The 57,067-nt window shown below is 66.3% G+C and carries 54 protein-coding genes and 1 pseudogene (2 of these 55 only partly in view); 23 read left to right on the plus strand and 32 right to left on the minus strand.

From position 1 onward, the window contains the following. A protein-coding gene (locus tag CJ177_RS28950) for an AMP-binding protein (protein WP_005243608.1) crosses the window boundary here: on the plus strand, positions 1-1,038 show its 3' portion. The gene continues 357 nt to the left of window position 1, outside the view; 1,038 of the gene's 1,395 nt are visible here — the last part of the coding sequence; its start codon lies beyond the left edge, outside the window; its stop codon occupies positions 1,036-1,038. Positions 1,039-1,042: 4 nt separating this feature from the next. Here the strand turns inward: CJ177_RS28950 and CJ177_RS28955 are convergent, their stop codons facing one another. From CJ177_RS28955 to CJ177_RS28965, 3 genes are all read right to left on the minus strand, one after another. Beyond that, positions 1,043-1,363: a hypothetical protein gene (locus CJ177_RS28955; RefSeq protein ID WP_005243606.1), complete on the minus strand. Its 321-nt coding sequence runs from the start codon at positions 1,361-1,363 to the stop codon at positions 1,043-1,045. Then, complete coding sequence (locus CJ177_RS28960) at positions 1,360-2,733, minus strand: acyclic terpene utilization AtuA family protein (protein ID WP_005243605.1); 1,374 nt, start codon at positions 2,731-2,733, stop codon at positions 1,360-1,362. Before CJ177_RS28960 ends, CJ177_RS28955 begins: the two co-directional genes overlap by 4 nt. 67 nt (positions 2,734-2,800) lie before the next feature. After that, positions 2,801-4,111, minus strand: a complete 1,311-nt coding sequence (locus CJ177_RS28965) for a CitMHS family transporter (RefSeq protein WP_095869183.1) — start codon at positions 4,109-4,111, stop codon at positions 2,801-2,803. A 123-nt stretch (positions 4,112-4,234) separates the two neighbouring features. Here CJ177_RS28965 and CJ177_RS28970 point away from each other — a divergent pair, with 123 nt between their 5' ends. The 3 genes from CJ177_RS28970 (at position 4,235) to CJ177_RS28980 (ending at position 5,995) form a co-directional block, all read left to right on the plus strand. Next, positions 4,235-5,155 (plus strand): LysR family transcriptional regulator, encoded by a 921-nt coding sequence (locus CJ177_RS28970; protein ID WP_005258441.1) that lies wholly within the window; start codon positions 4,235-4,237, stop codon positions 5,153-5,155. Between the two features lie 9 nt (positions 5,156-5,164). Continuing rightward, positions 5,165-5,530: a VOC family protein gene (locus CJ177_RS28975; RefSeq protein ID WP_005243602.1), complete on the plus strand. Its 366-nt coding sequence runs from the start codon at positions 5,165-5,167 to the stop codon at positions 5,528-5,530. 84 nt (positions 5,531-5,614) lie between these two features. Beyond that, positions 5,615-5,995 carry a VOC family protein gene (locus CJ177_RS28980; RefSeq protein ID WP_005258437.1) on the plus strand — a complete coding sequence of 127 codons (381 nt, stop codon included), beginning with the start codon at positions 5,615-5,617 and terminating at the stop codon, positions 5,993-5,995. A 23-nt stretch (positions 5,996-6,018) separates the two neighbouring features. Here CJ177_RS28980 and CJ177_RS28985 read toward each other — a convergent pair whose 3' ends face one another. Further along, the gene (locus CJ177_RS28985; RefSeq protein ID WP_025431987.1) at positions 6,019-7,056 is read right to left on the minus strand and encodes a LacI family DNA-binding transcriptional regulator; all 1,038 of its coding nucleotides are present in this window, start codon (positions 7,054-7,056) and stop codon (positions 6,019-6,021) included. Between the two features lie 141 nt (positions 7,057-7,197). On the opposite strand from CJ177_RS28985, the gene CJ177_RS28990 reads away from it, so the two are divergent. Beyond that, positions 7,198-8,253, plus strand: a complete 1,056-nt coding sequence (locus tag CJ177_RS28990; protein WP_095869184.1) for a Gfo/Idh/MocA family oxidoreductase — start codon at positions 7,198-7,200, stop codon at positions 8,251-8,253. Positions 8,254-8,258: 5 nt separating this feature from the next. After that, positions 8,259-9,041 carry a TIM barrel protein gene (locus tag CJ177_RS28995; RefSeq protein WP_095869248.1) on the plus strand — a complete coding sequence of 261 codons (783 nt, stop codon included), beginning with the start codon at positions 8,259-8,261 and terminating at the stop codon, positions 9,039-9,041. A 27-nt stretch (positions 9,042-9,068) separates the two neighbouring features. Here CJ177_RS28995 and CJ177_RS29000 read toward each other — a convergent pair whose 3' ends face one another. Then, positions 9,069-9,497, minus strand: a complete 429-nt coding sequence (locus CJ177_RS29000; RefSeq protein WP_005243597.1) for a hypothetical protein — start codon at positions 9,495-9,497, stop codon at positions 9,069-9,071. 16 nt (positions 9,498-9,513) lie between these two features. Here CJ177_RS29000 and CJ177_RS29005 point away from each other — a divergent pair, with 16 nt between their 5' ends. The 6 genes from CJ177_RS29005 (at position 9,514) to katG (ending at position 15,853) form a co-directional block, all read left to right on the plus strand. Continuing rightward, positions 9,514-10,854, plus strand: coding sequence for a sensor histidine kinase (locus CJ177_RS29005; RefSeq protein ID WP_095869185.1), 1,341 nt, complete (start codon positions 9,514-9,516; stop codon positions 10,852-10,854). 17 nt (positions 10,855-10,871) lie between these two features. Continuing rightward, the gene (locus CJ177_RS29010; protein ID WP_005243595.1) at positions 10,872-11,540 is read left to right on the plus strand and encodes a response regulator transcription factor; all 669 of its coding nucleotides are present in this window, start codon (positions 10,872-10,874) and stop codon (positions 11,538-11,540) included. A gap of 54 nt (positions 11,541-11,594) precedes the next feature. Then, complete coding sequence (locus CJ177_RS47475) at positions 11,595-11,750, plus strand: hypothetical protein (RefSeq protein WP_005243594.1); 156 nt, start codon at positions 11,595-11,597, stop codon at positions 11,748-11,750. Between the two features lie 262 nt (positions 11,751-12,012). Next, complete coding sequence (locus tag CJ177_RS29015) at positions 12,013-13,029, plus strand: hypothetical protein (RefSeq protein WP_143548711.1); 1,017 nt, start codon at positions 12,013-12,015, stop codon at positions 13,027-13,029. 115 nt (positions 13,030-13,144) lie between these two features. Beyond that, positions 13,145-13,588 (plus strand): Fur family transcriptional regulator, encoded by a 444-nt coding sequence (locus CJ177_RS29020; protein WP_005243590.1) that lies wholly within the window; start codon positions 13,145-13,147, stop codon positions 13,586-13,588. A 36-nt stretch (positions 13,589-13,624) separates the two neighbouring features. Continuing rightward, on the plus strand, positions 13,625-15,853 hold the full coding sequence (gene katG, locus CJ177_RS29025) for a catalase/peroxidase HPI (protein WP_095869187.1): 2,229 nt from the start codon (positions 13,625-13,627) through the stop codon (positions 15,851-15,853). 93 nt (positions 15,854-15,946) lie between these two features. On the opposite strand, the gene CJ177_RS29030 is transcribed toward katG, so the two are convergent. From CJ177_RS29030 to CJ177_RS29045, 3 genes are all read right to left on the minus strand, one after another. After that, the gene (locus CJ177_RS29030) at positions 15,947-16,291 is read right to left on the minus strand and encodes a hypothetical protein (protein WP_043943877.1); all 345 of its coding nucleotides are present in this window, start codon (positions 16,289-16,291) and stop codon (positions 15,947-15,949) included. Between the two features lie 470 nt (positions 16,292-16,761). Further along, complete coding sequence (locus tag CJ177_RS29040) at positions 16,762-16,995, minus strand: hypothetical protein (RefSeq protein WP_095869188.1); 234 nt, start codon at positions 16,993-16,995, stop codon at positions 16,762-16,764. A 93-nt stretch (positions 16,996-17,088) separates the two neighbouring features. After that, positions 17,089-17,868 (minus strand): acetoin reductase, encoded by a 780-nt coding sequence (locus CJ177_RS29045; protein WP_005243585.1) that lies wholly within the window; start codon positions 17,866-17,868, stop codon positions 17,089-17,091. A 268-nt stretch (positions 17,869-18,136) separates the two neighbouring features. On the opposite strand from CJ177_RS29045, the gene CJ177_RS29050 reads away from it, so the two are divergent. Then, positions 18,137-19,252 carry a GAF domain-containing protein gene (locus CJ177_RS29050; protein WP_095869189.1) on the plus strand — a complete coding sequence of 372 codons (1,116 nt, stop codon included), beginning with the start codon at positions 18,137-18,139 and terminating at the stop codon, positions 19,250-19,252. A gap of 54 nt (positions 19,253-19,306) precedes the next feature. Here the strand turns inward: CJ177_RS29050 and lipA are convergent, their stop codons facing one another. The 5 genes from lipA to CJ177_RS29075 all read right to left on the minus strand — a co-directional run bounded on the left by lipA (position 19,307) and on the right by CJ177_RS29075 (position 25,360). After that, complete coding sequence (gene lipA / locus CJ177_RS29055; protein WP_179443293.1) at positions 19,307-20,323, minus strand: lipoyl synthase; 1,017 nt, start codon at positions 20,321-20,323, stop codon at positions 19,307-19,309. Between the two features lie 68 nt (positions 20,324-20,391). Then, positions 20,392-21,801, minus strand: a complete 1,410-nt coding sequence (gene lpdA, locus CJ177_RS29060) for a dihydrolipoyl dehydrogenase (protein ID WP_095869190.1) — start codon at positions 21,799-21,801, stop codon at positions 20,392-20,394. A 9-nt stretch (positions 21,802-21,810) separates the two neighbouring features. Continuing rightward, positions 21,811-23,346, minus strand: a complete 1,536-nt coding sequence (locus tag CJ177_RS29065; RefSeq protein WP_095869191.1) for a 2-oxo acid dehydrogenase subunit E2 — start codon at positions 23,344-23,346, stop codon at positions 21,811-21,813. 2 nt (positions 23,347-23,348) lie between these two features. Continuing rightward, the gene (locus tag CJ177_RS29070) at positions 23,349-24,380 is read right to left on the minus strand and encodes an alpha-ketoacid dehydrogenase subunit beta (protein WP_005243580.1); all 1,032 of its coding nucleotides are present in this window, start codon (positions 24,378-24,380) and stop codon (positions 23,349-23,351) included. Positions 24,381-24,394: 14 nt separating this feature from the next. Then, positions 24,395-25,360 carry a thiamine pyrophosphate-dependent dehydrogenase E1 component subunit alpha gene (locus CJ177_RS29075; protein WP_025431990.1) on the minus strand — a complete coding sequence of 322 codons (966 nt, stop codon included), beginning with the start codon at positions 25,358-25,360 and terminating at the stop codon, positions 24,395-24,397. Between the two features lie 377 nt (positions 25,361-25,737). Between CJ177_RS29075 and CJ177_RS29080 the strand changes: the two genes are divergently transcribed. Next, positions 25,738-26,646, plus strand: coding sequence for a hypothetical protein (locus tag CJ177_RS29080; protein ID WP_061040937.1), 909 nt, complete (start codon positions 25,738-25,740; stop codon positions 26,644-26,646). On the opposite strand, the gene CJ177_RS48430 is transcribed toward CJ177_RS29080, so the two are convergent. Continuing rightward, a complete protein-coding gene (locus CJ177_RS48430; protein ID WP_257014718.1) occupies positions 26,634-26,855 on the minus strand; it encodes a hypothetical protein in 222 nt (73 codons plus the stop codon). The genes CJ177_RS29080 and CJ177_RS48430 overlap by 13 nt on opposite strands. Positions 26,856-27,411: 556 nt before the next feature. Here CJ177_RS48430 and CJ177_RS48435 point away from each other — a divergent pair. Continuing rightward, a complete protein-coding gene (locus CJ177_RS48435) occupies positions 27,412-27,834 on the plus strand; it encodes an MmcQ/YjbR family DNA-binding protein (protein WP_082764377.1) in 423 nt (140 codons plus the stop codon). On the opposite strand, the pseudogene CJ177_RS29095 reads toward CJ177_RS48435, so the two are convergent. Both CJ177_RS29095 and CJ177_RS29100 read right to left on the minus strand, forming a co-directional pair. Next, positions 27,834-27,992, minus strand: a pseudogene (locus tag CJ177_RS29095) (acetyl-CoA C-acyltransferase); the annotation flags it as partial. The gene CJ177_RS48435 and the pseudogene CJ177_RS29095 overlap by 1 nt on opposite strands. Positions 27,993-28,138: 146 nt before the next feature. Then, positions 28,139-28,834 (minus strand): response regulator transcription factor, encoded by a 696-nt coding sequence (locus CJ177_RS29100; RefSeq protein WP_143548712.1) that lies wholly within the window; start codon positions 28,832-28,834, stop codon positions 28,139-28,141. 298 nt (positions 28,835-29,132) lie between these two features. Here CJ177_RS29100 and CJ177_RS29105 point away from each other — a divergent pair, with 298 nt between their 5' ends. Next, the gene (locus CJ177_RS29105; protein WP_061040938.1) at positions 29,133-30,011 is read left to right on the plus strand and encodes a dihydrodipicolinate synthase family protein; all 879 of its coding nucleotides are present in this window, start codon (positions 29,133-29,135) and stop codon (positions 30,009-30,011) included. Positions 30,012-30,371: 360 nt separating this feature from the next. Here the strand turns inward: CJ177_RS29105 and CJ177_RS29110 are convergent, their stop codons facing one another. The 8 genes from CJ177_RS29110 to CJ177_RS29145 all read right to left on the minus strand — a co-directional run bounded on the left by CJ177_RS29110 (position 30,372) and on the right by CJ177_RS29145 (position 40,463). Then, positions 30,372-31,907 (minus strand): APC family permease, encoded by a 1,536-nt coding sequence (locus CJ177_RS29110; protein WP_095869193.1) that lies wholly within the window; start codon positions 31,905-31,907, stop codon positions 30,372-30,374. A 242-nt stretch (positions 31,908-32,149) separates the two neighbouring features. Further along, positions 32,150-33,196, minus strand: coding sequence for a proline racemase family protein (locus CJ177_RS29115; protein ID WP_095869194.1), 1,047 nt, complete (start codon positions 33,194-33,196; stop codon positions 32,150-32,152). A gap of 83 nt (positions 33,197-33,279) precedes the next feature. After that, positions 33,280-34,776 (minus strand): gamma-aminobutyraldehyde dehydrogenase, encoded by a 1,497-nt coding sequence (locus CJ177_RS29120; RefSeq protein WP_095869195.1) that lies wholly within the window; start codon positions 34,774-34,776, stop codon positions 33,280-33,282. 91 nt (positions 34,777-34,867) lie between these two features. Then, positions 34,868-36,349, minus strand: coding sequence for an aldehyde dehydrogenase family protein (locus CJ177_RS29125; protein ID WP_095869196.1), 1,482 nt, complete (start codon positions 36,347-36,349; stop codon positions 34,868-34,870). Positions 36,350-36,394: 45 nt separating this feature from the next. Then, entirely contained in the window at positions 36,395-36,820 is a 426-nt protein-coding gene (locus CJ177_RS29130; RefSeq protein WP_095869197.1) for a hypothetical protein, read from the minus strand. Continuing rightward, on the minus strand, positions 36,817-38,457 hold the full coding sequence (locus tag CJ177_RS29135) for a GMC family oxidoreductase (RefSeq protein WP_095869198.1): 1,641 nt from the start codon (positions 38,455-38,457) through the stop codon (positions 36,817-36,819). Before CJ177_RS29135 ends, CJ177_RS29130 begins: the two co-directional genes overlap by 4 nt. A gap of 213 nt (positions 38,458-38,670) precedes the next feature. Next, complete coding sequence (locus CJ177_RS29140; RefSeq protein WP_005243551.1) at positions 38,671-39,423, minus strand: FadR/GntR family transcriptional regulator; 753 nt, start codon at positions 39,421-39,423, stop codon at positions 38,671-38,673. Positions 39,424-39,677: 254 nt separating this feature from the next. Further along, a complete protein-coding gene (locus CJ177_RS29145; RefSeq protein WP_095869199.1) occupies positions 39,678-40,463 on the minus strand; it encodes an SDR family NAD(P)-dependent oxidoreductase in 786 nt (261 codons plus the stop codon). Positions 40,464-41,253: 790 nt separating this feature from the next. Between CJ177_RS29145 and CJ177_RS29155 the strand changes: the two genes are divergently transcribed. The 6 genes from CJ177_RS29155 (at position 41,254) to CJ177_RS29180 (ending at position 47,486) form a co-directional block, all read left to right on the plus strand. Continuing rightward, positions 41,254-42,363, plus strand: a complete 1,110-nt coding sequence (locus CJ177_RS29155) for a ring-opening amidohydrolase (RefSeq protein ID WP_095869200.1) — start codon at positions 41,254-41,256, stop codon at positions 42,361-42,363. 161 nt (positions 42,364-42,524) lie between these two features. Then, positions 42,525-44,027: an amidase gene (locus tag CJ177_RS29160; protein WP_095869201.1), complete on the plus strand. Its 1,503-nt coding sequence runs from the start codon at positions 42,525-42,527 to the stop codon at positions 44,025-44,027. A gap of 91 nt (positions 44,028-44,118) precedes the next feature. Next, a complete protein-coding gene (locus tag CJ177_RS29165) occupies positions 44,119-45,798 on the plus strand; it encodes a PucR family transcriptional regulator (RefSeq protein ID WP_257014719.1) in 1,680 nt (559 codons plus the stop codon). Positions 45,799-45,938: 140 nt separating this feature from the next. Beyond that, positions 45,939-46,286 (plus strand): hypothetical protein, encoded by a 348-nt coding sequence (locus CJ177_RS47485; RefSeq protein WP_179443296.1) that lies wholly within the window; start codon positions 45,939-45,941, stop codon positions 46,284-46,286. A 299-nt stretch (positions 46,287-46,585) separates the two neighbouring features. Continuing rightward, on the plus strand, positions 46,586-46,867 hold the full coding sequence (locus tag CJ177_RS29175; protein ID WP_005243533.1) for a hypothetical protein: 282 nt from the start codon (positions 46,586-46,588) through the stop codon (positions 46,865-46,867). Between the two features lie 421 nt (positions 46,868-47,288). Then, complete coding sequence (locus tag CJ177_RS29180) at positions 47,289-47,486, plus strand: alpha/beta fold hydrolase (RefSeq protein ID WP_095869203.1); 198 nt, start codon at positions 47,289-47,291, stop codon at positions 47,484-47,486. Between the two features lie 329 nt (positions 47,487-47,815). Here CJ177_RS29180 and CJ177_RS29185 read toward each other — a convergent pair whose 3' ends face one another. The 5 genes from CJ177_RS29185 to CJ177_RS29205 all read right to left on the minus strand — a co-directional run bounded on the left by CJ177_RS29185 (position 47,816) and on the right by CJ177_RS29205 (position 53,154). After that, positions 47,816-48,172, minus strand: a complete 357-nt coding sequence (locus CJ177_RS29185; RefSeq protein WP_095869204.1) for a universal stress protein — start codon at positions 48,170-48,172, stop codon at positions 47,816-47,818. Positions 48,173-48,200: 28 nt separating this feature from the next. Next, positions 48,201-49,616: a sugar porter family MFS transporter gene (locus CJ177_RS29190; protein WP_005243527.1), complete on the minus strand. Its 1,416-nt coding sequence runs from the start codon at positions 49,614-49,616 to the stop codon at positions 48,201-48,203. Between the two features lie 260 nt (positions 49,617-49,876). Beyond that, complete coding sequence (locus tag CJ177_RS29195; protein ID WP_095869205.1) at positions 49,877-51,370, minus strand: CoA-acylating methylmalonate-semialdehyde dehydrogenase; 1,494 nt, start codon at positions 51,368-51,370, stop codon at positions 49,877-49,879. A 30-nt stretch (positions 51,371-51,400) separates the two neighbouring features. Then, positions 51,401-51,676: a hypothetical protein gene (locus tag CJ177_RS29200; protein WP_095869206.1), complete on the minus strand. Its 276-nt coding sequence runs from the start codon at positions 51,674-51,676 to the stop codon at positions 51,401-51,403. A gap of 44 nt (positions 51,677-51,720) precedes the next feature. Further along, a complete protein-coding gene (locus CJ177_RS29205) occupies positions 51,721-53,154 on the minus strand; it encodes an NAD(P)/FAD-dependent oxidoreductase (protein WP_218835134.1) in 1,434 nt (477 codons plus the stop codon). Between the two features lie 397 nt (positions 53,155-53,551). Between CJ177_RS29205 and CJ177_RS29210 the strand changes: the two genes are divergently transcribed. Then, on the plus strand, positions 53,552-54,586 hold the full coding sequence (locus CJ177_RS29210; RefSeq protein WP_005243516.1) for a LacI family DNA-binding transcriptional regulator: 1,035 nt from the start codon (positions 53,552-53,554) through the stop codon (positions 54,584-54,586). 85 nt (positions 54,587-54,671) lie between these two features. On the opposite strand, the gene CJ177_RS29215 is transcribed toward CJ177_RS29210, so the two are convergent. From CJ177_RS29215 to CJ177_RS29225, 3 genes are all read right to left on the minus strand, one after another. Then, a complete protein-coding gene (locus CJ177_RS29215; RefSeq protein WP_095869207.1) occupies positions 54,672-55,487 on the minus strand; it encodes an ATP-binding cassette domain-containing protein in 816 nt (271 codons plus the stop codon). Positions 55,488-55,492: 5 nt separating this feature from the next. Beyond that, positions 55,493-56,551, minus strand: a complete 1,059-nt coding sequence (locus CJ177_RS29220; protein ID WP_025432954.1) for an ABC transporter permease — start codon at positions 56,549-56,551, stop codon at positions 55,493-55,495. 61 nt (positions 56,552-56,612) lie between these two features. Next, positions 56,613-57,067: the 3' portion of a substrate-binding domain-containing protein gene (locus CJ177_RS29225; protein ID WP_179443298.1), read on the minus strand. Its footprint extends 574 nt past the window's final position; 455 of the gene's 1,029 nt are visible here — the last part of the coding sequence; its start codon lies beyond the right edge, outside the window — the gene reads right to left on this strand; its stop codon occupies positions 56,613-56,615.

Raw genomic sequence — 57,067 nt, forward strand, 5'->3', positions numbered from 1 at the left:
ACGGCGGAGAGCCTCGAATCCGACGGCGCTGCGGACCGGGCGCGTCCCGAGACCGAACTGCTGGTCGGCATCACGTCCGGCACCACGGGTGAGCCGAAGCTGTTCGTGCGCAATCAGCGTTCGTGGGCCACGACCCTCGACCGCTCGGACGCGACGTTCGACATCGGCAGCGGGGATCGCGTGGCGGTGCCCGGAGTTCTCGACCACACGCACTTCCTGTACGGCGCGCTGCACGGCCTCACTCGCGGGGCGACGGTGGATCTGCGCCCGGTCACGCACTCGCTGCGCGACGCGGCCACACATCTGTACTCGGTACCCACCATCGCCTGGGATGTGGTGCGATCGGGGATCGGTCCGGTCGGAAGTGTCCGCGAGGTGCTGTCGTCGGCGGCCCGGTGGCCGCGGACGGGACGTCAGGCGTTGCAGGAGGTGTTGCCGAATGCGTCGCTCGTGCACTTCTACGGCGCATCCGAACTGAGCTTCGTGTCGTTCGACCGGGGTCTCGGCGCCGCCGACGAGCATGCGGCAGGCGAACTGTTCGACGGTGTCGACGCAGAGATTCGCGAGGGCCTGGTTCACGTGCGCAGCAACATGCTGTTCGACGGCTACCTCACCGAGGACGGCGTGGTGAACGGCCCCGCCGACGGGTGGATGACGGTGGGGGACCGTGGCCGGGTGGCGGGCAACAGCCTGCAGTTGTTCGGCCGGGACAGCGACACGGTGATCCGGGCGGGACTCAATGTGGAACCTGCCGCCATCGAGGCGGCGTTGACCGCGATTCCCGGGATCTCGGAGGCTGCGTGCATCGGAGTACCGGACAGCCGGATGGGCGAGGCACCGGCCGCCGCGATCGTGGTGGACGGCGACGGGCCGAGTTCCACCGAGATCTGGCGGCATCTGCGCGCCACGTTACCCAGCCCCAGCATGCCGGTTCAGGTTCTCGCCGTCGACAGCTTGCCTCGCACACCGCGCGGCAAGCTCGATCGTCAGGCGCTCGCCGCCACCCTGGCAGCCTCTCGAGACCGGAATCCCGCGTAGCCCGTCAGATTTCGAGGCTCAGCAGGTGGTAGCCCAGCGTCTTGCCGTGTCCGTCGAGTGCGGGTGAACCCGTGACGCCGCCGCCGAGGACGCCGGGCAACTCGAACACCATCGCCGTCAGGTTCGGCTGGCAGGTGCGCCGGGCCGGTCCGGTGATCAGTTCACCGTAGTGCGCGGCGACGACGTCCTCGGTCAGTCTCTCCGTGAGATGCCGGTAGGCGGCCCGGCTCCTGGCCAGCACGGCGACGATGAGGGTGTCCCCCTTGTCGCCGGCACGGACGTCTGCGAGTGTGTCGATCTTCTGAACAGTTGCGGGCGTGGTCATTTCGACACCTCCGTGAGATGCACCCGGGTGGGCACGAGATCGCGGGGGAGGGTGCACGAGCGGATCGCGAGTACCTCGGTCGACGACCGCCGGGCGCCGCCGCCGCCGGCCGGTCCGTTGGTGTACAGGCTTTCCACCTCCCAGCCGACGAGGTCGGCTTCCTCGCGGGTCCGTGCGCGGGCGGTGACCCGCACGCGCACCTCGTGGGCATCGGTGTCGGTGTCGAGTCCGCGGAAAGCGGCACCGGCGCCGATGTATTCGACGGAGACGGCGCCCTCGGCGAAGCCGTGCACGTCGACGAGACGTTCGGTGACGATGTCCGCGGCGAGCTGGGCACGGGGGTAGGCCCGCGGTCCCGCGTAACTGATCTGCCCCTCACCGAGCCAGCCGCCGCGGAACCCGAGGGTGACCTTCAGCTGCTGTGGGCGGGGGCGCCCCGTTGCACCGGTGACGGCGACCCGATCGGGTCCGACGCTGGTGAACGACACGTTGCCGAAGTCCGCGGTGACGTCCGGGGTCAGATACGACGTGGGATCTCCCACCTCGTACAGGAGTTGCTCGGCGCAGGTTCGTTCGGTGAGTATCCCGCCGGATCCGTCGAGTTTGCCGAAAGTCGCCGATCCGTCGGCGAGGACGTCGGCGAACGGGAAGCCGAGATCGGCCATACCCTTCACCGGTTTGGTGACGGGATCCGCGTAGTACCCGCCCGTGAGTTGTCCGGCGCATTCGAGCAGGTGCCCGATCGCGGTTGCAGCGCCGATGGTTTCGTGGTCGGCCAGGTCCCATCCGAAGTGGTGGGCGAGTGGGGCGACGTAGAGGGAAGGGTCGGCCAGACGCCCGGTGACCACGACGTCGGCGTCCAGTTCGAGCGCGGGGATCACGGCCTCCGCGCCGATGTACGCGTTCGCGGAGACGAGTTCCTCGTCGTGCTCCGACAGACGTTTCCCGGTCTCCCACACGACCGGGTCGTGGCGCAGCACCTGCTCGAGTACCGCGTCGCCCGTGATGGCAGCGATGCGCACCCGCCGGTCGGCGGACCGGGAGGCGATGCCGGAGACCAATTCGGCAGCGGCGAGAGGGTTCGCGGCACCGGCATTGGTGATCACCGTGGTCCCGGACGCGAGCGTGTGCGGGAGAACCGCGCGCATGCGTGCGGCGAGGAGCGGATCGTATCCTTCGTCCGGGTTCTCGAGTCGGCGAGAGTTTCCGGCGGCAACGGTGCGTTCGCCGAGGCATTCGAAGATCAGGTAGTCGAGGTCGGCGTGCCGGGCGAGTTTCTCGGCGGGGTCGATGCGATCCCCGGAGAACCCGGATCCGGCGCCGAGTCGCACGCTCCGCGAAGCGCTGCCGCGGGTGCTCGATGGTGTCACGGGCTCGAAGTCCTTTGCTTGTTCGACGGGCGGTGGGTGGGCCGGCCTGAGGTGGTGTCGCGGACGATTACAGCGAGATGGCACCGGTGAGCAGCGCCATGACGGTCATCACGATCGTGGTTCCGAAGGCCCAGCCGAAGATGAACCGCTGGTGCTTGCCGAGGTCCACCTTGCTCAGTCCGATCAGGATGAACGTCGCGGCGGTCAGCGGGCTGAGCGGGAACCCGGTGGTCATCTGGCCGAGGATGGCGGCGCGGCCGATCTCCGCGGGGTCGCCACCGAACGATGCGGTGGTTTCCGCCAGCACCGGTACGACGCCGAAGTAGTAGGCGTCCGGGGTGAAGACCAGGCTGAGCGGCATCGACGTGACGGCGGTGATGACGGGGATCAGGGACCCGGCGGACTGCGGAATCCAGGAGACGAAGGTCTGCGCCATCGCGGTGATCATCCCGGTGCCGTTGAGGATTCCGGTGAGCACGCCTGCCGCGAGGATCATCGCCACCACCATGGTGACGTTGCCGCCGTGCTTGGCGAACAGGGCCTGCTGGTCGTCCCACTTCGGGCGGTTGACGGCGAGCGCGAGTGCGAATGCGATGGCGAATGCCACCTCCAGCGGCACGAGCTGGAACAGCAGGATCACGATCAGAACGAGGGTGAGCACGGTATTGAACGCCATCACCGCCCGTTGGCGACCGGTGCGCACCGGCGCGTCGGAGACGTGCGGCGTGCCGGGACCACCGCCGGCGGGAGATGCCAGTTCGGTGACGCCGAGCCGTTTACGTTCCGTGCGACCGATCATGTAGGCGGCGAACAGGACCCACAGGACCCCGGCCCCCATCGCGGGCAGGACCGGCGTGAAGATGTCGGCGCTGGTCAGGTCGAGCGCGGCCATGGCGCGGACGGTCGGGCCGCCCCACGGAATCATGTTCATCAGTCCCGCAGCCAGGCAGACGATGCCGGTCAGGACGACCGGGCGCATCCCGAGTTTCTGGTAGATGGGCAGCAACGCCGAGATGGTGATCAGGAAGGTCGAGGTTCCGTCGCCGTCGAGCGCGACGAGCAGGGTCAGCACCGCGGTTCCGACGGCGATCTTGGTGGGATTTCCCCCTGCCCACCGGACGATCCGGCGGATCGCCGGGTCGAACAGTCCCACGTCGACCATCAGACTGAAATACAGGACCGCGAAGGCGATCATGATGGCGACGGGCGCGACCTTCAGCAGACCGTCGCCCACCATCTCCCCGAGGTCGGGTGCCCATCCGCCCACGATCGCGAACGCGACGGGAACGAGGATCAGTGCGACCAGCACCGAGACCCGACGGCTGAACGCCAGCGCCAGGAAACAAGCGATCGTGGCGAACCCGAGCGCGGCAACCATGTGACCTCCTTCGAAATGGAGTCTCAGTGTCGCGCGCCTCACAATTGTGCGTCAAATATCAATGGACGATCGATTCATGAGTTGAACTCATGAATACCCGGCGCATGAATACCGGCCATACTGATGCGCATGAGCATCAATCTCGGGATCTCTCACCTGAGGAGCATCGTCGCCATCGCCGACTACGCGAGCTTCACCTCGGCGGCCCACGCGCTCGACGTGTCTCAGTCCTCGCTGAGCCGCTCGGTCGCCGAGGCCGAGCGCCGACTCGACGTCACGCTGTTCGAACGCACCACTCGCCGTGTCGAGCTGACCACGCACGGGCACGAGATCATCGAGCACGCCCGGCGGATGCTCCACGACTTCGACGACGGACTCACGCAGATCGAACGATTCGTCACCGGTGACCGCGGAATCGTGACGGTGGCATGCCTGCCCTCGCTCGCGGCCACGTTCCTTCCCCCGTACGTGGTGAGCTTCCGCGAGCAGCACCCCGACGTACGCCTCCAGATACGGGACGGACTGCGGCAGGAGGTTCTCGACGCCGTGTACTCGGGCACGGTCGACCTCGCCCTGGTCACCACCTCGGGGATTCTGCCCGGCCTGCAGCAGGACGTTCTGACGAGCGACTCCTTCTATTGCGCCGTCGCGCCGACACATCCGTTCGCCGATCGGCCGGTGCTCCGGTGGTCGGATCTCGCCGGACAGCCGTTCATCGCGTTCGGACCCGAGAGCAGCATCGCGGCACCCGTCCGCCGGGCCGTCGAGGATGCGCGCATCGAACTCGGACCCGTCATGCAGGCGCAGAACATCGGCGCGGTAGCGGGATTGGCGGCGGCCGGGCTCGGTGTCACCGCGGTGCCCGAACTCGTGCTTCCCATGATCTCGTTCGCCGGTCTCGTCCACATACCGCTGCAGCCGACGGTCGAACGCACCATTTCACTCGTCCAGGTCGCCGGCCGACCCCAGACGGCGAGCACCCGCGGTTTCGTGAACATGCTTCTCGCCGACCGAACTCCTGATCGAGGAGCCGATTCCGGCTAGAGTTCCGGCATGTCACCTTCTGCCGCAGATCATCATCGACTGAACTACGTGGAGTTGTCGGTCACGGACCTCGCGGACGCGGAAGCGTTCTACCGCTCGGCATTCGACTGGGAGTTCAACTCCTACGGCCCGCAGTACGCGGGCATCGTCGGTGCGGACGGTGAGGAGGTCGGCGGCCTGCTGCAGGTGCCGGAACGGAAGCCGGCAGGCGGACCGCTGGTGCTGCTGTACTCGGTGGATCTCGACGCGTCGGTGGATGCGGTGCGGGCGGCGGGCGGCACCGTCGTCAACGGCCCGTACGACTTTCCCGGCGGGCGCCGCTTCCACTTCACCGATCCGAGTGGCAACGAACTCGGTGTCTGGTCGTCGGCCTAGTATCGGGCAGGGGATCCACGTCGTGTCTCGAAGTCAGCTTCCCTACCGCATGGCCAACGGCCTTGCCGAGAGCAGGTGTCGTTAATGGCATGTCGTATCAGTGAACTCGTGCTCGGTTGCCGCGACCCTGAGGTGCTGGCGCGGTTCTGGTGCGAGGTCCTCGACTTCGTCGTGCTCGATCGCGAGGACGACGGCTCGGTGGAGATCGGACCGCGCGAAGGGTTCGGCGGTCCGCAGCCGACGATCATCCTCAGTCGCAGGGACGAGCCGGAGAAGGGCAAATCCCGGCTGCACATCGACGTCAACGCCACCGACCGCGATCAGGACGCCGAGCTCGACCGCCTTCTGAAGCTCGGTGCGCGCCCGGCCGACATCGGCCAGACAGGGCAGGAGCAGTGGCATGTCCTGGCCGACCCCGAAGGCAATGAGTTCTGCCTGCTCAGGGCCCGCTTGGGCCCACTCTGATGCTCATCGGTCGCATCTCGACATCAGTTACGTAGGCTCCTGACCTGTGCGACAGGGCCGGTGGTCGCGCGGCGGACGAGGTGCGGCGCGAGCACGAGGTCGATCGCCTTGTCGCCGGCGATCTGAGCCAGCGCTCCGTCGACGGCGGCTTCGGCCATGTGCGTGGCGTCCTGCGAGATCGTCGTCATCTGCACGTGCGGAATCCTCGCCAGGCGGGAGTCGTCATAGCCCACGACGGAGATGTCCGCGGGCACGTCCCGGCCACGGCGGACCAGTAGGTCGAGCACGCCGGTCGCACATCGGTCGTTGAAGGCGACGACGGCGGTCGGGGGAGTGGGCAGTTCCAGAAGTTTGTGCATGCCTTCTGCGCCTTCGGTTTCCGTCGTGCCGCCCGCCACGACCGTTGCCGAAGCCGACAGTCCGTGCCGGTCCATCGCGGCCAGGAAACCGGCCCGCCGGTCGGCACCGCCGGGCGCGTCGGCGCCGTCGATGTGGGCGATGTTCCGGTGCCCGAGTTCGGTGAGATGGTCGACGGCCAGGGTGATGCCGGCGACGTCGTCGCCCCGCACGGCACCGACGCCGGGCAGGCCGCTTGCGCGCGCCACGACGAGGGTGGGCACGCGATCGGCCAGGGCGCCGAGCGCATCGGTGTCGAACCGGGTGCCGAGGAGGATCGCGGCCTCGCAGCGCTCCCGCATGAGCGCCTGGACGGCGACCTTCTCGGCACGGCTCGGGGCGACCGCGCTGAGCATCACGTCGTAACCCCGGCGGGTGGCCGCGGCGTAGATCTGTTCGACGAGGTCGCCGTGGAACGGCTGCTGCAGTTCGAAGACGACGCCGAGCAACCGGGAACTGGCCTGGCGCAGTTTCTGTGCGCGCCGATCCGGCACGTAGCCCATCTCGTCGGCGATGTCGAGCACGCGCCTGCGAGTGGCCTCGCTGGCGCCGGGAACGCCGCGCATCACGATCGAGACGAGCGCTGTGGAGACTCCTGCTGCGCGCGCTACGTCGCCCATCGTCGGACGAGCGCCACCGGTCGATCCCGCCACCGGTTCGACCACGTGCACGGCTCCTGTCTTCCGGGCCCCGGGCTGTTCCGCTCGAAGCTGCTCTTGACCAATGATCGCACGAGTTCTACGGTCTAGAACTAGAACGTACTAGTTCGCTTCGACCTCCCCCTTCCACTGCACTGGAGCGCACCCATGTCACTCACCGAAGCCGCAGCCGTCCACTCGACGGCGCCCGCTTCCCACTCGGTACGCATCGCGTTGATCGGTGCCGGACGCATCGGCTCGAATCACGCGGAGATCGTGGCCCGCCTGGTCCCGGGGGCGTCGCTCGTCGCGGTCAGCGACCCGGTCGGCGAGGCCGCGCAGCGTCTCGCCACCACGTTGGGGGCGCCGCTCGCCACCACGACCGTCGACGACGTCCTCACCAGCGACGAGGTCGATGCGGTGCTGATCACCGCCCCCGCGCGGAGTCACACGGACCTGGTCGTCGCGGCCGCGGCCGGCGGCAAGCACGTGTTCGTCGAGAAGCCGATGGCAGTGACCCTCGCCGACGCCGACCGCGCCATCGCGGCGGCCGCCGACGCCGGCATCGTCCTGCAGGTCGGGTTCAATCGCCGATTCGCTCCCGGATTCGCCGCCGCCCGCGCCGCGATCGACGCGCAGAAGGTCGGAACCCCGCAGTTGCTGCGTTCGCTGACCCGCGATCCCGGGCCGTACACCGCCGATCCGGCACGTGTTCCGCAGTGGACGATCTTCCTCGAAACGCTCATTCACGACTTCGACACGCTCTGCTTCCTCAACCCCGGCGCACGCCCGGTGCGGGTGCACGCGGTCGCCGACGCCCTGGTGCGACCGGACGCCAAGAGCGCGGGCCACCTCGACACCGCAGTGGTGACCGTTCAATTCGACAACGGTGCCATCGCCACGGCCGAGGCGAGCTTCAGCGCGCTGTACGGATACGACGTGCGCGCCGAGGTATTCGGCTCCGGCGGCATGGTCACCGCAGGCAGCGGGCTCAGCACCGACATGACCTATTACGGCCCCGCCGGGCTGCACGCCGACACCGCGCGCCGCGACACCGACCTCCTGCACTCCGCGTATCTGGGGGAACTGACCGCCTTCGTCGACGCGATCCGCACCCACACACCGGCCGTCGTCACAGGCCAGGACGCCCGCACCGCGCTGTCGATCGCACTCGCCGCCATCCGCAGCGTCGAGACCGGCTCCGCCGTCGACCTGGACGGGTGACACCGATGGCCACGTACACGCTCGCCGCCAGCGCCGAAATGCTCTACCTCGACCTGCCGTTCCTGGACCGCGTGCACCGCATCGCCGAACGCGGACTCCAGGTCGAGATCTGGGACTGGTCCACCAAGGACATCGACGCCCTCGCCGCCGTCGGCGCCGAATTCTCCTCGATGACGGGCTATCTGGAGGGCAACCTCACCGAACCCGACGGCATCGAGGCGCTGCTCACCACGGCGCAGCAGTCCCTCGATATTGCGAAACGGCTCGACTGCCCGCGGTTGAACCTGCACGGAACTGGACTCGACAACCGGGGCCTGCCCGTCCTGCCGGTCGAAACGGTCACGCCCGCAATGTGGCTCACCGCCGCCGACACCCTGCGGAAGGTCGCCGAACTCGGCGAACAGGCGGGGCGGGTGTTCACGCTCGAGAACCTCAACCTCGCCGTCGATCATCCCGGTACCCCGTTCGCGACCGCGGCCGACACTCTCGCTCTCGTCCAGGCGGTCGACAGCCCACACCTACGCATGAATCTCGATCTCTATCACGCCCAGATCGGCGAGGGGAACCTCATCGAACTCGTCCGAAAGGCGCTGCCCTACATAGGGGAGATCCAGGTCGCCGACGTCCCCGGACGCTGCGAACCCGGAACCGGCGAAATCCACTACCCGGCTGTCGCCGCGGCCCTCCGCGACATCGGCTACACCGGCGTCGTGGGGCTCGAAGGGTGGGCGGAGAACGATCCGGACGACGCGCTCGACGCGTTCGAGGCGGCCTTCGCGCACCCTTAGCGAAACCCGACGCCAGCTGCCCCGCTGTCACGCGGGGGTCATCGTCGGCGTTCGCGCGCCGATCGGTCGCTGCACGATCCCGTGGCCGGACAGGCGTCCGGTGTGGTGGGCCTCGATCATCCGCTGCTCCGCGCGCTGAGACCCGCGCAACGGCAGGGAGGAGGCGGCCGCGGCGTCGAGGAGCGCGCGCAACGCCGGTTGCTCGGCGGCCAGCGCTTTCCACGTCGCATTCAGAGGGGTGCCGTCCTCGACCGCCTGGTCGAGGCGGGCCGCGAGGTGATTGCTCCACCGGTGCTGAAGTGAGAGCAGGATGTTGTCGGCCGAGCCGAAAAGCTCGATCGCGCCGGGCACTTCGTCGAACCGCAACGCCAGTGCGGGGTCGGCGTGCGCCCGCGCCAGTATCTCTTCCAATACCGCCCGGCGTGCGCGGAAATCGTTCCACGACATCTCGGCCACCTCCGTAGTTCCGCTGATGACGGCAACGCTACGGATTCGCGGCAGCGGTTTCGCCGTGCCACGGTCGCGTTCTCGTCTCCTACCGTGGGCGGAGGGTGTCTCCGCTCCGGAGAGGACGCGCTGTGGGTGGGTCTTCGCCTACGCTGGTCGTGTGCAGGTGACGGCATTTTTTCGTCGACGCGTGGCGGAGAGTGAGTACGACTACCCGCTCGCTGTGCCGGTGTTCGCGCACATCGCCGTCGTTGCCATCGCCGGTGCGGCTGTCGCGCAACGCGACGGCTTCGTGCCGCCGGGGTGGGTCCTGCTGTGTGGCCTGGTCGCCGCGGTGACCCCCGTTGCGGGAGACATGATCAGACCGGGGGTGGTGCTTCCGCGTCCGTTCCTGGCCGTCGTCGTCATCGCGGCGGCCGCACTGTTGCTCCTGCAGCAGCCCGACACCGCGTTCGATTTCGCTCCGCTCATCCTGGTGATCCTGACCGCCGAGGTCGCGGCAACGGCGTCACTGGCCGTCAGCCTCGCCACCTTGGCTGCCGCGATGGCAGTCCTGTCTGCGTTTGCACTGACGGGCCGACTCGACGGTGCGCCTTACGCTCTCGCCGGAGTCGTGCTGGGCTGGGCCTTCGGTTACCTGATGCTCACGCAGTTGCGCCTCCTTCACCAGGAGCGGGCCTCGAAGGCGATCCAATCCGAGCAAGCCGCCACCCGTGAGCGCCAGCGAATCGCTCGCGAGGTTCACGACGTCATCGCCCACTCGCTGAGCATCACGTTGCTGCATCTGACCGCGGCCCGTCGCGCGCTCGAGCAGGACCGCGACGTCGACGACGCAGTGGACGCGCTCTCCGACGCCGAGCGACTCGGGCGGCAGGCGATGGCCGACATCCGGCGCACCGTCGGGTTGCTCGACGCAGGTCCGGCGGGCACCCGCCCCGAGCCGGGTGTCGCCGATCTTCCCGATCTGATCGACGACTTCCGCCGTGCGGGTCTGCCGGTGGCCTTCGACATGCGCGGGGACCTCTCCGCGGTGTCCGGTGCAGTCGGTCTCGGCATCTACCGCATCACGCAGGAGTCGCTGGCGAACGTCGCCAAACACGCACCCGGTGCCAGTGCCGACGTGCGACTCACGATCGAGCCGGAACGCGTGACGCTGGATATCCGCAACCCGACCCGAGACCGGGTAACCCCACCGGACGGCTCACTCGGTTCCGGTCTGCGGGGCATGCGCGAGCGCGCGGCGCTGCTCGGTGGCAAACTCCGCGCCGGCCCGGACGGCAGGGGATGGTCGGTGCACGCCGCGGTCCCACTGCCCCGAGACTCCTGCAGGCCGGCGATCCTCCGTCACATCCCGGGGCTGTCGTGACGGGCCCGGAGATCAGGGTGCTGCTGGTCGACGACCAGGAACTGGTGCGGTCGGGGTTGCGCCGTATCCTGCGGCGCAAGGACGGCTTCGTGATCGTCGGCGAATGCGCCGACGGCTCGGAGGTGCCGGGCGCGGTGGCGGAGCACACCCCGGACGTCGTGCTCATGGACCTGCGGATGAAGAAAGTCGACGGGATCCGCGCGACCCGCGATCTCCGGTCGGGCGTCCAGCCGCCGCCGGTGCTGGTGCTCACCACGTTCGACGACGACGAACTGCTGTCCGGATCGCTCCGCGCAGGTGCGGCGGGTTTCATCCTCAAGGATTCGCCGGCCGAGGACCTGATACGCGCCGTACGCACCGTTGCCGAGGGTGGCGCCTGCCTCGACCCCGCGGTGACCGGACGCGTTCTCGCCACGTATCGCACCGTCGCGCCGTCGTCCGACGGCGGCAGTAGTCGCTTCGCCGAGTTGACCGCGCGAGAACTCGATGTGCTCGCGCTCATCGGGCGTGGGCACAGCAACAGTGAGATCGGGCGTGAGCTGGGTATCTCGGGCGTGACCGTCAAGAGTCACGTCGGGCACATCTTCCTCAAACTCGATCTCCGCGACCGCGCGGCCGCCATCGTGTACGCCTTCGATCACGGCATCGTCTCCCCGGGCGACACCGGGCCGGAGCGCGTTTCCTGACGCCGGGCCGCATTCTGCGCTTACTATTCGTTCACCCCCACGAAGGAATCGATCATGATCGCAATCGGTGTGGTTCTCATCGTCATCGGCCTGATCGTCAAGATCTCGTCACTGTGGATCGCAGGCCTCGTCGTCGGCGTCGTCGGCGTCGTTCTCCTGCTCGTCGGATTGCGGGGCCGCAAGGTCGGCGGACGACAGTACTGGTACTGACAGGCTCACGCAAGGCGCACACCGGCGACGAATCGCGTGGGGAGGAGGCCGAAGGTGAATGCGGGACTGGCCGTCAGCACTCATCCTCGGATCACCACGTTACTCGACCTCTCTCGTCGTCGCTCGCACCTGAAAGGGACGGGCACTCCCAGTCACGTTGCGGCCGTGCCGTATCGAAGAATCGTGCGTGGTATGTGGTGCGCGGTTACAGTCGAGTGGGAACCGGTCACAGGGCCGGTGCGCGACCGGGGAGGGTGAGCGTATGGGGTCGGTGTCGAAGGTGCGGCGTCTCGGTATGGCCGCGGCGGTGAGTTCCGCCGCGAGCGGGCTGGCGGTCTTCGCGGGTTCGGGAGTGGCAGCGGCGGAGTTGCCGTCGCAGTGCGTCCAGTCCCAGAAGACGGTCACCTGCACGTATGCCGACAGTACCGGCGCAGTGTCTCCTTCCGGAGGCATTCACGGTGTGCCGCTGAGGATTCCGGACGGTGTTCGGAAGGTGCACATCGAGGCGGTCGGCGGCCGAGGCGGTGACAGTTGTTGCAGCACGGTCGCTTCCGGCGGCCGGGGAGCGGTAGCCGGTGGTGACGCGTGGCTCGTTCCGGGATCGACGGTGTACGTCCGGGTCGGCGAGAACGGGCACGGCGGCGGGTCGGACGCTCTGACGCAGGTCGAGGGCGGCGGGGGCAGCGGCGGCACCACCGACTGGCGCCGCAACACCACTCCGCCGAACATCAACGGCGGCGACGGGGGAGGTCTTTCGGCCGTCGTCCTCGATACCGGAAGGTCGAGCGTGCTGGTTCCGCATCGAATCGAACTGCCGCTGGTCATCGCGGCCGGAGGAGGCGGCGGCGCGTCGACCGCGAGCGGGATGGTGTCGCCCGGCGGCGATGCGGGAGCGCCGGGAGGCGGTGCGCGCGGCGGCGCGACACCGTCGGGCTACGGCTCGTTCGCGCAGGGCGGCGGACAGGGCGTGTTCGGATCCGACGGGTCGAGCCCGGCGGGGCTTGCCGGTGGTCCCGGATACGGCGGCAGCGCAGGAAGTTCCGGGGCGATGCTCCCGGCGGCCGTCGGTGACGGGATCGGGGCCGGGGGCGGAGGTGGGGCCGGCTGGTACGGCGGTGGTGGGGGCGCCGCCGGGGGACGGATCGGTGGCACCGGCGAGGCGAACGAGCCACCGGGCGGCGGAGGTGGCGGACTCTCCCTCGTGCCGTCGGGCGGCACGATCGGACTGTCTTCGACGGATTCGGTGCCCTCGGTCGTGGTCACCTTCGACCTTCCCTGAAAGGTGTGCCGGAGCCGCGGTGGGCCAACGGACCATGTATGCGTGAGTCGAAGTCACGGCAAATTGTTTCCGCAAAGTCTTGGCTGAGTCCAGAAAAGTAAGTCATAGTGGGTGGGTGCCGTCGATGCCGGATTACGCAGCGCTGCTGCGCGGGGCTGAGCTTCGCGTGACCCGTCCGCGGGTCGCGGTGTTGGAGGCCGTGCACGCGCGTCCACATGCCGATACGGAGACGATTTTCGGAGCGGTGCGCACCGTTCTGGAAGGGGTGTCCCGGCAGGCTGTGTACGACGTGCTGCACGCAGTGACCGCTGTGGGATTGGTGCGGCGGATTCAGCCGCCCGGCTCCGTTGCTCGGTACGAGTCGCGGGTCGGAGACAATCACCACCACGTCATCTGCCGGTCGTGTGGGGTCATTGCGGACGTCGACTGTGCCGTCGGCGAGGCGCCCTGCCTGACTGCGTCCGACGACAACGGTTTCCTCGTCGAGGAGGCCGAGGTCATCTACTGGGGTCTGTGCCCCGACTGCTCGACATCACAGACTTCTCGATCGAACCCATGACCACAGCCCAATTTGGTCTCTCCCGGAAGGAATGTTGTGTCCGATAGCTGCCCGGTCGCTCATGAGGGAAACACTCAGAGCACCAGTGAAAGTGAAAACCCCGTAATCCCGTCTCCCACTCCGGCGGCGAATCGCCCGAGGACGAACCGCGACTGGTGGCCGAACCAGCCGGAGCTGTCGGTGTTGCACGCCCACACGTCGAAGTCGAACCCGATGGGCGAGGACTTCGACTACGCCGAGGAGTTCGCCAAGCTCGACGTCGAGGCGCTCAAGCGCGACGTCATCGATCTCATGACGACCTCGCAGGACTGGTGGCCCGCCGACTACGGCCACTACGGCGGCCTCTTCATCCGGATGAGCTGGCACGCCGCCGGCACCTACCGCATCGCGGACGGTCGCGGCGGTGGCGGTCAGGGCGCCCAGCGTTTCGCCCCTCTCAACAGCTGGCCCGACAACGCGAGCCTCGACAAGGCCCGCCGGCTGCTCTGGCCGGTGAAGCAGAAGTACGGCAAGCAGATTTCGTGGGCGGACCTCCTCGTCTTCGCCGGCAACTGCGCCCTGGAGTCGATGGGGTTCAAGACCTTCGGGTTCGGATTCGGCCGCGAGGACATCTGGGAGCCCGAGGAGATGTACTGGGGTCCCGAGGACACCTGGCTGGGCGACGAGCGCTACAGCGGCGATCGCGAACTCTCGGGTCCGCTCGGGGCCGTGCAGATGGGTCTCATCTACGTGAACCCGGAGGGACCCAATGGCCAGCCGGATCCGCTGGCAGCCGCCCGCGACATCCGGGAGACTTTCGCCCGCATGGCGATGAACGACGTGGAGACCGCCGCGCTGATCGCAGGCGGCCACACCTTCGGCAAGACCCACGGCGCAGGCGACGCCGACCTGGTCGGTCCGGAACCGGAAGGTGCCCCGATCGAGCAGCAGGGCCTGGGCTGGAAGAGTGCCTACGGCACCGGCGTCGGCAAGGACGCGATTACCAGTGGTCTCGAGGTCGTGTGGACCCCCACACCGACGAAGTGGGACAACAGCTTCCTCGAAGTCCTGTACGGCTACGAGTGGGAGCTGACCAAGAGTCCCGCGGGTGCCTGGCAGTGGACCGCCAAGGACGGCGCGGGCGCCGGCACGATCCCCGACCCGTTCGATTCGTCGGCGGGGCGTGCTCCCACGATGCTGACCACGGACCTCTCCCTGCGCATCGACCCGGCCTACGAGAAGATCACCCGGCGTTGGCTCGATCACCCGGAGGAGTTCGCCGAGGAGTTCGCCAAGGCGTGGTACAAGCTGCTGCACCGCGACATGGGGCCCGTCACGCGCTACCTCGGCCCGTGGGTTCCGGAGGCGCAGCTGTGGCAGGACCCGGTCCCCGCAGTCGATCACCAGCTGATCGGTGACAGCGAGATCGCCGCGCTCAAGGGCAAGATCCTCGACTCGGGCCTGTCCATCTCCCAGCTCGTGTCGACCGCCTGGGCGTCGGCAGCGACCCACCGCAGCACCGACATGCGTGGCGGCGCCAACGGGGCGCGAATCCGGCTTGCGCCGCAGAAGGATTGGGAGATCAACAACCCCACCGAGCTGGCCACGGTCCTGCAGACCCTCGAACAGATCCAGCAGGACTTCAACTCGTCCCAGTCCGGCGGGGTGAAGGTCTCGCTCGCGGACCTGATCGTGCTGGCCGGCGCCGCGGCGGTCGAGAAGGCGGCGAAGAACGCCGGCAACGACATCACGGTCCCGTTCACGCCGGGGCGTACCGACGCCACGCAGGAGCAGACCGATGTGGAGTCGTTCGCCGTACTCGAGCCGAGGGCCGACGGGTTCCGCAACTACCTCCGAGAAGGGGAGAAGTTGCCTGCCGAGGCACTTCTGGTCGACCGGGCCTACATGTTGAACCTGACCGCTCCGGAAATGACGGTTCTCGTCGGCGGCCTGCGCGCACTGAACGCCAACTTCGGCCGAACGAAGCACGGCGTCTTCACCGACCGGCCCGAGGCGTTGACCAACGACTTCTTCGTCAACCTCCTCGACATGGGTACGCAGTGGAAGGGCTCGGCCTCGGCGGAGAACGTCTACGAAGGCACCGATCGTGTCACGGGTGACGCCAAGTGGACCGCCACCGCCGTCGATCTCGTCTTCGGTTCGAACTCGCAACTGCGCGCTCTCGCCGAGGTGTATGCCACCGACGACGCGCAGCAGAAGTTCGCGCAGGACTTCGTATCTGCCTGGAACAAGGTGATGAACCTCGACCGGTTCGACCTCGACTGATCACGGTTGATCGGCCCCGGCCGATCAACCGTCACCTGGCCCGCCACCCGCGAGTTGATCTCGCCGGGTGTCGGGCCAGATTTGTGACGAATGTCAGAGGTGTGGGAGCGCCGCGGTGAGAAAGACTGTGCCGGCGGCGATTCCGAAAGCACCGGTGAGAATGCCCAGCAGTGCTTCCAGAGACTTGGGCTCGCTTCCTTCGACGGCAGGGTGGTGGTTTGCGGCGATGCCGGCAGCGATGGCGCAGACGCCGAGAACGATGCCGAATCCGAACGTCCAGAACATTACTATCGACAGTGCCCCCAGCATGACCGAGATGTCGCTCCAGTGTTCGCCCTGCAGGTGCTGTGGTCTGGCGAGCCGGGAGAATCGTGCCGGGGGGCTGTCGGGATTGTGTCGCGACGATCCGTTGTGGACTTCCAGCAAAGATCGGGTCATCGGCGGAGCCTCGGCGAGTCGATCGGAACGCAGCACAGCAACACACCTCCCGTGATCGTCAAAATGGCCCGCCACCTCGGCGAGCACCTCAACCACTGTGCAGAAGAAATTTAGCACTCGGCAATCTTGAGTGCCAGTTCCGGTGGTGTCAGCCGAAACCTGGATGGCCGCTATCGAATGGTTACTGCGTCGGAAGCTGGTCGTTCGGACGCCGCGGTGCTAAATTCCGGATTGCACAGTGGGCCGCGCCCGCCGCCGTGACGGGCGCGCAGGAATTCGGGAGGTGCAGTGCTGTGCGTCGAGAAGAAGACGGATCGTCGAATCAGAGTGCGCAACGTCGCGTTACGGAACTGCGCGAGGACGAGCCCATTCGGTCGCCGGACCCCAGTCCGCTCAGCAGTTGGTGGGATCGGGTTGTGTGGGGTGCGCGGGGGTCGACGGCATGACGAGCCCGTCGTCCGACGCAGGGTTCAGCCGGTCGACAGCCTTTCCGCGTTTCGCACCGCGGTCTCGAGGTGCCTGTCCGCGGTGCTCAGGTCGAGCCGGGCATCGCTGAGGCTGTCGATCACCTGTTCCTTCGGAGCGCCGTCGGTTGTGCGGTCGAGTGTGTCGAACGCGTCGGTCAACTCCTTGATGCGGTTCTCGAGTGCTTGCAGATCGAAGCGCAACCGAGCGGTGCGCTCCACCAGGTCGTCGACGTCCACAGCTGCCCCTTTCATCCCCGGACGCGCTGTCGCATCACCACTACGTCCGTCTACCCGTGGATCCGAGCGTGAAACCCGGCCGCGAGTGGCTGCCTATCGATACACCAGACCGCCGTCGATCAGTCCCGCCTGCCCGGTCATGTAGTCGGAATCCGGACCGGCCAGATACGAGACGTACGCGGCGACGTCCTCGGGTGTCTGCGCGCGTCCGAGGGCGATGCCGCCGACGAACTTCTCGAACGTGGCGCCCTTCGGTGCGCCGGTGAGGGCCGAGAACCGCTCGTCGATGGTGACCCACATGTCGGTGCCGACGACGCCGGGGCAGTAGGCGTTGACGGTGATGCCGTCGGACGCGTACTCCTTCGCCGCGGCCTGGGTGAGTCCGCGGACGGCGAACTTGGTCGCCGAATACACGCCGAGCATCGGGAATCCCTCGTGGCCGGCGATCGACGACGCGTTGATGATCTTTCCACCATGTCCCCGTGCTCGGAACTTGGCTGCCCCGACTTGGATTCCCCACAGCACGCCTTCGACGTTCACGGCGAGGATGCGTGAGACCTCCTCCGGTGTCACGTCGGCGATCGGGTTGACCTGGGCGATTCCCGCGTTGTTGACGATGATGTCGAAGCCGCCCAGTTCGCGCTCGGTCCGGTCGACAGCAGACTGCACCTGATCGCGGTCCGTCACGTCGGCGACCAGTGAGATCGCCTTCACGCCTACCGCCCGGACCTCGTCGGCCACCGCATCGACCCGGTCGCCGTTGACGTCGACGAGCGAGATGTCGGCGCCGTCCGACGCCAATCGCAATGCGATCGCGCGTCCGATGCCCTGGCCCGCGCCGGTGATCAACGCGACTTTGCCCTTGATGCTCATCCCTAGCTCCTGTCCATCGTGACGGTCCTCACACGAGAGCCAAGCATCGCCAGGGCGGGTATTCAAGGGTTGCAGTCGGTTGCACTGCTGCCCCGCCCGCTGTCGATTACGTTCGCTCCCAATCGAAGTGGGTGGAACCCGGCTCTGGTCGAGCGCTCGCATCCCCGGTAGGCTCGGCCGGGTGAGTACCACCGGTTCGGTTCGACACCGCCTTCCCGCGGTCGGCTCGGGCGTCGATCTACCCCGGCACGCGAGGTTGTTGAGTCAAGTGCACGATGCCGTGCTGTCGGGACGGCAACCGCCCGCGCAACCGCGCGACGTCGTCGGCCGGTCGTGGTCGCGGCTACAAGCGGACGGGGTCAGCCCCGACCGCTGCGAGGACGTGGTGCTCGCCGACTATGCCGAGGTCGAGGCCCGGCGTACGCGAACTGCCCTGCGATCGGTCCTTCCCGAGCTTCGCAACGCGTTGACCCAGGTGGCGGAAGACGCGAACTTCATCGTGGTGATCGCGGACGCCGACGGGGTGGTGCTGTGGCGCGAAGGGTCACGCGGCGTGCGAAAGGCCGCCGACGCGCTGGGGTTCATGGAGGGCGCCCGTTGGTCCGAGAGGTCGGTGGGCACGAATTCCATCGGAACAGCGCTGGTGGAAGATGCTCCCGTGCAGCTGTTCTCGGCAGAGCACTACGCACGGTCGCACTGCGGGTGGTCGTGTACCGGGTCTCCGGTGCACGATCCACGCAGCGGCGAGGTACTCGGCGTCGTCGACATCAGTGGCTCGGCGATGTCGGTTCATCCGACGACGGTGGCACTGGTGCAGACGGCGGTCCGGTTGGCCGAGGCCACACTGTGGCAGGAGCACACGATCACTCTCGAGAAGCTCCGCGGTCATGCGGCACCGGTGCTCGGGGCGACCGCCGGTCCGGCGCTCGTGGTGGACCGGCACGGCTGGGTCGCCGACGCCCGCGGGCTCGCCGTTCCCGACCGGGTGTCACCCCCGTGCCCGGGCATGCCACTGCTCGTGCCCGGGTTGGGGCTGTGCATGCCGGAACCGCTCGGTGACGGCTGGCTGGTGCGACGCGGAGGCAGACCGACGACCATCGCAGTGGAACTCGATCTCGGTGACACCCCGCGAGCAACGGTGCGAGGCGACACGAGCTGGACCCGAGCCCTCTCACCCCGCCACGCGCAGATCCTGCGACTGTTGACCGAAACAGGTTCCGCCGGAATCGATGCCGCGTCACTGAGTGTGGCACTGTTCGGTGACCGCGACCACGTGGTGGCCGTGCGCGCCGAGATCTCCCGTCTCCGGAAGAGCCTCGGCCCCGTTCTGTCCACCCATCCCTATCGGTTCGCGGACGGCGTCGACGTGCACGTCGACGGTTGACGCGAAGCTCCGAATCGAGGTGGCTGACGCCGCGCCGATGACCCGAATCGTTGATTACGGGCCGACACTCCTGTCGGGTTCGACGGCTGCGAGGTGAGTGAGAGGGTCCGCGAGGTCGCGGCCGTGGTGGGCCATCGCCTGTGCGTAGAGGCGGCCGGCGCGGTAGGAGGAGCGGACGAGGGGTCCGGCCATGACGCCGGCGAAGCCGATTTCCTCGGCGGTCTTGGAGTGCTCGACGAATTCCTCGGGCTTGACCCACCGTTCGACGGGGTGGTGGCGGGGGGAGGGGCGCAGGTACTGGGTGATGGTGATGATGTCGCAGCCGGCGTCGTGCAGGTCGTGCAGCGCCTGGGTGACCTCGTCGGGGGTTTCGCCCATGCCGAGGATGAGGTTGGACTTGGTGACGAGGTTGTCTTCGCGGGCGGCGGTGATCACGAAGAGGCTGCGCTGGTAGCGGAACGCGGGCCGGATCCGCTTGAAGATGCGGGGGACGGTTTCGACGTTGTGGGCGAGCACCTCGGGGCGGGTGGAGAACACCTCGGCGAGCTGGTCGGGCTTGGCGCCAAAGTCGGGGATGAGCAGTTCGACGCCGGTGCCGGGATTGAGCTGGTGGATCAGGCGGACGGTTTCGGCGTAGAGCCAGGCGCCGCCGTCGGGGAGGTCGTCGCGGGCGACGCCGGTGATGGTGGAGTAGCGCAGTCCCATCGCCTGGACGGATTCGGCGACGCGGCGGGGTTCGTCGCGGTCGAGGTCGTCGGGTTTGCCGGTGTCGATCTGGCAGAAGTCGCAGCGGCGGGTGCATTGCTGCCCGCCGATGAGGAAGGTCGCTTCGCGGTCTTCCCAGCATTCGTAGATGTTGGGGCAGCCGGCTTCTTCGCAGACGGTGTGCAAACCCTCGCGCTTGACGAGGCTCTCGAGCTCGGAGTATTCCGGGCCCATCTTCGCTCTCGTCTTGATCCAGTTCGGTTTGCGTTCGATCGGAGTCTCCGCATTCCGGATCTCCAGTCGAAGCAGCTTGCGGCCGGGCGGGGCCTGCGCGGCGTCGGACGATGTTCCTGGTGTGGCAGTCACGTGTCGATTCCTGGGGGTGGTTCCGCCGAACCGTGGTGCCGGAGGGCGACCACGGCTCGGCGGGAGTGCTACATGTTGATCGGGCGACCCAGCGCGGCCAGGACAGATTCGTGCATGGCCTCGGACAGCGTCGGGTGCGCGAAGATCACTTCCGCGAGATCGTCGCCGGTGGCCTCCAGGGATCGGGCGATGCCGAAGCCCTGGATCTGCTCGGTGACATCGGGACCGACCATGTGGGCGCCGAGTAGCTCCCCGCTGTCGGCGTCGAAGATGGTCTTGACGAACCCGTCCGCTTCACCGATGGCGAGCGCTTTGCCGGAGGCCTGCAGATCGAACTGCCCGATCTGCAGGGAACGACCGGTCGCCCGCGCCTGGTCCTCGGTGAGGCCGAGGCTGGCGACCTGGGGCCGGGCGTACGTGCACCCGGGGACATAGTCCTTGTCCAGCGGGGTCACGTGCGCGACGCCCGCCAGCTTGTCGACACACAGCACGCCTTCGTGGCCGGCCTTGTGGGCGAGGCACGGGGCGCCTGCGACGTCGCCGATAGCGTAGACCCCGAATGCGGTCGTGCGGCACCACTGGTCGGTGGTGACGAAGCCACCGTCGACCTCGACGCCGAGGTCCTCGAGTCCCACATCCTCGACGTTGCCCTGGATGCCGGCTGCGACGAGAACCCGCTCCACGACACGCTGTTCGAGGGTTCCGTCCGCCGATCTCACCGTCACAGCGACGGAGTCCGCGCCGACCGTGAGTTCGGATACCGAGGCGCCGGTGTGGATCTCGATCCCGCGCTTCTCGAACTGCCGGCGCACGTGGCCGGCCACCGCGGCATCCTCGACTGGCATGATCTGCGGTGCCAGCTCTACGAGCGTGACCTCGCTGCCCAGATCGTGGTAGAGGCTGGCGAACTCGACGCCGATGGCACCGGAGCCGATGACCAGCAACGACTTCGGTAGGTCCTGGGGAACCAGTGCGTCGAAGTAGGTCCAGACCCGATCGCCGTCCGGTGTCACCCCGGGCACCGACCGTGGGCGCGCACCCGTGGCCAGGACGATGTGGTCGGCCCGGTACTCGGTGAGCGGCGAACCCGAGTCCGCGGTCTCCCGAACCCCCACGACGCCCTTTCCGGTCAGGCGTGCGGTGCCGGTGATCACGTCGATACCGTTCTTCTTCATCAGATATCCGATGCCGTCGGACAACCGGCCCGACACCCCACGGCTGAACTCGACCAGCTGTGCCATGTCGAATTCCACACCGCTGGTGGAGAATCCGAGGGGACGCAGATTCGCCAGCGTGTGGGCAACGTCGGCACCGTGCAGGAGTGCCTTGGTGGGAATGCAACCCCAGTTGAGGCAGATACCGCCGAGCCTGTCCCGTTCGATCACCGCGGTGCGGAGTCCGTGCTGAGCGGCGCGGATGGCGGCGACGTAGCCGCCGGGGCCGCTTCCGATCACCAGAACGTCGTATTTGTCAGTCATCTATACCCCCTAGACCAGCATCAACGCGGGTGATTCGATGAAGCGCCGCAGTTCCTGCAGGAACGTCGCGCCGAGGGCGCCGTCGATCACCCGGTGGTCGCAGGAGAGCGTCACGGTCAGCACCGTGCGGACTTCCACCCGGCCGTCCACGACGACCGGCCGTTGCTGCCCCGCCCCGACGGCGAGGATTGCGCCCTGTGGTGGGTTGATGATCGCGTCGAATTCGCGCACGCCGAACATGCCGAGGTTCGAGATGGTGAACGTGCCGCCCTGGAACTCCGCGGGGGTCAGCTTGCCGGTCTTGGCCTTCGTCACCAGTGCGTGGACCTCACCGGAGATCTCGGCGAGGCTCTTGCTCTCCGCCCCCCGAACGATGGGCGTGATCAGACCCGACGGCAGGGCGACGGCCACCGAGATGTCGGCGGCGGAGAATCTCAGCACCGCCTGTGCCGCTTCGTCGAACTGGACGTTGACATCGGGGACCTTGCGCAGCGCCGCCGCGCAGGCCTTGACGACGAAGTCGTTGACCGACAGCTTGACCGAGGGCACGGTCGCGTTGATCTCCTTGCGGAGTGCGAGGAGATTGTCGATCTCGAGGTCCACGGTGAGCCGGAAGTGCGGGGCGTTGCGCTTCGATTCCTGCAGACGCTGACCGATCGCCTTGCGCATCGAGTTGAACGGGATCGTCTCGAACTCGGGTGCCGTGTGCTGCGGGGTGTCCGCGCCGCCCGTGGACGCCGCCATCGGATCGGGAACGAGCCGAAACGTCCGTTCGGCCTCCCGGACATCTGCCTCGCAGACGCGTCCCCGCGAACCGGTGGCCCGGCAATCGTGCAGATTGATGCCGAGGGATTTCGCCAGTCGACGCGCCACCGGCGTCGCATCGACTCCGCTGTCGTCGTCGGAGGTGCGTCCGGGCACACTCGATCGGGTCGGAGACGGTGCTTCCGCGACGGTTCCACCTGCCGAACGAATCGCGTCGTGGACATCCGCGACGGAGATCCGGCCTTCGCGACCGGTCCCGGCCACACGGCGCAGGTCGATCGACAATTCGTCTGCCAATCGGCGGGAGTGTGGTGTCGCGAACACGTCACCCATCGTCTGTCCCCGTAGTGAATCCGGGACGGTGGTTGTGCCGGGAGTCCTCTCCGACTCCTGTGCCGCCGGCGCTGACGGGGTGGGTGTCACGCGCGGTTCCGCGGGGGTGGGTTGTCCACCCGGCGACCGCTCGGGCTCGGATGCGGGGACGGAATCCGCTCCGATGCCGGTCAGGAATTCCTCGATCTCGGCGTCGGAAACGGCCGCGTCAGCCGACACGGCCAGAACCGCACCCACCGGCAACGTGGCACCCGGCCTGGCGACGATGCGACGAAGCGCTCCGTCGAACGGCGCCTCCAACTCGTTGGTGATCTTGCTGGTCTCGATCTCGCAGATCAGATCGCCCTTCGAAAAGGGGGTTCCTTCGTCGATCAACCACTCGGTGACGGTGCCCTCGTCCATGGACAGGCCCCATTTGGGAACTTCGATCAGTTTGATGTCACTCATGGTCAGGCGGTCACCACCTTGCGTACCGCGGCCTCGATGCGTGCCGCGTTGGGAAGCCATGCCTGTTCGAGCACGGGGGAGAATGGCACCGGGGTGTGCGGTGGGGTGACCAGTTCGATCGGTGCCTTCAGCGAACCGAACGCCTTGGTGGCGATCAGCGCTGCGACGTCGTGGCCGAATCCGCAGCGTGCCGCGGACTCGTCGACGATCACCACCCGCCCGGTGGACGCGACGGATTCGAGGATGCCCTCCTCGTCGAGGGGTGAGACGGTCCGCGGGTCGACCACTTCGACGGAGATGCCTTCCGTGGCAAGTTTGTCGGCGGCCGTGTTGGCGGCATTCACCATGGCCGAGAGCGCGATGATCGTGACGTCCGTGCCTTCCCGGGTGTAGTTGGCTACGCCGAACGGGATGGTGTACGGCTCGTCGGGCACCTCCCCCTTGAGGTCGTACAGCGTCTTGTGCTCGCAGAAGACCACCGGGTCGTCATCGCGAATGGATTGGATGAGAAGGCCTTTGGCGTCGTACGCGTTGGACGGGGCCACCACCTTGAGGCCGGGGACCGCGGCGAACACGTTGTACGGGGACTGCGAATGCTGCGCCGCCGCCGAGAATCCGGCGCCGATCATGCCGCGCACCACAAGTGGGGTGCGCGCCTTCCCGCCGAACATGTAGCGGAATTTCGCGGCCTGGTTGTACAGGGCGTCGTAGCAGACTCCGAAGAAGTCCATGAACATCAGTTCGGCGACCGGACGCAGCCCGGTCAACGCGGCGCCGGCCGCCATGCCGATGATCGCGGACTCGGTGATCGGGGTGTCGATGACCCGGTCGGAACCGAATTCGGTCCACAAGCCCTTGGTCACACCCAGCACACCACCGAACGCCTCGAGCTTCCCGGACTCGAGTTCCGGGTTGGTCCCCGCCTGGCCACCACGCAGATCCTCACCGATCTGCACTACCGTCGCATCGCGTTCCATCTCCTGGGCGAGCGCGGCCTTGATTGCTTCGCGGTACGTCGTCTTCGACGTTGTCATCTCTGTTCTCACTCTCAGTACGACACGTAGACGTCGGTCAGAAGGTTTGCCAACGGCGGATATTCGGCTTGCCGCGCCTTCGCGACGGCGTCGTCCACGCGGGCTCGTGCGTCGGAATCGATCGCATCGAGTTCCTTCGCCGACACCTTCTTGCTGTCCGGGTGGTTGCGGAAGTTCAGCAGCGGGTCTTTCGTCTTGCGCAGTTCCGCGACCTGCTCCGCGGTGCGATACAGCTGCGCGTCACCTTCGAAGTGTCCGTGCCAGCGGTACGCGATCGCCTCGATCGAGGTGGGACCGCCTCCCATCCGGGCACGCTCGACGGCCTCACGGGTCGCCTCGTGCACGGCGAAGAAGTCGGTTCCGTCGACGGTGACGGCGGGCATCCCGAAGGATGCCGCGCGGGAGGCGATGCTGGGTGCGCCGACGGCGTAGTCCCGTCCGGTGGCCTCGCCGAATCCGTTGTTCTCGGTGACGAAGATGATGGGAAGGTCGAGCACGACAGCCATGTTCATGGCCTCGAAGACCGTTCCCTGGTTGGAGCCGCCGTCGCCGGTGAACGAGGCCGCGACGCCGCCGTTTCGCAATGTCTTCGCACTGAGCGCCGCACCGATGGCCAGGGAGGGTGCCCCGCCGACGATGGCGTTCGCGCCCAGCATGCCCACGGACAGGTCGGCGATGTGCATGGAACCGCCCTTGCCGTGGCAGAGGCCGTCGTCCTTGCCGAAGATCTCCGCCATCATCCCGTGGAGGTCGCAACCCTTGGCGATGCAGTGCCCGTGGCCGCGGTGGGTGGACCCGATGTAATCGGTGTCCTGCAGGTTCTCGCACACGCCGACGGCAATGGCTTCCTGACCGGAGTACAGGTGAATGAAGCCGGGGATGTCGCCGGTGGCGTTCTCTTCGTGGAGACGGTCTTCGAACGCGCGGATCTCGGACATCCTCCGATACGCGCTCAGTAGCGAGTTCTTGTTCAGCGCCATTGCACTCCCTTGGTTTCTCCGTTGTCGCCGGCCACGTCGGGGCCCGTCTCCGATCGCACTGCGGCGTCGGAACGGTTCGTGCCTCGTGTAACCCGGGACATGAATGTAGGGAGATATGACGTGCGCAATAAACGTTGCAGCCGATTGCAATGGTTCGATCGAGGGATGCGAAACAACGACGCGGACGAGGTTCATCGAAAGCTCGTCAGGGTCAATATTCCGAACGTGACGGCCGCCCGTGATGGCGGCACTCGGGGTCACCGAGACCGAGGTGAAGGACTCGTAGTCGGAAGGGATTGACACAGCATTGATCACGGCGTTTGACTGGAACGCAAGCTCGTGTGGGCTCGCCCGATGGTGTTCTGGGAGGTTGACGTATGCGCGGCACAGGGTTAACGGGTCCGGGCCACCGACGCGGAGCAACCTCCCATCGCAGGACCATCTGGGTACTGGCACTGGTGGGTGTGTGCGTTCTCTCCCCGACAATCACCCAGACAGCCAGCGCAGACCCGGCAGCGGCCACCGTCGACACCGGGTTCGCGATCCCCTTCGCCGGGGCACCCGGCTATGAGAGCCTGGCTCCGACGCAAGTGACCAGTCCGGGGCAGCTCAACCAGCCACTCGGTCAGCAAGCGGCGGACGAGATTGCCGGCCAGGTGGGGCTCACCAGGGCTGACGCTTTATCCGAACAGCAGTATCGCGACCTCATCACCGGCGGCGGAGTCGGCGGCAGCCGCGAAGCTGCCGAGGTGATCGATGCATGCGCCCAGATCCTCACCAACACGAACGGCCGTCCGCTGTATTCCAACGTCGATGGACACCTCACACCGTCGGTTCTGGCCGGCTACGGGCTCTACGTGAACACGAGCGGACTGTTGGAGAGTCCGGCCAACGCGGACGCCCCGACGAGGCAGGTGAACTCATTGATCGCTCCCGGCGGGTTCGTGGGTACCTGGTTGAGGAACAATGATGCGACACGAACCCTGATAGCTCTCTACCGGTCGGCGTACACCGTGCAAGCGGTCTACGGCTTCGCAGCGCAACAGATTTCGGGCGCAGCTCAACTGGTGACGAACACCAAGGGGGGTGTGAGTTCGGAGGTAGGCATGTCGATGGCGCCGCCGCTCTGGATAGTGAACTTTGCCCTGCTCTACATACTGAATCCTTCCCTGGCGGCCGCGATGCCTGCCCACTGGACTCCCATTCCGCCGCCGGTCGCCGACGCAATACACTCGAGCCCCACCGGTCAGATTCCTTTCAGCGACTATGCGTCCTACTTCCAGTGACTCGATTCCGGAGCCCGGCGAGATGCATTGACGTCGAGATGGCCGAGTTGTTCGACCATGTAGGTCACGGCGTTGTCGATTTTGCGGCGCCAGAGCAGCGTCACCTCTTCGGGCTCGTGGGCCTCGAGGGCATGGAATATCGCGGTGTCGTCGGCGACGATCTCATCGACCGAGTACGCGTATTCCAGACCGAGAATCGAGACGAACATCCGCAACTGCAGCGACAGTCGGAAAACATCTTCTCGATTCTCGGCATGTCGGCTGCGGCAGCGAGGGCGTCCTGCCACCGGATGTCGGCGTCGCCCGTGCCGGGAATGTCGCGCATGCGCGACATTCCGGACGACGTCGTCCAGGGCGTCCCTGATCGGTCCGCGGGAGACACCGAGCCGGGTGGCGAGAGGCTTTTCCGCGATGCGCTGCCCGGCCGGAAAACGCCGCTGGCGAGTGACTCGCGGAGTGCTTCGACCACTGCCGAGGCCAATCTCGTTGAGGGGGAACGTGGCTGGTCGTCTTTCGGTCGCGGACCTGGAGGTGGGCCGACGAGAAGTCTGGGTGGGTAAGGCGCGAACCCACGAAAACGGTGCGCCGGTTACTCCGCCCACCGGCGCACCTCGTGTGCGAGATCGCGCAGTCCCGGCGATTGCCGAGGGTCGAGGACTTCGGTGATCGAGTTCAGTTGCGCGAGCCACGAGTCCGAATGCCCTCGTTCCGCATAGTTCCCACGTGACTCGCACGAACCTGCGGGTCCCGTTCTATGATGTTGCGATGAGGGCAGATCCGCGCCGCGCACGGGTGGACGATGTGCATGAGTTGGCCTTGGGTATGCCCCACGTCAAGGTCGAATGTGGGCCGCGGGGCAATCCTGTCTATCAGGTCGGCGGCAAATCGTTTGTGTTCTTCCGAACGCCTCGCCCCGATGCCTTCGATCCTCGTACCGGTGAACGATATACGGATGTGATCGTGTTCTGGGTGCCGTCCGAGTCCGACAAGCAAGCAATGGTTCAAGACCCGGCGTCGCCGTTCTTTACCACTCCGCATTTCGACGGACATCCGTCGGTGCTACTGCGGGCAAGTCGAATTGGTGATCTGACGCTGCAGGAGCTGACTGAGGTGGTTCAGGATGCTTGGCTCTGTCGGGCATCTCCGGCCAGGGCTTCGGCGTGGCTCGCCGCGCACCGTCTTTCGTAGCGCAGGCTCAAGATCGCCCCGGTCGCCCGGACCGGGTGACCCAGCGCGATCCCACCACCGTAGGGGTTGGGGTTGGTCTTCTCCGGGTTCGGATTCGCGTCCCGGATCACCGCGACCGCCTTCGACGCGAACGCCTCGTTCAGCACGATCACATCGCACACCGGGCCGCCGGTGCCGCGGCGATCGAGCCGCCAAGTGCCCCGCAGGGGCAAGTCCCGGCAGAGAGCTGGTCGCGCTAGTGGCCTAGCGTCGCGCCGCAACCTGACTGCCCGACCGCCCGGACCTCGTGCCGGGATCGCCCCTGTCACGCCCGAAAGACGTAACCGATCCCCCGTACGGTGTGGATCATTCGTCGAGCGCCCGTGGCTTCCAGCTTGCCTCGCAGCGAACTGATACACACGTTCAGCACGTTCGACCGTGCCGCCATCGACACCGGCAGCGCCCAGATGGTGCGGAGGAGATCTTCGCGGGAAACGACGCGCCCGACCTCCTTGGCAAGGACGACCAGAACATTGAATTCCTGTCGGCTCACGTCGACCCATTGGCCGTTGGAGTGAACGGTTCTCCCGGTAAGGCTGATGGTCAACGCGGGGAAGGCGAGGTCCTCGACCGGTGCCCAGCGCACACGGCGAAGAACGGCGCGGAACCGCGCTGCGAGTTCGGGCACGGTGCAGGGCATCACCACGTGGTCGTCGGCGCCGGCATCGAGGATGGCGATGCGGTCGGCGCTGGACGCGGTGCTGCTGATGACACAAATTCCGGCAGCGACTCCGTCGAGTCGCTGCCGTTGAACCGTGGACACGATCTCGACCCCCTCTCGTTGAAAATAGGCGATCAAATCGGGGCACAGTGCGTCGAGTCTGCTCGGAGTCAGGTCGCGGAGGTCGGTGCAGGACACCCGAAGGCCGTGGGATCCGAGCTTGCTCAGCAGGTTCGGCGACCCGACGCCCACCAGCAGTACCGAGGGTTGTGTGAGCTCATCTGACGCGAGGCAAGTCACGGATCCGATCCTCTTCCGGAAGTACCAACGGAGATGACATCTGCATCGGCATGCTGCAACAGATCTCGCGAAGAAGGTCTCGGCACAGCACGGCCCAGGAGGGCGGGGCAAGTTCACCTGCGGTCACGTTCATCTGCGAACTCCGGATTGCTCGGGGGCGGCGGTGGCGCCCTGGGGACGTTCCAGTCCGTCGGGCACGCTGCCCGGCTTCATCGTGACCCCCATTACATCCCATGCTTGCCGTTATTGGCAAGATTCATTTACCATTAATGGGTCACTTGTTCCCCAGGAGGTATCCATGTCAGAAGATCTCGAGGGCGTCTACTCGGCGGTCGCCACTCCGTTCACCCAGGATCAGCATCTCGATGAGGCCGGTCTGCGCCGGTTGGTCGACCGCACCATCGAATCTGGGATTCACGGGCTCGTCCCGCTGGGCTCGACGGGTGAGTTCTTCGCCCTGAGCCGCGGCGAACGCGAGTGCGCGCTGGAGGTGGTGCTCGAGCAGACCGCAGGGCGGGTGCCGGTGGTGCCGCACACCGGTGCGACCAGCACCGCCGAGGCGATCGCTCTGTCCCAGCACGCGGAGAAGGCGGGTGCGACCGCGCTGATGCTGGTGGCGCCGTACTACGAGCCGTTCAGCATCGAAGAGGTCAAGAGCTACTACAAGGACGTCGCCGGATCGGTGTCGATCCCCGTGATGGCCTACAACCTGCCGGCCGCGACCGGGGTGAACCTGACCCCGCAGATCCTCGGTGAACTGATCGACGAGGTTCCCAACGTCAGATACGTCAAGGACACCAGCGGTGACTTCACCGCCGCGGCGCAGCTCATCCATGAGTTCGGGGACAGGGTCTCGGTGTTCGTGGGTTGGGACACCCTCTTCTATGCCGCCCTGCTCGAGGGTGCCGCCGGTTCGGTCATCGGTGCGGCGAACGTGGTGCCGCGTCAGCTGATCGCCGTGTACGACGCCATCCAGGCGAGCGACCTCGCGCTGGCTCGTAAGCTGTGGGCCACGCTGTTCCCGGTGATGAGCACCCTCGTCAGCGGTGGATACACCGCGGCCGTCAAGGCCGGCATGGAACTGGTCGGTCACCCCGCCGGGCCGCAGCGGGCACCCGGTGCCGCCCTGACCGGTCCTCGCCTTCGCGAGCTCGAAAAGGCCCTCGCGGCACTGTAAGCGGGGACATCCCGCCCCCGTCGGCATCTATGATCGCCGGCCCCGACATGGGGCCGGCGATCATCGTTGTGGGCGGGGTTTCTTGCTGTGCGGGAATCTGAATCGGCCACACCGATCGGGAGATGATCGACCGTGGTGTGTTCTCGATCGCGTCGAGGACGACCTGGAGTGCTCTGTCCACGAGTCGGTCTCGCCCTTGCCATGTCATGTCGCGCAGTGAGCCGAGTGCGTACCGTCATGGTGCCTCGGCGCGGGCGGCGGCGTCGGTCCGCTCCGACGCACGACGAACGGCGGGGGACGAAGTCGTGACTTCGTCTCCCGCCGTGCGGATTTCGGCCTAGTGGCCGTCCCCGTCTGGTTTCATGCGCGACCGGCGCGGAGCCGTTCGGCGACCTCGATGGCGTCACCTTCGGGTGCGGTGGAGTCGGCGCCCGGCTTCGCGATCACCAGGTAGAGGAACCCGGCGACGGTGATAATGGAGAACCCGATCAGCGCGATCCAGCGGTCGACGAACGGGAGGCTCTCGTCGCCGCTGGGCCGGGCCAGGATGATCATGGCGATGATGCCGTAGACCAGGGCAGCGATGTTGACGGCGACGCCCAGTTTGCCCAGGGTCCACGGTCCGCCCGGCTTCCAGCCCTTGAACCGCATCCGCAGCGCGGCCAGGACCACCATCTGGAAGGCAAAGTAGGCGGCGATGACCTGGAACGCGGCGATCCGGAACAGCGAGTCGGGGAAGAAGTAGACGAAGACCGTGAGCAGCACCGGCGCGACGTTGATACCGAGCAGTGCGTTGACCGGGATGTGGCTCGAGGAGGTGCGGGCGAAGAAGTGGCTGCCGGGGAACATGTCGTCGCGGGCGAACGAGTACACCAGCCGGCTGACGGCCGTCTGCTGGCCCATGACACCGGCCAGGAAGGAGGTCAGTGCAATGACGAGGAACGCCTTGGAACCGACCGTGCCGAGGCTGCCCTGCAGGATCGTCGGGATGGGGTTGGCGTCCTCCCCGGCCACGACGGCGGCCAGATCCGGGCAGGCGAGGACGAATCCGGAGAAGGCGAGCAGGGCGGCACCGCCGCCGACGAGGACCGTCAATGCCATCGCCCGAGGAATGGCGCGGGCCGGATTGGGGGTTTCCTCGGCGACCTCGCCGCAGGCCTCGAAGCCGTAGAACATGTACAGGCCCACCAGTGATGCTCCGATGAAGGCATAGATGTAACTCTGCCCGCCTCCGGCGCCCATGGTGTCGAAGAAGACCGAGAAGGGCTGCTTGCGCTCGAAGATCAGCAGATACAGGCCGATCGCGACGACGCCGATGAGTTCTGCGGTCAGGCCGACGACGGAGATCCGGGCGAGGGTCTTGGTGCCGGTGAGGTTGAACAGCAGGCAGACGGTCAGCACCGACAGGGTGATGACGAGTTTCTGCAGCCCGGTGGCCGAGACCGACGGCTCGTCCGCGGTGCCGAACAGCAAACTTGCGATGAAGTCGGAGCTGAACATGGCAGTGGTGGTGATGCCGATGGTGATGGCACAGATGTAGACCCACGACATCAGCCAGGCGTACTGGCCGTTCCAGAGCCGGCGCGCCCATTGATACAGGCCGCCCGCGAGCGGGAACTGGGAGACGATCTCACCGAAGACCAGGGCGACCAGCAGCTGTCCGAAGCCGACGATGAAGATCCAGAAGATCGCTGGGGGTCCGGCAGTGGAGATTCCCAGCGCGAAAATGGAGACCACGCCGACCATCGGGGACAGGTAGATGAAGCCGAGGGCGAAGTTCGCCCACAGGTTCATCTTGCGCTCGAATTTCGGTTCGTAACCGAGGGCGCGGAGATGCTCGTCATCTCCATGGGGGGCGACTTCGCGGCTGTTACCCGTATCGCGCGTCTCTAGCATGTTTCCTCCGGGGATGGGGACTGACCGAGTGAATCGAAGATCGACGCAGTGTGCGGATCGACTTCAACTCGACCTCTCAGTGATGCATGTCACTGTGCCATTAAGGTTAATTCACCTGGCCATTTTTGGCAATGCTATCCGGTAAATGTTGTGTGGCAGTACTGGGACTGCGATAACACGAGCCTGCACGCCCCCGAAATACGGGGGCGTGCAGGCTGGTTCGGTCTTCCGTGTGTGTTTGTTCAGAGCGCGGTGAGCCAGGTGTCGCCCAGGGTGTATCCGTTCGGGAAGGGATCGCTGGGGTCGAGCCCGAGCTGGGTGGTTCCGGTGATCCAGGCCCGTCCGGCGACGCTGGGGATGACCGCGTCGTACCCGCCGATGGTGGTCACGGACTCCACGCGGGAGTCGAATTTGGTGCCGATCAGTGATTCGTGGACGAATCGCTCGCCGACGGCGAGTTCGCCGCGGGCGTGCAGGACCGCCACTCGTGCCGAGGTGCCGGTGCCGCACGGGGACCGGTCGATCCGGCCGGGGGAGACGACCACGGCGTTCTTCGACGTCAGATACTGGCCGTTCTCGTCGGCCTGCCGGGACAGCGGCCCGGTGAAGACCGTCTGGGTGATGCCGGGGATCTCCGGGTTCTCGGGGTGCTTGACCTCGTACTGTTCGGCGCCGGCCTGCTTGATGCGCTGGCCGAGTTCGCAGAGGGCGCGGGCTTCGGAGGGCTCGAGGTCGAAACCTGCTTCGGCGGCGTCGACGACGACGTAGGTCATTCCGCCGTAGGCGATGTCGACTGTGAGCTTGCCCAGATCCGGGACCTCCAGCGGCACCTGGGTGTGGTAGACGAAGGCCGGCTGGTTGGTCAGCCGAACGTTTTCGACCTTGCCGTCCTTACACTCGCACTGCACCTTGATCAGGCCGGCCGGGGACTCGAGGACCACTTCGGTGACGGGCTCGGACATCGGCAGCATCCCCGTCTCGAGCAGCACGGTCGCCACGCACATGGTGTTCGATCCCGACATCGCCGGGTACTCCGTCGACTCGAGGATGACGTAGCCCAGCGGGGCGTCGGGGTGGTTGGACGGCAGGATGATGTTGGCGTTCTGCACTGCGGCACCGCGCGGCTCGAACAGGATCAGCTGGCGGATCTGATCGAGGTTCTCCTCGAGGTAGACGCGCTTGTCGAACATCGTCTGGCCGGGAACGTCGCCGATGCCCCCGACGATGACGTTGCCGACCTCGCCTTCTGCGTGGCAGTTGACCACATTGAGTACGCGGCTGAATCGCATTGTTCGCTCTCTTCTTTCGGCGCTACCGATGCGCGCTGAGGTTGTCTTTCGGGGTACCCGCAGGGTCCGGTGGGCAGACGGACTTACCGGTCACCGAAGATCGTCCGGTGCCAGTCCTTGTGGGCGACGCCGGTGATATCCGACATCACATGCTTGACGTTGGTGTACTCGTCGAGCGAGTAGGTCGACATGTCCTTGCCGTAGCCGGACTGCTTGTATCCGCCGTGTGGCATCTCGCTGATGATCGGGATGTGGTCGTTGACCCACACGCACCCGGCGGCGATATCGCGAGTGGCGCGTTGCGCCCGGTACAGGTCTCGGGTCCACGCCGACGCCGCGAGACCGAACGGGGTGTCGTTGGCTAGAGCGATGCCCTCGTCGTCACTGTCGAAGGGGAGCACGACCAGGACCGGGCCGAAGATCTCCTGCTGCACGATCTCGCTGTCCTGGGTGGCACCGACGACCAGGGTGGGCTCGTAGTAGAAGCCGTCGGCGAGGTCGCCGCCCGGGATGCTCCCGCCCCGCACGATCGTGGCCCCACCGGCGCGGGCGCGGTCGACGAACCCGGCGACGTGCCCCTGCTGACGGCGCGAGACAAGCGGCCCCTGATCGGTGGACGGGTCGGTGGTGGGACCGAGCCGGACGGTGTCCATCACGGCAGCGACACCGTCGACGAACCGATCGAACAGCGGGCGCTGCACGTAGGCGCGGGTCGCTGCGGTGCAGTCCTGGCCGGTGTTGATCAGCGACGCGGCGACCGCCCCCTGAACGGCGGCGTCGAGGTCCGCGTCGTCGAAGACGACGAACGGGGCCTTACCGCCCAGTTCCAGGTGCAGCCGCTTGCCGGCTGCCGCGGCGGCGATGCTGTGTCCGACCGGTGTGGATCCGGTGAACGAGACCATGCTGACGTCCCGGTGGGTCACCAGTGCGTTGCCCGCGCTGGTGCCCCTTCCGGTGATCACGTTGATCACCCCGTCCGGGATCCCGGCGCGGGTGGCGGCCTCGGCGAACAGCAACGAGGTCAGCGGGGTGATCTCGGCGGGTTTGAGCACGATCGTGTTGCCGGCGGCCACTGCGGGCAGGATCTTCCACGCGGCCATCTGCAGCGGGTAGTTCCACGGGGCGATCGACCCGACGACACCGATCGGTTCGCGGCGGATGCTCGAGGTGTGATCGCCCGAGTACTCGCCCGAGGCCTTGCCTTCGAGGTTGCGCGCCGCGCCGGCGAAGAATGCGACGTTGTCGATGCTGCCCGGCACGTCGAACTCGGTGGTCAACTTGATCGGCTTACCTGCCTGGGCCGACTCGACGGTCGCGAGCTGATCGGCGATCGTCTCCAGTTCCCTGGCCCACCGGGTCATCACCTCGGAGCGGTGGGCCGGGGTGGCGCCGGCCCATTCCGGTAGGGCGCCGGTGGCCGCGGTGACGGCGTCGTCGACGTCCTCGGTCGACGCCAGGGGGCCGGTGACGACGGCCCGACCGGTGGACGGGTCGAGCACGTCGAACGTGTCGGCGGATTTTCCGTCTCGGTAACGGCCCCCGATGTACTGCGCGGGGCGGTCCCAAATATGTTGCGCCACAGTGATTCCTTCGTTTCTTTCGACCTGTCCGGGCGGCGTGACGCTGCCCGGACAGGGGAGGGTTGGTGGGGTCGAGGTCGCGGCGGGCCGGTTAGCGGTTGTCCACCATGACGTGCTTGAGGCGGGTGTACTCGAGCAGTCCGGCCTCGGCGTTCTCGGTGCCGATGCCCGAGGCCCCGAATCCGCTGACGGGCAGGTCTGCGGCGAAGACCAGGTGGTTGTTGACCCACACGGTGCCGAAGTTCAAGGCGTTCTGGACGCGGGTGGCGGTACCGACGTTCCTGGTGAACAACGACGACGCCAGCCCGTACCGGGTGCCGTTGGCCAGCGCGATCGCCTGCTCTTCGGTCTCGAAGGTCTGCACGGTGAACACCGGCCCGAAGATCTCCTCCTGGACCAGTTCTTCGTCGTCGGCGACTCCGACGACGATCGTCGGCGGGAAGAAGAACCCGTCACCCTCGCAGCTCTCGCCGCCGGACACCACGCGGGCGCCGGTGCTGCGGCCGTTGATCTTGGCGAGCACCCGGTCACGCTGCAGAGCCGAATTCATCGGTCCCACCGTGGTGGTGGGGTCGAGGACGTCACCGAGTTTCTCCCGGCTGCACCGCTCCTTCAGTCCGTCGACGACCGCGTCCAGCAGGGGCGCGTGCACGATGACCCGGCTTGCGGACATGCACTCCTGACCGGTGTTGTACAGCCCACCGGTCGCGATCGCATCGAGCGCGGATTCGAGGTCGGCGTCGCCGAACACGATGACCGGGGAGTTGCCGCCGAGCTCCATGATGGCTTTCTTGACGCCGTCGGCGGCCGCGATGCCGACCTTGCGGCCGGTGTCGATGGAGCCGGTGAAGGAGACCACGTCGACCTTCGGGTGCCGGGCCAGCGCGTCACCGGCGACGGCGCCGGTGCCGAAAACGACGTTGAACACTCCGTCCGGGAGGACCCGGGCGATGATCTCGGCGAGCCACGCCGTCGAGTACGGAGTGGTCTCGGCGGGCTTGAGGACGTAGGTGTTGCCGGTCGCCAGCGCAGGGAACACCTTCGCGACCGCCTGCAGTAGCGGGTAATTCCACGGCGTGATGCCTGCAGCGACGCCGATCGGTTCGCGGCGCATGATCGAGGAGACGCCCTCGAGGTAGTCGCCGCTGGAGGGGGCCGGCAGGGTGCGGGCGGCGCCGGCGAAGAACCGCATCGCGTCGATCACCCCGGGCAGTTCCTCGTCCCGGACCGCGGTGATCGGCTTGCCCGCATCGACGGCCTCGATGACCGAGATCTCCTCGAGAAGCTCCTCGGTCAGCGTGGCGATGTCGAGCAGGAATTTCGAGCGGGCGGCGGGGGTGAGGGCCGCCCATCCGGGCTGCGCGGCGCGGGCGGCGGCCACCGCTGCGTCGACGTCGGCAGCGGAGGAGGCCGGGACCGTTCCGATCTCGCGGCCGGTGGACGGGTCGAGCACCGTGATGGTCTCCGGCGAGTTCGACGGGGTCCAGCGGCCGTTGACGAAGTTGCCGGTCACTCGTCCCGCGAGCTTGTGGAGAACCGAACGCTGGTCGGATCCGATCGTGGAGAGGGTCATGGGTGGAGTCCTTTGCTGTGAGGCAGGTGTGATGGGTGACGGGGGCTATCGAGGTGTCGGCCGGTAGGCGCCGGGATAGTTCATCGCTGCCTCGAAGATCTCGTCGGAGAGTTCCTCGGCGGCTTCCTCGAGTCGGGGCGGGTTGCGATGCTGACCGGGGTAACCGATCAGGGCACGTACCTCGGGGACGAGGTAGTAGGCGCCACTGACCGCGGTGGCCACCACGTCGAACCGCGCCCGGTCGCTCTCGTGCAGGTCGACGATTGCCGGTTCGAGGTCTGAGGCCGTCGCCAGCAGTGCCAGCTCCGCCTGCAGCGCACCGACCAGGTCCACGCGTGCCGTGAGAGCTCGCTCGAGCCAGATGCCCTCGGGGTCGGCGTCGCGGAGGCTGGGCCGGGTCGTCGTGGCGGGAATGAGGACGTCGGCGATGTGCCAGAGCGTCTGCCGTTCCTGCTCGCTCAGGTGGGTCATTCGGAGATCTCCTGCCAGCGTGCGTTGTTCGTGAGGTGTTCGGCGGCACGCAGCGCCAGTGCCGTGATGGTCGCGGTCGGGTTGACCGCACCCGAGGTGGGCATGACGCTGCCGTCGACGATCGCCAGGTTCGGCACGTCGTGCGCGATGTTCCACTCGTTGACCACCGACGTGGCGGGGTCGGTGCCCATCGTGGCGGTGCCCAGCAGGTGTCCGGGCTGCTCCGGCCACAGGTCGGTCGCCACCGTGTGCACCGCTCCGGCGGCCTCGTGCGCCTCGACGGCGCGTTCGAGGTTGAACTGCAGGAGCTTCTTCGTGTTCTCCGACAACCGGTAGCGGACGCGCGGAGCCGGGATTCCGTTCGAGTCGGTGAGCGTCGGGTCGAGATCGACGTGGTTGGTCTCCTCCGGCATGTCCTGCGAGTTGATGCCCCACTGCAGGCCGCGGCCCAGCGTTTCGTCCATGCGATCGTGCACGGCAGGCCCCCACTTTTCGGCGAACGGGCGCCGATCGTGTAGCGACAGCGCGCGCAGCGGCCCACCGATGGGCATCACCTGCCATTTCGCGCCGCCGACGAAGCCGCGGGAGGGGTCGGTCTCGTAGAATTCGAGGGAGTGAATGGCCTGCCCGGCCGGCCCCAGCCAGCTGTCGAGAGGCTCGTCGTAGATGCCGGTGACCTCGGCGTTCGGGTGCAGCATCAGCCGCTTGCCGACCAGACCGGACGAGTTCGCCAGCCCGTTCGGGGCGCCGCCGTGCGCGGAGAGCAGCAGCAGGCGTGGGGTGCCGATGCCGTTCGCGGCCACGACGACCAACCGGGCCTTCTGCCGGTGTTCGTGTCCGGCGGCGTCGACGTAGACGGCGCCGTCCGCGCGGCCCTTGGCGTCGACGGTGATCGTGCTGACCCGGGCGCCGGTGATGAGCCGGGCGCCGTGCCGGATGGCGGTCGGCCAATGGGTGAGGTCGAAGGATGACTTCGCCCCTTCCGGACAACCGGTCTCGCAGGTGCCCCACCGGGCACATCGCGCGAACTCACCATGCTTCTGGGAGGCAATCGCGTTGGGGGAGGGCCACCAGTGCCAGCCCAGCTTGTTCATTCCGCGGGCCGCGATCCGCCCGATCCGGCCGATCGGGTGCGGGGGCAGCGGAGGCACCATGCCGTCGGGGTACATCGGGTCGCCTTCGAGCCCGGCGAGGCCGACGGCGGCGTCCATCCGGTCGTAGTACGGGGCGAGGTCCTCGTACGTGATCGGCCAGTCGTCGGCGACACCGTTGAGGGTCTTGATTCGAAAGTCCGAGGGCAGCAGTCGCATCCAGTGCGCGCTGTAGATCAGCGTGCTGCCCCCGACGCCCGCGAACATCACCGGGGAGACGTCCGACTCGGACACGTTGGTCGGATAGTCGGTTGCGGTGCCGCGCACGTTCGGCTCGGGGTACCACTGCTTCTGCGAGAGCAGTTCGAATTCCGGTTTGTCGCCAGGGAACTCACTGTTGTTGATCCAGCGGCCCTGCTCCAGGCAGACCACCGAGAACCCGTGCCGGGCCATGTGCTCGGCCACGACACCCCCGGAGGGGCCGGCGCCGATGATCAGGACGTCCGCCCGATCCGAAGGTGTAGGTGTCCCATCGCCGATTGTCATCGGGATATCTCCTCCCGGCCTCACGGCCTTGGGTCGTACCGGAGCGAGACGGCAACCGCAGGTCGCGCATTCACTCGTCTGTTCACTCACGCGGCGCCGAGACGCCGATCACACCCAAGAGGATAATTAACTTGGCCATTTTTGGCAAGGTAAATACAACTGAGGCGGATGATCGTCAGATCATCCGCCTCAGGGGGAAGGGAAGGGCACGGGTCAGGGGACTCCCGCGGTGAGGAAGGCCGGCAGTTGCCGATGCGGTGTGCGCTGGAGAACGTCCGCGACGATGCTCTCGAAGTGGCCGAGATGCCGGTACATCTCCTGCTCGATCTCGACCGGGTCGCCCCGCTTGAGGGCCGCCAGCGTCGCTTCGTGCAACTCCACCCCGCATTCGTAGTCTTCCGGGGTGCGCAGCATCATGTCGTGGACGGGCGCGAGCTCCTTCTCCAGTCCCTTCATCATCGCCTCGAGGGACGGGTTGCCCGCAGCGCGCCAGATGGTCCGGTGAAACAGCAGCTCGGCCTGAGCGGCCCGGCTGAGGTGGTCCTTGTGGGCGCGCAGCAGATCGATCGAATGCTGCATCAGCTGGTAGTGCTCGTCCGTGGCACGCACGGCGGCCAGCTGCGCCACGCGCGGCTCGAGGGTCTTGCGCGCCTCCAGAATGCGAAAGATCTCGTCCGCCTGGAGCGGGTCGGCCTCCGGCAAATTCTCGAGGCCCTCGGGAATCCAGATCGAGATCACCTCGGGATTGCCGTGCCGGCCCGGGCGGCTCCTGAGGATGCCCGCCTCGACCAGCTTGGAGATCGCGCTACTGACCGTCGGACGCGAGACGTCCATCTGTGCGGCGAGCGCCCGCTCCCCGGGCAGAACATCGCCTTCGCGCAGCTCACCAGACTTGATGCGGTCGATGATCTGATGCATGACGTCACCGCCCGCGCTACGGCTCCGTACCGGCCTGAAGTCCCTCACGATTGCCCTCCTCGTACGTCGCCGTCCGCGACACCATTATACGGTAAGGCATCTGCCAAATATGGCTAGTCGTTGTGTCCGCTGGAGACGCAGATTTGTTTGGCGCGGTCTCGCGGCACTACCCGGTGCATCTGCCCCACTGTCCACTAATGGAGAGCGGAGTGTGGTGTCGACCTCGAGGATGGATGCCGAGGAACGTCGTCGGCTCCTCAGCGACAAGCACGCGGCGGTGTCTTCGTGTGTCTGCCGCGACGTCAGTTCGTGTACAGGGCCGCGCCGAGTCCGCCGTCGACGACGATGGCCGCGCCGTTGACGAACGACGCGTCGTCCGACACGAGGAACCGCACCACATTGGCGACTTCCGCGGGTTCGGCGATGCGCTCCATCGGATAGGCGGAGGAAATTTCCTGCCGTGCCAGCTCGGGGTCGGCGTGGGCAGCGAAGTACTGCTGGACCATCGGGGTGTTCATGTCGCCGGGAAGCACCGCGTTCGCGCGAATCCCGGCGCGCGCCAATTCGCGCGTGACGGCGATGCTCCGAGTAAGTCCGAGGACCGCGTGCTTGCTGGCGGTGTACGCGGTCAGCATGGGGTCGGCGCTCACCGACAGGACGGAGGCGATGTTGACGATGCTCCCTCCGCGGCCGTGTCGCAGCATCGCCGCTGCGGCGTGTTTGCATACCCAGAAGGGGCCGCGCACGTTGGTCAGATCGATAGTGTCCCAGTCCTCGTTGGTCGTCTCCAGAAAGTTCCGTTCGATCTGACGCCCAGCATTGTTGGCCACGAAGTCGAGCGTTCCGAAGCTGGTCTCGACCCGCGTGAGGGCGTCGACCACGCTCCGTTCGTCGGTGACATCGGCCTGTACCGCAAAAACGGTCCCAGGCAGGTCGTGGGCCATCTGCGCGGTTTCCTGCAATTTGTCGGCGTTGCGGCTCAGGGCGACGACATTGGCGCCGTGGGCGGCCAGCGCCAGAACCGTTGCTCGGCCGAGACCACCGGAGGCTCCGGTGACGAGTCCGGATTTAGCTGTGCAAGAGAGCATGTGTTTCCTCGAGGTATGGGATCGCGCGGAAGAACCGTTGCGGGATAACCGATCCGGCGCGTCGCTACCGGGCACTCGTCGGGTTCCACGAATGTCTCGGTCAAGGATTCGCCGACCGGGCGGGAAGCTGGTTCGATTTCCGAAAACCTACCGTGGCAAGTGACCCGAGGCCCTGGTTTGCGCAGCCTACTTATCTCCCGCTCATCTTCCGTTTGGAGAAGTGCTCACACTCCTCCCTGCGAAGATTCGAGGCCGAACCACGAGTGACACGGAGTTGGTCGCGTCCTCCGTGGGCGTCGATAGGGGCGCCTCGAATTCGGCGGAACCGCGGGTGCGGAGCTATGCCCGCGGGGTCTCGCGCAGGTGCAGGCACACCTCGTCGATCGCCTGTTTCGTCTGCGCGAACGCGCCGATCTCGGTGACGAAGCCGTGGAAGACGCCGGCATCCCTGGTCAGCGAGACGGGGATGCCGTCGCGCCGCGCGGCGGCGGTGAGTCAGATCTGCCCAATAGCAGCTCTGGTTTGGGCAAATATTGCCAGTGCCCAAAGGTGGTCGCCCTCATAGCGTGGGCGGCGTGAGAGTTCTGATCGGGTTCCCGGTGATCCGCCCAGTAGGTGGTGGCTTCTGGCGGTGCTCGCCGAGGTCACGACCCGCATGCCGATTCGTTGAGATGGGGCGGGGTGGTCGCGACATCCCGCACCGTGTTCACCGTGGACGCGCCGATGCCAGCCGAACGATCGTCACCGTCTGATTTTCCTACCCCGCACGCCCCACATAGAGGAGATGTCAATGCCCGACGCAATCGAGGTCCGCAAGGTTCCGCTGCACAGCGTGTCCGACGCCAGCGAGCTGGCCAAGCTCATCGACGACGGCGTGCTCGAAGCGGACCGTGTCGTCGCTGTCATCGGCAAGACCGAGGGCAACGGCGGCGTCAACGACTACACGCGCATCATCGCGGACCGAGCCTTTCGTGAGGTCCTCTCGGCGAAGGGCCGCCGCAGCGCCGACGAGGTGGCCGAGGTGCCCATTGTCTGGTCCGGCGGGACCGACGGTGTGATCAGCCCGCACGCAACGATCTTCGCGACTGTGCCAGCCGGGAAGGCGGCGAAGACCGACGAGCCGCGGCTGACCGTCGGTGTCGCGATGAGTGAGCAGCTGCTGCCCGAGGACATCGGTCGCACGCCGATGATCACGAAGGTGGCCGCGGCGGTGAAGATGGCGATGGCCAATGCCGGCATCAGCGACCCGGCCGACGTGCACTACGTGCAGACGAAGACGCCGTTGCTGACGATCCACACCATCCGCGACGCCAAGAGCCGCGGCGAGACGGTGTGGACCGAGCACACCCACGAGTCGATGGACCTGTCCAACGGTGTTACGGCACTGGGGATTGCCGTCGCCCTCGGCGAGGTCGACATGCCCAGCGATGCCGATGTCATGCACCGCCGGGACCTCTTCTCGTCGGTGGCATCCTGTTCGTCGGGTGTCGAGTTGGACAGGGCCCAGGTCGTCGTCGTCGGCAATGCGCGTGGCGTCGGCGGTCGATACCGGATCGGGCACAGCGTGATGAAGGACCCGCTCGACCAGGACGGCATCTGGGCGGCGATCCGGGACGCCGGACTCGAGCTGCCCGAGCGGCCCCACACGAGCGACCTGGACGGCCGGCTCGTCAACGTCTTCCTCAAGTGTGAAGCGAGCCAGGATGGGACGGTCCGTGGCCGCCGCAACGCGATGCTCGATGACTCGGACGTGCACTGGCACCGCCAGATCAAGTCCTGCGTGGGCGGTGTCGCGTCGTCGGTGACGGGGGATCCGGCGGTGTTCGTGTCGGTGTCGGCGGCACACCAGGGTCCGGAGGGCGGCGGCCCCGTGGCCGCCATCGTCGACCTCGGCCAATAGTTCGTGCTCACACCGTGAGTGAGGTTGCGTCGCGGCCCGGCAACGGGCCGCGGCGCGACCTCGACCACACCAACCGCCGATCTCGAACGATGCTGCGGTCGGAGTCCATGCACGTCGGCGGTTCGCCGGTATTCGTTTTTGAAACGTGGAGAGGTTCACCCATGTCACACGTCATCGACCCCGTCACCGTCGGCGATTCCGGCCCTCGCACGGGACCCTCGTGCCAGCCGCGCGAATACGGAGAGCTCGTCATGTGTGACGCGCTGACGCTCAGTAGTGCGATCAAGAGCCGCCAGGTGTCGTGCATCGACGTCATGACCGCCTATCTCGACCACATCGAATTGCACAATCGCAGTGTCAACGCCATCGTCGCCCTGCGTGACCGGGACCAGTTGCTGGCCGAGGCGCGCGAGCGGGACCGCCAACTGGCCGACGGGCACTACCTGGGCTGGATGCACGGGTTCCCGCACGCCGTCAAGGACCTCTCCGCGGTCAAGGGCCTACCGTTCACCTCCGGATCACCCATCTTTGCCGACCGGATCGCCGACGCGGACGACCTGTTCGTCACCCGGATCAGGGCAGCCGGTGCCATCATCATCGGCAAGACCAACACCCCCGAGTTCGGACTCGGATCCCAAACGTACAACCCGGTCTGGGGCACGACGGCGACACCGTACGACACCTCCCGCACCGCCGGTGGAAGCAGCGGCGGCGCTGCTGCGGCCCTGGCGTTGCGGATGGTTCCGGTCGCCGACGGCAGCGACTACATGGGGTCCCTGCGCAATCCGCCGGCCTTCAACAACGTTGTGGGCTTTCGCCCGTCGTGGGGCCGCATCCCCGAGGCCGGATTCATCGCGCAGGGCGCGGTTGTCGGTCCGATGGGGCGGTCGGTGGCTGATGTGACGCACCTGCTCTCCACGATGGCGGGTCCCGACGCCAACGCCCCGCTGGGCATCGACGAGGACCCCGAGGTATTCACCCGGAGCCTCGAACGCGACTTCAGCGGGACGCGGATCGCATGGGTAGGGGACTGGGGCGGGTACCTGGCGACGGAACCCGGAGTCCTCGAACTGTGCGAGTCCGCATTCGAGGCGTTCGGGAACATCGGTTGCCGCGTCGAGGCGGCGCTCCCCGACTACAAGCCCGAGGACATTTGGCAGCTGTTTCTGAGGTGGCGCTGGTGGGCGCAACTCGGCTTGGTCGACCTCTACAACGACCCGCAGACACGCGCGCAGATGAAGCCCGAGTTCGTGTGGGAGATGGAGCACGGACTCGCTCTCTCCGCGCTCGACGTCACCAGGGCTGCGGCGGCACGCAACGACTGGCAGGCGGCCGTCACGAAGATGTTCGACACCTATGACTACATCCTCGCGCCCAGTGCGCAGGTGTTTCCGTTCGACAAGGCCACACACTGGCCCACGACGATCGCGGGCCGGCCGATGGATACCTATCACCGGTGGATGGAGACCGTCGCACCGTGGACGATGGCGAGTCTTCCGGTTGCTGCGATGCCGGTCGGTTTCGATGACCGCGGGCTTCCCATGGGAATCCAGATCATCGGACGACACGGCGCAGACCGGGCCGTTCTCCAACTCGCCCACGCGTACGAGCAGGCAACGAAGTGGGTGGAGCGTGTGCTTCCGCCCGCGCTCCTCCCGGGCTGAGCCGTGCTGGTGACGCGGCGCTGTATCGTCGCCGGCGTACGGTTGGTATATGGAAGATGTTGCCAACGGAGAGCGGCCACAGGCACATGATTTGCCAACACTGGTCGGCTACGAGTTGACGGTTCGAGAGCTGCTGACCCTGCCTAGCCTGACCGGCTCGAAGCTGATCGCGGGGGCTGGCGGCCTGGAGCAGATCGTCCTGCGGGTCAACGTCATCGAGGTGCCGGACATACTGCCGTGGGTCAAGCCGAACGAACTGTTGATCACCACCGGATTCCCGCTGCGGCATGCCGACTCGGGCCAGCCGTTCGACCCCGCCGCACTGGTCGAGCTCATCGAAGGTCTCGCCCAGCGCGGCGCGGCCGCACTCGGTGTGAAGGAGGGCCGGTACCTCGACGAGCTTCCCGCCGCGATGCTCGAGGCGTCCGACCGTCTCGGGTTTCCGCTGTTCCTCATCCCGCGGGAGATTGGATTCGACGAGGTGATGTCCGAGGTGTTTACGCACCTCGTCGATCGTCAGGCGTGGGCACTGGACGTTGCGGACCGCATGCACCGTGCCTTGACCAAGATCGTCCTCGAGGGCGGGGATCTGCCGCAGATTGCGGACGAGGTCGCGGCGCTGTTCGACGCCGCGGTCCTCATCTGCACGCCCGACGGGCGAGTGCAGGCGACAGCTGGTGCGACTCCCAACCTGCAGGCGCTGCAAGGGTTGCCGCTGTTCGACCCGTCCGGCCGGCTTCGTACCGAGCGCCTACACCACGGCCTGCAGCCGGCACCGGGCACCGAGGCAGGTCAGATCGCGGTCGCGCCGGTTGTCGCCGGCGGCACCGACCACGGCCTCATCGTCGCCTTCGTGGCAGATGGCGGACTGGGCCCGGTCACCGTGCAAGCGCTCGAGCGCGCCGCAACCGTTGTCGCGTTGGCGGTCACCAAGCAGCTCGCGGTGTCGGCCGTCGAATCCAAATTTCGCGGCGACTTCCTGCGCGATGTTCTCAACGGCACGGCAGGGACGGCCGCCCAGATCACGGAACATTGCGCGCAGCTCGAATGGGACGTGAACCGCAGCATGGTGGTCGTCGTCGCCGAGCTCGACCCGGACGCCGATCCGGCGACGGCCGGCCGGACGACACCCCCGCCGGTTGCCGGGCGAATGCCGCAGCAGCGGCTCACCGCTGCCTGGCAGCAGGTGGTCCGTCGCAGGGATCGGTTCGCACCGGTAGTTGGCTTCAGTCATGAAGTGGTGGCGTTGATGCCGGTGGGCGGCAGTGATACCAAAACTGTGATCGAGGAATTGATCGCGGCTGTCACCGGGGACCGTGGAGGCGGCCGGCATTCGTTCTGCACCGGAGTCAGTCGCGTCATCGACTCGGTGGCCGGCATCCCGCAGGCGTACGACCAGGCGCGGAAGGCGGTGACGGTGGGGCGGCGCATGCGCGGGAACGGTGCTGTCGCCCACTTCGACGGCCTGGGCGTGCACAGACTGCTCTCCCTGGTCGACGACAGCGCTGAACTCCAAGCCTTCGCCAGTGAGGTCCTCGGTTCGCTGGCCGGCGACGCCGACGAGGCGATCGATCTCCGGCAGACACTCCAGGTACTCCTGGACACCAACTGCAACGTCGCCGAGACTGCACGCGCCCTGCATTTCCACTACAACACGTTGCGTTACCGGATCGGTAAGTTGGAGAGCATCGTCGGCCCTTTCACGACGGATCCGATTCTGCGCTTGGATGTGGCGCTTGCATTGCGGGTCGTGGAGATGGAGGGTTTGTAGCCGATCAGCGGTGGCCGTGTCGAGAACGCTCGCTCCGGTTCGCGAGGTACGCATCAAGGGTCCGAACGACAGCAGCAGAATATGTTGTGTCATAAACGATCACGGATCCGAGCTGCTCGGACTCGTCCCGGCGGTGCTGGGTGACGAGCGTCTTCGCCGAAAGTGATCCGCACCCACCTGCGCCCGCGGGGATCGAGGCGGTCATCGCCGAAGCGGACGACCGGAAGCGCACACGCGCCCGCAAGGGCGGCGGTGATAGTCTGCCTGTTTGCCTCGAAGAGGAGAAGTGCAAGGGCCGCAATGTCGTTGAGCGGCCCTTCGGGAACGACGAAGCACTGGCGGGGGCCGGCCATCCCCTACGGCAACCTCACCCTCACCTGCGGGACATGCGCGACTGGGGCAATCAACGCTCGCATGCCGCGAAAACATCTGCCCCGCGCATGAAGGCATCGGCGATGTTTGCTCAATTAGTTGGCAAATTTTGGTAGGGGAGTACCAGCGTTGCGCCCGGGCATCAATGGAAGAGTGGGTGAAGTTGGCGGGAGTAACCCCATACGCAGTCCCGCGGATATATGACGTGGCGGCGAGCCACTTCTTCTCTCCCGGTGCCCTTGCCGGAATCTCGATATCCGCGCGTGTGCACAACGACACTCCTGGAAGGAGGTCAGGACACGTGCGCCTGAGCAACCACGACGCCTTGACTACCCGTCACGTCGGTGGGTGGCACTGGTCTTCGGCAAGCTAGGAGCTCGCCCCTCACCGTCCACCGCCCTGTGAGAGGAAACCAATGAATGCTTTGCTCTACGTCGGTATTGCGCTGCTCATTGTTTCGAACGTACTGATCCCCCCGACGCTTCTGCGATTCCAGAACGGCGCCAGCCAGTTTCTGCGCTCGACCGTCACCCTGGCATTGGCTGGGTCGGCCGCAATGCTGGTAAGCGCACTGACCTCCATCGATGCTTCGGTTGGACAGCGGTGGGCTACCGCGCTTGCCGGAGTCCTCAGCGGCAGCGTCGTGGCCGCGACCATTGCCCTGGTGATCGAGCCCCGATTGACAGAATCGGGCTAGCCCGGATTCGGTGGGCAGTCCGACGAGTGGACGGCGGTGCCAGGGCGACTGCGCGAGGTAAGTCCTGCAATGGTGACCGGCGCAGCGGATCGATGCCGGCCATCGGCTACGCGGTCGTGGTCACGAACAAGCCGCGCAGATACAGCACCGCCCACCACAAGAGCCATGCTCGCGTTGCCCGTCTGGCGACTCGGCTATACCACCGTCTATGACCAGCACCCGCTCCAGCGCGGCACACACCCGGGGGGAGGGGACAGTCGACCGGACCAGTCTGCTCGCGCAGGTCTCGGTCCGTCCAGCACGCAGCTTCGTTGATGCTGGCGCGGTGCGACGTAAAGCGATGCTGCCAGCGGAATTCTTCGCGTCGACACTCACTGACGTTGGGGCCCAGTGACTCATCCTGCCAACTCGGCAGCGACGAATGAGCATCGGGACGGTGCAGTGGCAATTCCAGGAGTTCGACGGGCGTGTAGAAGTCGTACTCACCGGCCAGGACAAGAACTGTGAGACACGCTCACTCGACAACATCGGGCACTACCCGCACTACGAAGACCCGGAACGCACGGTTGGCATCATCGACGACTTCGTCAAAGCCAAGGCCGATCTCGCAAACGCCTGAGGGATGACCGCAATGCGGGATGGGCGCCGACATCGGTGCCCATCCCGCCACGTGTCAACAGTGACGATCGAACGATCAACACTGCTCTAGCCGCTAGGTCGCGATCGTGACGAACGTGAACTCCGCTCTCACGTCCAGGATTGCATGGCTTCGTCGGGCGCCGTCAGTACGTCAGCAGCAAGCAGCAGCGCGCTGCGTTCTCGGCCAGATCCGCTCAAACTCCGTGTCGGATGGCTGCATCGTCGGTGCCGGACCACCCGTGCCCGGCGGAAGGCGTGGTCGTTGTAGGTTGCGGTGCGCGAAATCAGCGTCGCTGCACCGACGACGTGTCATTCGTTCTTGACGGCCAAGACGGACACGGGTGAGTGCAGGATCAGTCGCTGGCTGACGCTGCCGAGTAGGGCTTTCCCGACACGGCTGCGGCGTTTGACGCCGATGACGAGTCGTTCGATATCGGGGCGCTCTTGAATGAGGTCGAGAACTGCGACGGCAGGGTCGCGGGCTTCACGTCCAGCGCGATCGAGCACGTCCACGCCACTAACCACTGCGATTTCGGTGGGTGCGAACTCAGTGAGCGACAAGTTGAGCACGAGGAGTTCGGTTCGGAGGCGTTCGGCTTCCTCTTTACCCACGGTGAGGGCGTGGGCGCCTTCTGGTGTGTCGGTTACTGCGACGAGCACGGTCATGGACGGACCCTTCTGTGGGGGTGGTTGCTCATGAGTAGTTCGCGCGGAACTGGTCTTCGAGCTCCTCGAGGGAGCGTCCGCGGGTTTCAGGCACCTGGGTGGTGAAGATCAGTGCGAGAAGACCGAGGCCGGCGAAGATGAAGAAGGTCATCGCGATGCCGATTGCGGCGACAACTGGCGGGAAGAACAGCGCCACCAGGGCGTTGGCGATCCAGAGAACGAAGATGCAGACGCCGATGGCGAAGCTGCGGATCTTGAGCGGGAAGATCTCCGCGAGCATCAACCATGCCAGGGGCCCGATTGTGCCTTGCATGGAGAACACGAACAGGACGACGAAGACAAGGATGCAGTACGCCTTGACGGTGCCGTCCGGCAGCAGCACTGCCGAGAGACCGATGAGCAGGTGGAAGATGGTGATGAGAGCGAAACCGACGAACAGCATGGTGCGGCGGTCGACCTTGTTCATCACCTTCAGCGCGATGGTGATGCCGAGTACGCTGACCAGACCATTGAGGGTGTTCGCGACGATGGCGGCGCTCGACGAGAATCCAGCATCCGCGAGAAGCTGGGTTCCGTAGTACATCACCGAGTTGATGCCGGTGAACTGCTGAAACACCCCGAGTCCGATCCCGATCAGCATCAGTCGGCGGATCCACTTCACGGACAGGTCGATCGGACCGCCGACTTGGGTGAGCTTCTCTTCCTCGGCGAGAGCCTCGACCTCCGCCATTTCTGCCTGCGCGGCTTCCGGTGTGCGGACCTGCTGCAGGACGGAGAACGCGTCGTCGTGACGGCCCTGCGAGATCAGCCACCGCGGGCTTTCAGGCATCCGAAGCATGCCGAGCAGGAGAACGATCGCCGGGGCAACGGCGACCAGCAGCATGTACCGCCACACTGAATCGTGCTCCCCCCAGATGTTGAAGATGATCGCGTTGATGACGAATGCGGCGAATTGTCCCGAGACGATCATGAACTCGTTGCGTGAGACGATGCTGCCGCGACGCTCGGCGGGGGACATCTCGGCCAAATACACCGGAACGGTTGCTGATGCCCCACCGACGGCGAGACCGAGAATGAAACGGAAGACCGCTAACACCTCCCACGTCGGTGAGAGGACGCAGCCGAGAGTTCCGATCATGAAAATGACCGAGAGCACCAGGATGTTGTGGCGACGGCCGTATCGGTCGGAGAGTCGGCCGCCGATCAGTGCTCCGAATGCCGCGCCGAAGATGAGAATGCTGACCACGAAGCCCTCGGTGAGCGCGGTGAGCCCGAGGTCTTCCTCGAGTGGTTCGAGGGCACCGTTGATGACACCGGTGTCGTATCCGAAGAGCAGACCGCCGAACGTTGCGATGAAGGCGATGAGGCCAAGACGCTTGGAGGGACGGTTGCTGCGAGTGGGACTGGATGTCGCGGCAGTTTCGCGGCCAGAGTCGGTCAACATGAAACACTTCTCCTCGTTGCACTCCATGACAGGAAGTGCGAATTCTGCTGTAGCAGAGACTCTTGTATCGAACCTGGGTGGTCATTTGTCGAGTCTTTGCCGGGCGGCCGGCTGGCGCCGGCGGTAGGACGATCGATGGTCGTCGGCGTTGGTGGAACGAGCCGCGGACCCTGAAGATCAGAGCGGAACCAACGCGAGATCTTGCAGACGAGCGAGCGGACGTCCCGGGCCGGGCGTTCGCCCGACCCGGGCATCGTCGGTCAGTTGTTCTGGGGGAAGCCGAGGTTGAGGCCGCCGTGGCTGGGGTCGAGCCAGCGGGTGGTGACGACCTTGCCGCGGGTGAAGAAGTGGACGCCTTCGGTGCCGTGGGCGTGGGTGTCGCCGAAGAGCGAGTTCTTCCAGCCGCCGAAGGAGTAGTAGGCCATGGGGACGGGGATGGGGACGTTGATGCCGACCATGCCGACCTCGACCTCGTTCTGGAACCGTCGGGCGGCGCCGCCGTCGTTGGTGAAGATGGCGGTGCCGTTGCCGAACGGGCTGGAGTTCACCAGTTCCAGGGCGTCGTCGTAGGAGTCGACGCGGATCACGGAGAGGACGGGTCCGAAGATTTCGTCGGTGTACACACTCATGCCGGTGGTGACGTGGTCGATCAGGGTCGGGCCGAGCCAGAACCCGTCCTTGCCGCCGTCGGCCTGCACGGTGCGCCCGTCGACGACGATGGTGGCCCCGTCGTTTTCGCCGGCGTCGATGTAGGAGGCGACCTTGTCGCGGTGCACCTTGGTCACCAGCGGTCCCATGTCGGAGTCGCGGGTGCCGTCGCCGATCTTCAACGTGTCGGTGCGCTCTTTGATCTTGGTCACGAGTTCGTCGGCGATGTCGCCGACCGCGACCAGGGCGGAGATGGCCATGCAGCGTTCGCCGGCGGAGCCGAAGCCGGCGTTGACCATGGCGTCGGCGGCGAGGTCGAGGTCGGCGTCGGGCAGGACGATGGCGTGGTTCTTCGCCCCACCCAATGCTTGGACGCGTTTGCCGTGGGCGGTGCCGGTGGCGTAGACGTACTGGGCGATGGGGGTGGAGCCGACGAAGCTGATGGCCTTGATGGCGGGGTGGGTGAGGAGTTCGTCGACGGCGGTCTTGTCGCCCTGGAGGACGTTGAAGACGCCGGCCGGGAGTCCGGCTTCGGCCCAGAGTTCGGCCATCCAGATCGCGGCGGTCGGGTCCTTCTCGGACGGCTTGAGGACGACGGTGTTGCCGGCGGCGATGGCGATGGGGAAGAACCACATCGGGACCATGGCGGGGAAGTTGAACGGGGAGATGATCCCGACCGGGCCGACGGGCTGGCGGAGGGAGGAGACGTCGACGTTGGTGGAGGCGTTTTCGGTCATGCCGCCCTTGAGCAGGTGCGCGATGCCGCAGGCGAATTCGACGACTTCCTGGCCGCGGGAGACCTCACCCAATGCGTCGGAGACGACCTTGCCGTGTTCGGCGGTGATGATCTCCGCCAACTCGCCCTTGCGGGCGTTGAGCAGTTCCCGGAATGTGAAGATCACCTGGGTGCGCTTGGCGAGGGAGGTGTCGCGCCAGGCGGGGAACGCGGCGGCGGCGGCGTCGATGACGGCGCGGGCGTCCTCGACGCCGGCCAGGGCGACCTGACCGGTGACGGCACCGGTGGCGGGGTTGGTGACCGGGGCGGTGTTGCCGCTGGTACCGGCAAACGGCTTGCCGTCGAGCCAATGAGAGATGACGTCAGACATCGGTGAACCTTTCACGTTTCGAGCTGGTGACTAGTGGAGGGGTTGGGGGTGTGGGTGGTGCGCCGGCGGGGAGGGCTCGGGCCCGTACGAGGTGGGTTCTTGTCGGTAACACAGACCCAGCAGTGTGCGGTGCATGTCCTCGCCGACCTCACTCGCCGGCCGCACCCGCAGTGCGCGCGCGAGCCGGTTGTAGTAGGTGCGCGAGGTCATACCAAATTCGACGAGGAGGTCGTCGTCGTGCGGCCCACCGAACGGTGCCCAACGCAGAGCGAAGTTGATGAGGTCGTCACCACGTTTCTCTTTCATTGGATCTCCGATCGAATGAGTGGACAAAGCGAAGGGGTTGTTGATCAGGAGGCGCGGGTTGCCGGCTCGGCTTCGCGTGCAGCGGTGCCGATCAGGTTCCCGAGTCCAGGTTCGATGTGCGCTAGGCGCGGGTTGCGGATCTGGTTGTGTTGCCCTGTCACGGCGGCGCGGGCGCGGATTTGCTGCGCGGAGGTGGTCAACTGGCCGCGTCCGCGGCCGAGGAACGACGAGGTCCAGGACAACAGAGTGGCGATGCGGCTGCGAAAGCCGACGACGTAGACGAGGTGCACGGCGAGCCAGAGCAGCCAAGCTACAAAGCCGCTGAACTCGAACCGTCCGACTTGCGCGACCGCACTGAACCGGCAGACCGTGGCCATGCTGCCTTTGTCCCGGTATTGGAAAGGTGCCCGCTCATGCGAACGTGAGGTCTCACGGACTTCCCGTGCGATGTGCTTTGCGGCGTAGCGGCCCCCCTGGATGGCGGTTTGGGCGACACCGGGAAGCTGGTCGCGGCTCATCATGTCACCGATGACGAAAACGTTCGGCTGACCCGGCAGGGTCAGGTCGGCGCCGACACTGATGCGGCCGGCGCGGTCGAGCGGCGCCCCGGTCTGTTCGGCAAGTTGTTTCGCGAGGGGGCTGGCCGCGACTCCCGCGGACCACACCTTGCACGCCGCCTCGATTCGCCGGGAATGCCCGTCGGCGTCCTTGACGGTCAAACCGTGCGCGTCGACATCGGTGACGATGGATCCGAGTTCGACCTCCACGCCCTTACTCTGCAGGGTGCGGGCCGCGGCACTGCCGAGCTTGGCGCCGAAGGGGGGAAGCACTTGCGGTGCGGCATCGAGCAGCACGATCCGGGCAGCCTTGGGGGAGATCGACCGGAATGCCCCGACGAGGGTCCGGTGAGCGAGCTCGGCGATCTGACCAGCCAGTTCTACTCCGGTGGGTCCGGCGCCGACAACGACGAAGGTGAGCTGACGAGCCCGTTCGACGGGGTCATCGGTCAGCTCAGCCTTCTCGAAGGCGTGCAGGATGCGACCGCGCACTTCGAGGGCGTCGTCGACGGACTTGAGGCCGGGTGCGTGCTCGGCGAAGTGATCGTTGCCGAAGTACGACTGCTGCGCGCCGGCGGAGACGATCAAGCTGTCATAGCGGGTGACAGTCGTCGTGTCGTCGCACCGCGAGGTGACCGTGTGGGCTGCGAGGTCGATATCGGTTACCGACCCGAGTAGCACCCTCGCATTGGCCTGGTCCTTCAGCACTGTCCGGGTCGACGGCGCGATCTCTCCCTCGGACAGAATTCCGGTGGCCACCTGATAGAGCAGGGGCTGGAACAGGTGAGTGGTGGTGCGGTCGATGATGGTCACATCGACGTCGGCTCGTTTCAGGCCTTGCGTAGCGAACAGCCCGCCGAATCCCGAGCCGATCACCACGACCCGGTGGCGTTCGGGGTTCTGGTGCGCTGGCGTGGTCATGTGAAAGCCTTTCCGGCGGAGTCCTGTTCGATCTCCGAAGTATGCGTGCAGATTTCTGGAGTTGAGGTCGGCGGCGAGCTGCGTGCCTGAATACCGAAATGTCGGACTATCGGTCACCGAGTGATTGCGGTGTCGGCAGCCCGGTCTCGACTACGGCCGGTCCGAAAGCAGTACAGGCAGGATCGGTGCCACAGGTGGCCACTGCTTTCCTTTCGGTCTTCGCCGCCCGGGATCGGGTGACGGGTCTACGCGGACGGACCACGCCGGGAGGCTCGTTGCCGAAGAACTGGGGGAGTTGCTCGTCAGAAGCGTATTTCGCTTACCCCTGTTAGTCTTGCTGTGATACGTGCCTCAATCAACCGCCATCATCCATCATTTTCACCTCAAGGGGGAAGTTGTGGCGCACAGTCGTTACAAGGTTCGAGAGATTGCCCAGCAGGCAGGTCTCAGCGAGGCGACGGTCGACCGCGTGCTTCACAACCGCCCGGGCGTCAGGGAAGGAACCCGCGCCGAAGTCGCGCAAGCGATCATCGACCTGGACAAACAGCGCTCCCAACTGCGGTTGGCGGGGCGAAAGTTCCTCTTCGATGTCGTGATGCAGGCTCCGCCGCGATTTTCCGGAGCGTTCCGCGAGGCGGTGGAGGCGGAACTACCCTCCCTGGCACCTGCGGTGGTCAGGACCCGGTTCCACTTCCGGGAGACCGGTTCGGTACCGGCCATGGTCGAGGTGCTCGACAAGCTCGTCACACGCCCCTCGCAAGGCGTCATCGTCAAGGCTCCCGACACCATCGAGGTCTCCGACGCCATCGACCGGCTTACCGAGGCGGGGATCCCGGTCGTCACCTACGCCACCGACGTGCCGAGCAGCAGTCGGGTCGGATACGTCGGTATCGAGAACCGGGCGGCCGGTGAGACCGCCGCGTACCTGCTCGAGCAATGGCTGTGCGACACCTCGGCAAGCGTGCTGGTCACGCTGAGCAGCAATGCTTTTCGTGGCGAGGAGGAGCGTGAGATGGGGTTCCGCGGCGCACTGCGCCGCTCGGGCAACGTCGGGGGTATCGGATCGCAGCGCACACTGATCGACATCTCCGAGAGTGAGGGCCTCGACACGACAGTCGAGCATCTCGTCCTCGACGCCCTCGAACACAACCCTGATATCGAGGCGGTCTATTCGATCGGTGGCGGCAATATGGCGACGGTGCGTGCCTTCGAGAAGCTCGGTCGTAGCTACCGTGTTTTCATCGCCCACGACCTCGATCAGGACAACAGGCAGTTGCTCCGTGACAAGAAGATCTCGGCCGTCCTCGATCACGATCTTCGGTCGGATGCGAACTTGGCGTGCCGCATGCTGATTCAGGGACGCGGCGGGCTGTCGGGTGTGACCACGGCGATGTCACCGATTCGGATCATCACTCCCTACAACATGCCCTGAGGGTGTGGTTCTGGAGTATCGGCGCACGACTGCACCGCCCCGGAGTTTCCGGGGCGGTGCAGTGTGATGTGGCGTGGAAGGTAGTTCAGCGGCGCAGTTCGTGGGTGAGTGCTTCGAGTTCGTCGCCGCCGGCCATTTGCTGGGTGAGTTCTTCGAGGCTGATCTCGTCGAAGGTGCAGTCCAGTTTCTGCCGGCCGCGGTTGAGGAGCACGAAGTGGTCGCCGACCATGTAGGCGTGGTGCGGGTTGTGGGTGATGAACACGACCCCGAACCCTTGTTCCTTGGCGGCGGAGATGTAGCGCAGCACCATCCCGGACTGCTTGACGCCGAGGGCGGCGGTGGGCTCGTCGAGGATCAGGACGCGGGCGCCGAAGAAGATCGCCCGGGCGATCGCCACGCACTGGCGTTGACCGCCGGACAGCGAACCGATCGGGGCGTCGACGTCGGGTAACTCGATGCCCATCTTCGACAGCTCGGACATCGTGGTGGCCCGCATCCCGTTCGCATCCAGTGTCTTGAGCGGTCCCTTCCGCAGTTCCTGGCCGAGGAAGAAGTTCCGCCACACCGGCATCAGCGACACCACCGCCAGGTCCTGGTAGACGGTGGCGATGCCCTTGGACAGGGCCTCCTTCGGTGAGCCGAACGTGAGGGCCTCGCCGTCGACGAGCAACTCACCCTCACCCTGCTGGTGCAGGCCGGCGATGATCTTGATCAGGGTGGACTTGCCGGCCCCGTTGTCGCCGAGGACACCGGTGACCTCCCCGGCCCGCACCCGCAGGTTGATGTCCTGCAGGGCGATGATGTTGCCGTACTGCTTGCCGACGTGTTTGAGCTCGATCAGCGGGATCTTGTCGCCACCACCGGGTTCGGTATCGACGGGCATCTGTTCGATGGTACTCATACGGGTCACCTCTTGGCGGCGTAGTTGCGGAAGGCGTTGTTGGCGATGACCGCGAACAGCAGCATCGCGCCGAGGAAGAACTTGAACCAGTCCGGGTTCCAGCCGGCGTAGACGATGCCCTGGTTCGTCATGCCGAAGATGAACGCGCCGATCGCGGCGCCGATCGCGGTGCCGTACCCGCCGGTGAGCAGGCAGCCGCCGATGACCGCGGCGATGATGTAGAGGAACTCGTTGCCGATGCCCTGCCCGGACTGGACGGTGTTGAACGAGAACAGCAGGTGCATCCCGACGAACCAGGCGGCGAACCCGACGGTCATGAACAACCCGATCTTGACCTTGGTGACCGGGACACCGATGGCGCGGGCGGAGTCCTGGTTGCCGCCGACGGCGAAGATCCAGTTCCCGATCCGGGTCTTGAACAGCACCCAGGTGGCGATCGCGGTGAACAGCAGCCACCACAGCACGGTGATCCGCACCGACACCCCACCGACGACGAACGAGGACGCGAACACCTTCTTCGCCGAGTCGAACCCCTGCATGTCGGAGACGCTTTGGGTGGCGACCTGCCCGGTGATCAGTTTGGTGACGGCCAGGTTGATGCCGGTGAGCATCAGGAACGAGCTCAGCGTGATCAGGAAGCTGGGGATCTTCGTCTTCATCACCAGGTACCCGTTGAAGAACCCGACCGCCAGCGAGACGACGAGGGCGAGGGCGGCGCCGGCCCACAGGTTCAGGTGCAGGTTGTAGGCGATCATCGACGCGGCGAGGGAGCTGGTGGTGACGGCGACGCCGGCGGAGAGGTCGAATTCCCCGCCGATCATCAGCAGTGCGACCGCGCACGCCATGATCCCGATCGTCGAGGAGGCGTAGAGCACCGTGGCCAACGCTTCGGGGCTGCGGAACGGGGGTGCGACGATCATGAAGAAGACGAAGATGGCGATCGCACCGAACAGGGAACCGACCTCGGGGCGGATCAGCAGACGCTGCAGGCGTTTCTGCTCCTTCACCCGTTCGTCGTGGACGACCTTGTGACTGGCAAGGTCCAGATCTTGCTGTGTGGACATGACTTTCCTTCCGTTACGCCGACGGCGCCCGGCACGCGCGGTGGTGTGCCGGGCACCGTGCTCAGCGGGTTCCGGCCTTGGCGTACTCGGCGATCGAGTCGATGTTGGACTGGTCGATGAAGGCGGGACCGGTCAGTGTCGGCATCCCACCTCCGATGGTGTTGCGGTTGTTCAGGTACAGCCACAGCGCGTCCACCGCGAGATACCCCTGCAGGAACGGCTGCTGGTCGATCGCCCACTGCACGTCCCCGGCCTTGATCGCATCCACGAGGGCGGCGTTGGTGTCGAAGGTGACGATCGTCGCGGAACTGGCGGCGTTGGCCTTGGACTGGATGGCCGTCAACGCGATCGGCGCACCCAACGCGACAACGTGATCGATCGAGGGGTCCTGCTGCAGCTTCGCGGTGATCGTCGCCTCGACCGACGGCAGGTCCTTGCTGTTGACGTTGAGGATCTCGGTCTGCCCCTTGAACCCCTCGATGACGCCGGCACACCGTGTCTCGAGTGCAATTTGCC

The sequence above is a fragment of the Rhodococcus sp. ACPA1 genome (assembly GCF_002300195.1).
Taxonomy (GTDB): Bacteria; Actinomycetota; Actinomycetes; order Mycobacteriales; family Mycobacteriaceae; genus Rhodococcus_F; species Rhodococcus_F opacus.

What these genes read in the sequence shown, in the direction of transcription:
- CJ177_RS28955 (WP_005243606.1), bottom strand. Translation starts at nt 1,363, where the DNA reads ATGACCACGCCCGCAACTGTTCAGAAGATCGACACACTCGCAGACGTC.
- CJ177_RS28965 (WP_095869183.1), bottom strand. Translation starts at nt 4,111, where the DNA reads ATGGTTGCCGCGCTCGGGTTCGCCACGATCGCTTGTTTCCTGGCGCTG.
- CJ177_RS28970 (WP_005258441.1), top strand. Translation starts at nt 4,235, where the DNA reads ATGCGCATGAGCATCAATCTCGGGATCTCTCACCTGAGGAGCATCGTC.
- CJ177_RS28975 (WP_005243602.1), top strand. Translation starts at nt 5,165, where the DNA reads ATGTCACCTTCTGCCGCAGATCATCATCGACTGAACTACGTGGAGTTG.
- CJ177_RS28980 (WP_005258437.1), top strand. Translation starts at nt 5,615, where the DNA reads ATGGCATGTCGTATCAGTGAACTCGTGCTCGGTTGCCGCGACCCTGAG.
- CJ177_RS28990 (WP_095869184.1), top strand. Translation starts at nt 7,198, where the DNA reads ATGTCACTCACCGAAGCCGCAGCCGTCCACTCGACGGCGCCCGCTTCC.
- CJ177_RS28995 (WP_095869248.1), top strand. Translation starts at nt 8,259, where the DNA reads ATGGCCACGTACACGCTCGCCGCCAGCGCCGAAATGCTCTACCTCGAC.
- CJ177_RS29005 (WP_095869185.1), top strand. Translation starts at nt 9,514, where the DNA reads ATGACGGCAACGCTACGGATTCGCGGCAGCGGTTTCGCCGTGCCACGG.
- CJ177_RS47475 (WP_005243594.1), top strand. Translation starts at nt 11,595, where the DNA reads ATGATCGCAATCGGTGTGGTTCTCATCGTCATCGGCCTGATCGTCAAG.
- CJ177_RS29015 (WP_143548711.1), top strand. Translation starts at nt 12,013, where the DNA reads ATGGGGTCGGTGTCGAAGGTGCGGCGTCTCGGTATGGCCGCGGCGGTG.
- CJ177_RS29030 (WP_043943877.1), bottom strand. Translation starts at nt 16,291, where the DNA reads ATGACCCGATCTTTGCTGGAAGTCCACAACGGATCGTCGCGACACAAT.
- CJ177_RS29045 (WP_005243585.1), bottom strand. Translation starts at nt 17,868, where the DNA reads ATGAGCATCAAGGGCAAAGTCGCGTTGATCACCGGCGCGGGCCAGGGC.
- lpdA (WP_095869190.1), bottom strand. Translation starts at nt 21,801, where the DNA reads ATGACTGACAAATACGACGTTCTGGTGATCGGAAGCGGCCCCGGCGGC.
- CJ177_RS29065 (WP_095869191.1), bottom strand. Translation starts at nt 23,346, where the DNA reads ATGAGTGACATCAAACTGATCGAAGTTCCCAAATGGGGCCTGTCCATG.
- CJ177_RS29070 (WP_005243580.1), bottom strand. Translation starts at nt 24,380, where the DNA reads ATGACAACGTCGAAGACGACGTACCGCGAAGCAATCAAGGCCGCGCTC.
- CJ177_RS29075 (WP_025431990.1), bottom strand. Translation starts at nt 25,360, where the DNA reads ATGGCGCTGAACAAGAACTCGCTACTGAGCGCGTATCGGAGGATGTCC.
- CJ177_RS29080 (WP_061040937.1), top strand. Translation starts at nt 25,738, where the DNA reads ATGCGCGGCACAGGGTTAACGGGTCCGGGCCACCGACGCGGAGCAACC.
- CJ177_RS48430 (WP_257014718.1), bottom strand. Translation starts at nt 26,855, where the DNA reads ATGTTCGTCTCGATTCTCGGTCTGGAATACGCGTACTCGGTCGATGAG.
- CJ177_RS48435 (WP_082764377.1), top strand. Translation starts at nt 27,412, where the DNA reads ATGAGGGCAGATCCGCGCCGCGCACGGGTGGACGATGTGCATGAGTTG.
- CJ177_RS29105 (WP_061040938.1), top strand. Translation starts at nt 29,133, where the DNA reads ATGTCAGAAGATCTCGAGGGCGTCTACTCGGCGGTCGCCACTCCGTTC.
- CJ177_RS29110 (WP_095869193.1), bottom strand. Translation starts at nt 31,907, where the DNA reads ATGCTAGAGACGCGCGATACGGGTAACAGCCGCGAAGTCGCCCCCCAT.
- CJ177_RS29115 (WP_095869194.1), bottom strand. Translation starts at nt 33,196, where the DNA reads ATGCGATTCAGCCGCGTACTCAATGTGGTCAACTGCCACGCAGAAGGC.
- CJ177_RS29125 (WP_095869196.1), bottom strand. Translation starts at nt 36,349, where the DNA reads ATGACCCTCTCCACGATCGGATCCGACCAGCGTTCGGTTCTCCACAAG.
- CJ177_RS29130 (WP_095869197.1), bottom strand. Translation starts at nt 36,820, where the DNA reads ATGACCCACCTGAGCGAGCAGGAACGGCAGACGCTCTGGCACATCGCC.
- CJ177_RS29135 (WP_095869198.1), bottom strand. Translation starts at nt 38,457, where the DNA reads ATGACAATCGGCGATGGGACACCTACACCTTCGGATCGGGCGGACGTC.
- CJ177_RS29145 (WP_095869199.1), bottom strand. Translation starts at nt 40,463, where the DNA reads ATGCTCTCTTGCACAGCTAAATCCGGACTCGTCACCGGAGCCTCCGGT.
- CJ177_RS29155 (WP_095869200.1), top strand. Translation starts at nt 41,254, where the DNA reads ATGCCCGACGCAATCGAGGTCCGCAAGGTTCCGCTGCACAGCGTGTCC.
- CJ177_RS29160 (WP_095869201.1), top strand. Translation starts at nt 42,525, where the DNA reads ATGTCACACGTCATCGACCCCGTCACCGTCGGCGATTCCGGCCCTCGC.
- CJ177_RS29175 (WP_005243533.1), top strand. Translation starts at nt 46,586, where the DNA reads ATGAATGCTTTGCTCTACGTCGGTATTGCGCTGCTCATTGTTTCGAAC.
- CJ177_RS29180 (WP_095869203.1), top strand. Translation starts at nt 47,289, where the DNA reads ATGAGCATCGGGACGGTGCAGTGGCAATTCCAGGAGTTCGACGGGCGT.
- CJ177_RS29185 (WP_095869204.1), bottom strand. Translation starts at nt 48,172, where the DNA reads ATGACCGTGCTCGTCGCAGTAACCGACACACCAGAAGGCGCCCACGCC.
- CJ177_RS29190 (WP_005243527.1), bottom strand. Translation starts at nt 49,616, where the DNA reads ATGTTGACCGACTCTGGCCGCGAAACTGCCGCGACATCCAGTCCCACT.
- CJ177_RS29195 (WP_095869205.1), bottom strand. Translation starts at nt 51,370, where the DNA reads ATGTCTGACGTCATCTCTCATTGGCTCGACGGCAAGCCGTTTGCCGGT.
- CJ177_RS29200 (WP_095869206.1), bottom strand. Translation starts at nt 51,676, where the DNA reads ATGAAAGAGAAACGTGGTGACGACCTCATCAACTTCGCTCTGCGTTGG.
- CJ177_RS29205 (WP_218835134.1), bottom strand. Translation starts at nt 53,154, where the DNA reads ATGACCACGCCAGCGCACCAGAACCCCGAACGCCACCGGGTCGTGGTG.
- CJ177_RS29215 (WP_095869207.1), bottom strand. Translation starts at nt 55,487, where the DNA reads ATGAGTACCATCGAACAGATGCCCGTCGATACCGAACCCGGTGGTGGC.
- CJ177_RS29220 (WP_025432954.1), bottom strand. Translation starts at nt 56,551, where the DNA reads ATGTCCACACAGCAAGATCTGGACCTTGCCAGTCACAAGGTCGTCCAC.